Annotated in this window: 50 protein-coding genes and 5 pseudogenes; 22 read left to right on the forward strand and 33 right to left on the reverse strand. The window is 68.1% G+C overall.

Annotation, left to right across the window (positions count from 1 at the left end):
- Positions 1-20: 20 nt before the first annotated feature.
- The 17 genes and pseudogenes from RZ84_RS30515 to RZ84_RS30580 form a co-directional block, all read right to left on the reverse strand.
- Positions 21-365: pseudogene (locus tag RZ84_RS30515) on the reverse strand (transposase); the annotation flags it as partial.
- 405 nt (positions 366-770) lie between these two features.
- The gene (locus RZ84_RS42405) at positions 771-1,367 is read right to left on the reverse strand and encodes a DUF6262 family protein (RefSeq protein WP_277816890.1); all 597 of its coding nucleotides are present in this window, start codon (positions 1,365-1,367) and stop codon (positions 771-773) included.
- 253 nt (positions 1,368-1,620) lie between these two features.
- Positions 1,621-2,289 (reverse strand): hypothetical protein, encoded by a 669-nt coding sequence (locus RZ84_RS30520; protein ID WP_157878956.1) that lies wholly within the window; start codon positions 2,287-2,289, stop codon positions 1,621-1,623.
- A 75-nt stretch (positions 2,290-2,364) separates the two neighbouring features.
- Entirely contained in the window at positions 2,365-2,667 is a 303-nt protein-coding gene (locus tag RZ84_RS37310) for a hypothetical protein (protein WP_241777934.1), read from the reverse strand.
- Positions 2,657-3,232, reverse strand: a complete 576-nt coding sequence (locus RZ84_RS38445) for an integrase (protein WP_052230258.1) — start codon at positions 3,230-3,232, stop codon at positions 2,657-2,659. The genes RZ84_RS37310 and RZ84_RS38445 overlap by 11 nt, the downstream gene beginning before the upstream one ends.
- 82 nt (positions 3,233-3,314) lie before the next feature.
- Positions 3,315-3,536, reverse strand: a complete 222-nt coding sequence (locus RZ84_RS39315; RefSeq protein WP_157878957.1) for a hypothetical protein — start codon at positions 3,534-3,536, stop codon at positions 3,315-3,317.
- Positions 3,537-3,692: 156 nt separating this feature from the next.
- The gene (locus RZ84_RS30535; RefSeq protein WP_043267552.1) at positions 3,693-4,148 is read right to left on the reverse strand and encodes a hypothetical protein; all 456 of its coding nucleotides are present in this window, start codon (positions 4,146-4,148) and stop codon (positions 3,693-3,695) included.
- Positions 4,145-6,034: a site-specific integrase gene (locus RZ84_RS30540; protein ID WP_198540070.1), complete on the reverse strand. Its 1,890-nt coding sequence runs from the start codon at positions 6,032-6,034 to the stop codon at positions 4,145-4,147. Before RZ84_RS30540 ends, RZ84_RS30535 begins: the two co-directional genes overlap by 4 nt.
- Positions 6,025-6,342 carry a hypothetical protein gene (locus RZ84_RS39975; protein WP_198540071.1) on the reverse strand — a complete coding sequence of 106 codons (318 nt, stop codon included), beginning with the start codon at positions 6,340-6,342 and terminating at the stop codon, positions 6,025-6,027. The genes RZ84_RS30540 and RZ84_RS39975 overlap by 10 nt, the downstream gene beginning before the upstream one ends.
- The gene (locus RZ84_RS30545) at positions 6,339-7,073 is read right to left on the reverse strand and encodes a hypothetical protein (RefSeq protein WP_198540072.1); all 735 of its coding nucleotides are present in this window, start codon (positions 7,071-7,073) and stop codon (positions 6,339-6,341) included. The genes RZ84_RS39975 and RZ84_RS30545 overlap by 4 nt, the downstream gene beginning before the upstream one ends.
- Before the next feature lie 6 nt (positions 7,074-7,079).
- Positions 7,080-7,442, reverse strand: a complete 363-nt coding sequence (locus RZ84_RS37320; protein WP_157878958.1) for an RICIN domain-containing protein — start codon at positions 7,440-7,442, stop codon at positions 7,080-7,082.
- On the reverse strand, positions 7,439-8,290 hold the full coding sequence (locus tag RZ84_RS35655; RefSeq protein ID WP_078894370.1) for a GH12 family glycosyl hydrolase domain-containing protein: 852 nt from the start codon (positions 8,288-8,290) through the stop codon (positions 7,439-7,441). The genes RZ84_RS37320 and RZ84_RS35655 overlap by 4 nt, the downstream gene beginning before the upstream one ends.
- A 50-nt stretch (positions 8,291-8,340) precedes the next feature.
- Positions 8,341-10,725: a beta-xylosidase/alpha-l-arabinosidase gene (locus RZ84_RS30560; RefSeq protein ID WP_043271298.1), complete on the reverse strand. Its 2,385-nt coding sequence runs from the start codon at positions 10,723-10,725 to the stop codon at positions 8,341-8,343.
- A gap of 145 nt (positions 10,726-10,870) precedes the next feature.
- Positions 10,871-12,298 carry a GH1 family beta-glucosidase gene (locus RZ84_RS30565; RefSeq protein ID WP_043267556.1) on the reverse strand — a complete coding sequence of 476 codons (1,428 nt, stop codon included), beginning with the start codon at positions 12,296-12,298 and terminating at the stop codon, positions 10,871-10,873.
- A gap of 98 nt (positions 12,299-12,396) precedes the next feature.
- Positions 12,397-13,320 carry a carbohydrate ABC transporter permease gene (locus tag RZ84_RS30570; RefSeq protein WP_043271300.1) on the reverse strand — a complete coding sequence of 308 codons (924 nt, stop codon included), beginning with the start codon at positions 13,318-13,320 and terminating at the stop codon, positions 12,397-12,399.
- Between the two features lie 36 nt (positions 13,321-13,356).
- Positions 13,357-14,313, reverse strand: a complete 957-nt coding sequence (locus RZ84_RS30575) for a carbohydrate ABC transporter permease (RefSeq protein WP_043267559.1) — start codon at positions 14,311-14,313, stop codon at positions 13,357-13,359.
- Between the two features lie 9 nt (positions 14,314-14,322).
- Positions 14,323-15,630: an ABC transporter substrate-binding protein gene (locus RZ84_RS30580; RefSeq protein WP_043267561.1), complete on the reverse strand. Its 1,308-nt coding sequence runs from the start codon at positions 15,628-15,630 to the stop codon at positions 14,323-14,325.
- Positions 15,631-15,849: 219 nt separating this feature from the next.
- Here RZ84_RS30580 and RZ84_RS30585 point away from each other — a divergent pair, with 219 nt between their 5' ends.
- Together RZ84_RS30585 and RZ84_RS30590 are read left to right on the forward strand one after the other, a co-directional pair.
- On the forward strand, positions 15,850-16,926 hold the full coding sequence (locus RZ84_RS30585) for a LacI family DNA-binding transcriptional regulator (protein ID WP_052230260.1): 1,077 nt from the start codon (positions 15,850-15,852) through the stop codon (positions 16,924-16,926).
- Between the two features lie 453 nt (positions 16,927-17,379).
- Positions 17,380-18,757, forward strand: a pseudogene (locus RZ84_RS30590) (endo-1,4-beta-xylanase).
- A gap of 836 nt (positions 18,758-19,593) precedes the next feature.
- Here the strand turns inward: RZ84_RS30590 and RZ84_RS30595 are convergent.
- Positions 19,594-21,828 (reverse strand): WD40/YVTN/BNR-like repeat-containing protein, encoded by a 2,235-nt coding sequence (locus RZ84_RS30595; RefSeq protein WP_157878959.1) that lies wholly within the window; start codon positions 21,826-21,828, stop codon positions 19,594-19,596.
- Between the two features lie 425 nt (positions 21,829-22,253).
- Here RZ84_RS30595 and RZ84_RS30600 point away from each other — a divergent pair, with 425 nt between their 5' ends.
- From RZ84_RS30600 to RZ84_RS30640, 10 genes and pseudogenes are all read left to right on the forward strand, one after another.
- A complete protein-coding gene (locus tag RZ84_RS30600; protein WP_043262603.1) occupies positions 22,254-23,096 on the forward strand; it encodes an IS5 family transposase in 843 nt (280 codons plus the stop codon).
- Positions 23,093-23,497 (forward strand): hypothetical protein, encoded by a 405-nt coding sequence (locus RZ84_RS30605; RefSeq protein WP_043262602.1) that lies wholly within the window; start codon positions 23,093-23,095, stop codon positions 23,495-23,497. Before RZ84_RS30600 ends, RZ84_RS30605 begins: the two co-directional genes overlap by 4 nt.
- A 503-nt stretch (positions 23,498-24,000) precedes the next feature.
- The gene (locus RZ84_RS30610; RefSeq protein ID WP_198540073.1) at positions 24,001-25,278 is read left to right on the forward strand and encodes an ABC transporter substrate-binding protein; all 1,278 of its coding nucleotides are present in this window, start codon (positions 24,001-24,003) and stop codon (positions 25,276-25,278) included.
- Between the two features lie 17 nt (positions 25,279-25,295).
- The gene (locus RZ84_RS30615; protein ID WP_063772719.1) at positions 25,296-26,279 is read left to right on the forward strand and encodes a carbohydrate ABC transporter permease; all 984 of its coding nucleotides are present in this window, start codon (positions 25,296-25,298) and stop codon (positions 26,277-26,279) included.
- Between the two features lie 2 nt (positions 26,280-26,281).
- Positions 26,282-27,160, forward strand: coding sequence for a carbohydrate ABC transporter permease (locus RZ84_RS30620; protein WP_043267565.1), 879 nt, complete (start codon positions 26,282-26,284; stop codon positions 27,158-27,160).
- Positions 27,157-28,566 carry a GH1 family beta-glucosidase gene (locus tag RZ84_RS30625; protein ID WP_043267567.1) on the forward strand — a complete coding sequence of 470 codons (1,410 nt, stop codon included), beginning with the start codon at positions 27,157-27,159 and terminating at the stop codon, positions 28,564-28,566. The genes RZ84_RS30620 and RZ84_RS30625 overlap by 4 nt, the downstream gene beginning before the upstream one ends.
- A gap of 2 nt (positions 28,567-28,568) precedes the next feature.
- On the forward strand, positions 28,569-29,597 hold the full coding sequence (locus RZ84_RS30630; RefSeq protein WP_043267568.1) for a LacI family DNA-binding transcriptional regulator: 1,029 nt from the start codon (positions 28,569-28,571) through the stop codon (positions 29,595-29,597).
- A 31-nt stretch (positions 29,598-29,628) separates the two neighbouring features.
- Positions 29,629-30,221 (forward strand): annotated as a pseudogene (locus tag RZ84_RS37325) (galactose-1-phosphate uridylyltransferase); the annotation flags it as partial.
- A gap of 207 nt (positions 30,222-30,428) precedes the next feature.
- Positions 30,429-30,755, forward strand: coding sequence for a hypothetical protein (locus RZ84_RS41935; RefSeq protein WP_241777935.1), 327 nt, complete (start codon positions 30,429-30,431; stop codon positions 30,753-30,755).
- Positions 30,752-31,822 carry a glycoside hydrolase family 43 protein gene (locus RZ84_RS30640; protein WP_043267572.1) on the forward strand — a complete coding sequence of 357 codons (1,071 nt, stop codon included), beginning with the start codon at positions 30,752-30,754 and terminating at the stop codon, positions 31,820-31,822. The genes RZ84_RS41935 and RZ84_RS30640 overlap by 4 nt, the downstream gene beginning before the upstream one ends.
- 616 nt (positions 31,823-32,438) lie before the next feature.
- On the opposite strand, the gene RZ84_RS30645 is transcribed toward RZ84_RS30640, so the two are convergent.
- The 4 genes from RZ84_RS30645 to RZ84_RS30660 form a co-directional block, all read right to left on the reverse strand.
- A complete protein-coding gene (locus RZ84_RS30645) occupies positions 32,439-33,446 on the reverse strand; it encodes a sugar phosphate isomerase/epimerase family protein (RefSeq protein ID WP_043267574.1) in 1,008 nt (335 codons plus the stop codon).
- Positions 33,447-33,641: 195 nt separating this feature from the next.
- On the reverse strand, positions 33,642-35,180 hold the full coding sequence (gene putP, locus RZ84_RS30650) for a sodium/proline symporter PutP (protein ID WP_043267576.1): 1,539 nt from the start codon (positions 35,178-35,180) through the stop codon (positions 33,642-33,644).
- 123 nt (positions 35,181-35,303) lie between these two features.
- Entirely contained in the window at positions 35,304-35,669 is a 366-nt protein-coding gene (locus RZ84_RS39980) for a hypothetical protein (protein WP_198540074.1), read from the reverse strand.
- 133 nt (positions 35,670-35,802) lie between these two features.
- A complete protein-coding gene (locus tag RZ84_RS30660) occupies positions 35,803-37,071 on the reverse strand; it encodes an alpha/beta hydrolase family protein (protein WP_241777936.1) in 1,269 nt (422 codons plus the stop codon).
- A 977-nt stretch (positions 37,072-38,048) separates the two neighbouring features.
- Between RZ84_RS30660 and RZ84_RS35310 the strand changes: the two genes are divergently transcribed.
- Both RZ84_RS35310 and RZ84_RS30670 read left to right on the forward strand, forming a co-directional pair.
- Entirely contained in the window at positions 38,049-38,996 is a 948-nt protein-coding gene (locus tag RZ84_RS35310) for a hypothetical protein (protein WP_052230262.1), read from the forward strand.
- Positions 38,997-39,243: 247 nt separating this feature from the next.
- Positions 39,244-40,167, forward strand: coding sequence for a C1 family peptidase (locus tag RZ84_RS30670; protein WP_043267583.1), 924 nt, complete (start codon positions 39,244-39,246; stop codon positions 40,165-40,167).
- A 1,003-nt stretch (positions 40,168-41,170) separates the two neighbouring features.
- On the opposite strand, the gene RZ84_RS30675 is transcribed toward RZ84_RS30670, so the two are convergent.
- Positions 41,171-41,524, reverse strand: coding sequence for a winged helix-turn-helix transcriptional regulator (locus RZ84_RS30675; RefSeq protein WP_043267585.1), 354 nt, complete (start codon positions 41,522-41,524; stop codon positions 41,171-41,173).
- A 190-nt stretch (positions 41,525-41,714) separates the two neighbouring features.
- On the opposite strand from RZ84_RS30675, the gene RZ84_RS30680 reads away from it, so the two are divergent.
- The 4 genes from RZ84_RS30680 to RZ84_RS30695 all read left to right on the forward strand — a co-directional run bounded on the left by RZ84_RS30680 (position 41,715) and on the right by RZ84_RS30695 (position 44,430).
- Positions 41,715-42,536 (forward strand): enoyl-CoA hydratase/isomerase family protein, encoded by an 822-nt coding sequence (locus tag RZ84_RS30680; RefSeq protein WP_043267587.1) that lies wholly within the window; start codon positions 41,715-41,717, stop codon positions 42,534-42,536.
- Complete coding sequence (locus RZ84_RS30685; protein WP_043267589.1) at positions 42,533-43,336, forward strand: enoyl-CoA hydratase/isomerase family protein; 804 nt, start codon at positions 42,533-42,535, stop codon at positions 43,334-43,336. Before RZ84_RS30680 ends, RZ84_RS30685 begins: the two co-directional genes overlap by 4 nt.
- 112 nt (positions 43,337-43,448) lie before the next feature.
- A complete protein-coding gene (locus tag RZ84_RS30690; RefSeq protein WP_043267591.1) occupies positions 43,449-43,904 on the forward strand; it encodes a PaaI family thioesterase in 456 nt (151 codons plus the stop codon).
- 85 nt (positions 43,905-43,989) lie between these two features.
- Entirely contained in the window at positions 43,990-44,430 is a 441-nt protein-coding gene (locus tag RZ84_RS30695) for a GNAT family protein (protein WP_198540075.1), read from the forward strand.
- Between the two features lie 96 nt (positions 44,431-44,526).
- Here RZ84_RS30695 and RZ84_RS42535 read toward each other — a convergent pair.
- From RZ84_RS42535 to RZ84_RS30705, 3 genes and pseudogenes are all read right to left on the reverse strand, one after another.
- Positions 44,527-44,958, reverse strand: a pseudogene (locus RZ84_RS42535) (SpoIIE family protein phosphatase); the annotation flags it as partial.
- Positions 44,959-45,138: 180 nt separating this feature from the next.
- Positions 45,139-45,969, reverse strand: a pseudogene (locus RZ84_RS35315) (RNA repair domain-containing protein); the annotation flags it as partial.
- Between the two features lie 546 nt (positions 45,970-46,515).
- Entirely contained in the window at positions 46,516-47,196 is a 681-nt protein-coding gene (locus tag RZ84_RS30705) for a DinB family protein (protein ID WP_241777937.1), read from the reverse strand.
- Positions 47,197-47,436: 240 nt separating this feature from the next.
- Between RZ84_RS30705 and RZ84_RS41945 the strand changes: the two genes are divergently transcribed.
- Positions 47,437-47,799 (forward strand): hypothetical protein, encoded by a 363-nt coding sequence (locus RZ84_RS41945; protein ID WP_043267593.1) that lies wholly within the window; start codon positions 47,437-47,439, stop codon positions 47,797-47,799.
- A gap of 349 nt (positions 47,800-48,148) precedes the next feature.
- Here the strand turns inward: RZ84_RS41945 and RZ84_RS30715 are convergent, their stop codons facing one another.
- The gene (locus RZ84_RS30715) at positions 48,149-48,559 is read right to left on the reverse strand and encodes a PPOX class F420-dependent oxidoreductase (protein ID WP_043267595.1); all 411 of its coding nucleotides are present in this window, start codon (positions 48,557-48,559) and stop codon (positions 48,149-48,151) included.
- Between the two features lie 180 nt (positions 48,560-48,739).
- Here RZ84_RS30715 and RZ84_RS30720 point away from each other — a divergent pair, with 180 nt between their 5' ends.
- Positions 48,740-49,453, forward strand: a complete 714-nt coding sequence (locus tag RZ84_RS30720; protein WP_052230263.1) for a hypothetical protein — start codon at positions 48,740-48,742, stop codon at positions 49,451-49,453.
- Between the two features lie 559 nt (positions 49,454-50,012).
- On the opposite strand, the gene RZ84_RS30725 is transcribed toward RZ84_RS30720, so the two are convergent.
- The 5 genes from RZ84_RS30725 to RZ84_RS30740 all read right to left on the reverse strand — a co-directional run bounded on the left by RZ84_RS30725 (position 50,013) and on the right by RZ84_RS30740 (position 53,957).
- A complete protein-coding gene (locus tag RZ84_RS30725; protein ID WP_043271317.1) occupies positions 50,013-50,342 on the reverse strand; it encodes a hypothetical protein in 330 nt (109 codons plus the stop codon).
- Positions 50,343-50,347: 5 nt separating this feature from the next.
- Complete coding sequence (locus RZ84_RS30730) at positions 50,348-50,626, reverse strand: hypothetical protein (protein WP_198540076.1); 279 nt, start codon at positions 50,624-50,626, stop codon at positions 50,348-50,350.
- Positions 50,627-51,483: 857 nt separating this feature from the next.
- A complete protein-coding gene (locus tag RZ84_RS30735) occupies positions 51,484-51,738 on the reverse strand; it encodes an RNA recognition motif domain-containing protein (protein WP_043267598.1) in 255 nt (84 codons plus the stop codon).
- A gap of 194 nt (positions 51,739-51,932) precedes the next feature.
- Complete coding sequence (locus RZ84_RS37355; RefSeq protein WP_078894374.1) at positions 51,933-52,154, reverse strand: hypothetical protein; 222 nt, start codon at positions 52,152-52,154, stop codon at positions 51,933-51,935.
- A 246-nt stretch (positions 52,155-52,400) separates the two neighbouring features.
- Positions 52,401-53,957 carry a hypothetical protein gene (locus RZ84_RS30740; protein ID WP_043267600.1) on the reverse strand — a complete coding sequence of 519 codons (1,557 nt, stop codon included), beginning with the start codon at positions 53,955-53,957 and terminating at the stop codon, positions 52,401-52,403.
- A gap of 484 nt (positions 53,958-54,441) precedes the next feature.
- Between RZ84_RS30740 and RZ84_RS30745 the strand changes: the two genes are divergently transcribed.
- Together RZ84_RS30745 and RZ84_RS30750 are read left to right on the forward strand one after the other, a co-directional pair.
- On the forward strand, positions 54,442-54,972 hold the full coding sequence (locus RZ84_RS30745; protein WP_241777938.1) for a hypothetical protein: 531 nt from the start codon (positions 54,442-54,444) through the stop codon (positions 54,970-54,972).
- A gap of 77 nt (positions 54,973-55,049) precedes the next feature.
- Positions 55,050-55,541, forward strand: coding sequence for a hypothetical protein (locus RZ84_RS30750; protein ID WP_241777939.1), 492 nt, complete (start codon positions 55,050-55,052; stop codon positions 55,539-55,541).
- A 70-nt stretch (positions 55,542-55,611) separates the two neighbouring features.
- Here RZ84_RS30750 and RZ84_RS30755 read toward each other — a convergent pair whose 3' ends face one another.
- Complete coding sequence (locus RZ84_RS30755; RefSeq protein WP_043267601.1) at positions 55,612-56,106, reverse strand: phage terminase large subunit family protein; 495 nt, start codon at positions 56,104-56,106, stop codon at positions 55,612-55,614.
- Positions 56,107-56,622: the final 516 nt, after the last annotated feature.

Below are 56,622 nucleotides of genomic sequence, written 5' to 3' on the forward strand. Positions count from 1 at the left end.
ATTCGGACCTGTCAGTTCCCCCCTTTGAGGGCTCGCATGTTCACCGAGTCGATCGCGCAGCGCGACCAGTCCAGATCACCGCGCGAGCCCAGCTCATCAAGGATCAGCCGGTGTAGCTTCGCCCAGACGCGGGCGGCGGACCACTCGGTGAAGCGTCGGTGCGCGGTCGGTCCCGACGGCCCGAAGACCGGCGGCAACTGCCGCCAGGTGCAGCCCGTTGTGGCCACAAAGATGATCGCCGCGAGTACCTCGCGGTCACCGTATCGGCGCCGGCCCCCGCCCTGCGGCCGTGACGGAGTAGGCGGCATCACCCGCTGGAACAGGTCGTACAACTCGTCCGGCACCAAACGCTCCACAATCAGCACGAGTCAAGGCTACCGACAAGACCAAATGAGACGACGTCTAAGACAGGCGGTGAAGGGAGTTGACACGGCGTCGGTTCTCCACTTACGTACGTTGAGTGTAGCCGCTTGGCTGCATGTTTTTGGGGGGCGGGCTTCATCGCGCAAGCGATGGAAGCCGGGGAATCAACCCCAGGAGACATGCGGCGCGAAGCGGCTTGTTGCTTGTCCGGGGGCTGAGTTCCTCGCGGGCCCGCCCTTCCCGACTGGGAAGGACTGGCGGTGTCGTCGCAGGTTGAGCCATCAGAAGAGAACTCTGCTGTTTCGGGTGCTGAAGCCGCCCGGGAATCCCCGGCGGAGCTCGATCACCGCAAGGTCGACTTGATCGCGCTCGTGTGCATCCTGGCCGCCTGCACAGCGATCTGCCTGTCAGTTGGTGCGGCGGCGCTTCAGGCCGTGATCGGCGCGGCCGGAATCTTGTTCGCCGCATGGCGGACACCACCGCGGGCCGGGCGGGAGCCAAGATCGACCTCGGCCCAACGCCGACCACACCGTCGCCCCGATGCGCGACGTTGATGGGGCTCGTTGTGATCGTTCGGGGCCAGTGACGCGTCTGTTAACGGCGCCCGGGGGCGGGCTGGCTCTGCCATCGGGCGGCGCGGAGCTCGCCGAGCGCGCGGGCCAGTTGCTTCCGGAGCTGACGGTTCTCTCGGTGAGCCGGCGGTTGCGTTCGTTGGCGGCTTCCAACCGTCGAAGGAGCGAGGCATCGGAGGCCCGCTGCCGGGCCGGCACCGAGTCGGCGGACGCTCGTCGTCGCGCGGCCCGAAGCCGTTCGATCTCGGCTCGCAGGTCGGGCTGGGTGTGGAGCCAGGACCGCGAGACGCCGGCCGCGCGGGCCACGGTGTCGAAGGTGACGGTCGCGCCAGCGGCGTCGATCTCGCGCAGGGCCTGGATCGCCTTGGCCCGGGGGTACTCGTGGCGGTTGCGGGCCGCGTCGACGATATGTCGGGAGTTGTCAGCCCGCATCGGCCACCTCCGATCCGCCGCCGGCCTCGTCGTCCTCCAGGGCGGTGATGATCTGGTCGAGGTTGCCGAGGACCTGCTGGTTCATCTCGGCGACGCGGAGCTGGCCGCGGGCCTTCGGGGGCCGAGACGATCTGCAGGAGCTGTTGATGCTGCTGCCGGTGCTGGGGCAGGAACTCCGGGGTAGTGACGAACATCGGGCAGGTCAGGCAGACTTCTCTGAACTTGTCTCCGCAGAGGTTGGTACAACCCACAGCTATACGGGGCCCTGATCAGTGGACGGCAGCGGGTAGTTGTCGTGGATCAGCTCGCGGAGGTCATCGCGAGCCACTCGCAAGTTGTGGAGCGTCCCCTCCATGTGGATCACCATCGTTCGGAGTGTCTCCACGGAGGTCTGAGGGTCCGTCAAGGTCGCAGTGAATCGGCTCCGGTGTTCGGTCACCCAGGTCGCGCGGTTGGTCACCGCTTCTTCGAACGAGGCCAGCAGGTCAGGGCAGTAGATCCGCAGCATGCTGCGGAGGGTGCGCCGCGCCGCAGCCCGGCGTTTCGAAGCTCGCCACCGCTTGAGCCAAGGGCCTGAAGGGCTGAGCACGCCTTCGATGTCCACGGTGGTGCGTTCGATGTACCCGGGGAAGATATTCAAGTGCCCAGTCGCCATCTGCGAAGGCACCCCCGACCCGGGCGGCATCCGCGGAGCCGGTGGGGGCGCGAGAGGCATCGGCAGTCGCGCACGGAGTGCTTCTCGCGCGACTCTGTTACTTTCCTCGGCGCTCTCGCACCAATCGTCGAGGATGATGAACAGCTCCATGAGGGCTTCGCGAACGTTGGGCCACTTGCTCTCGGGCTGGGCGAGAGTGCTCTTGATGCCCTTGGCGATGCTCGCGCTGGCTTTCGCCACCGTCGCGGCTTCAGCACCTGTGATCACGTATTCCCCCCGGGGTTCGCTTCCACGTGCGGTCCCCACTATCTCGTGAGTGGTCGTGGCGTGTCTGGGGCAACGTCATACTCGCAAGGCTGGGATCACGAGGTTGACGGGTGGGCGCTTGCCGCGGCGGCGGTCGACCTGGGCGAGCTTGTCCTCCGCCCCGGCGAGACTGACGCGGAGTCCTTCGACCTCGCCGAGCCAGCCTTCCTTCTCGGCTTCGGCGATGCGGTCGAGCAGGTTGTCGCGGATCTCGGCGAGCCGACCCCGCTGGGCGGGATCGGGGCGCAGGAGGGAACAGCGCAGCCTGCTTCTCTGAACTATTTCTCGATCTTGGTTGTGGGCCGTGCGGCGGCCCAGCTTCGTGGGTTCATCGATCACCCCGCGTGACGGGGATGCCGAGGTCGACGGCCACGTGCTTTCTGGGGTGGCGATCGAGTTGGCGGAGTTTCTGCTCGGCGCCCGCGAGGCTGTCTTGGAGACCTTCGACCTCACCGAGCCAGCCTTCCCACTCGGCTTCAGCGATTCGGGCGATCAAGTTGTCGCGGATCTCGGTAAGCCGTGCGCGTTGGGCCGGGTCAGGTCGAAGGAGTGCGCATCTGACGCATGCGTGCTCATGAATGCACGGGGTCCCGAAGGCGCGTGCGCAGGTGCCGATGGACACCTTCCGCTTCTCGAAGTGCGCGAGGAAGGCGTCCCACTCCTCTTCGGTCGGGGTCCGGTACTCCTCGCTGGGCCGAGTTGCCCGCCGGCGGGCGATGAAGGCCCGGTGGGCCTCGATAGTTTCGGCGGGATAGACCGCTTTGTAACCAACCGTGGTGTCGATGCTCTTGTGCCCGCAGATCACCTGGGCAATGTGCGGGGGCAGGCCGTTCATGATGGCGTCGGTGACGAAGATGTGGCTTGTGCCCGCAGAGGCCGTGTGCAGATGAGTCCGTGTGGTCATTGAGCAGCCATTCCGAGGACGCCTTATTCGTCACATTGACCGACGTGCGTGTTGCATTCCAGCGGCGACTTTGTGATGCATATCACTGCCGCTGGTGGGGTGTTGAAGCGTTCCCGATCACGCGCCGTTTCCTCCATGGTGTTCCGCAGAGCCTGTTCAGGGCGGCCAGGCGACTCGGTCGACTCTTGCCGGGTGCGGCGGCTTGGGAGGCCGGTTCGGTCTTCATAGCCTCGCGGGCGAGGCGGTAGCGGTCGGCCTCCCGTATCAGCTCGCGGTGACGCAGCTGGTGGATCTCGGTGTCCATCCTCGCTCCTCTTCCTGCCGGGTGATTCCGCCGGCCCGCTGATGTTGTGGCTTGCCCCAAGGGCAAGGTCAACGAGCGGCTTTGGCTGCGAAGGGAGCGAGTCTCCGATGGCCGCAGGGCCACGCGCCCGAGGATGTGCGCGTCTCAACTGCACGATCAATTGACCGTCGCCGACGAACGTCCGGAGGGGAGCCGGGTGACGCGGCTCGCGTCAGCGGCTGTCTGCCGAAGGTGGACGATCTCCTCGTGTTGGGCGGCGAGCCGGGCCAGGGCCTGGGTGCGGAAGTCGGTGAGCTCGTCGACGGCCTGTTCCGACGCGGTCAGCCGTTCCTTGAGCTTGGCGATCTCTGTCTTGAGCCGGATGATTTGCGCTTCGCGGGGGTCGGGGATCTCGCCGACCTGCTGCAGGGCCTGCAGACGTCGCTCGAAAACTTCGCGGAGATGAGCGTAGGGGCGAGTGCCGTAGAACGCGGTGCGGTCGACGGCGGCCTCGTTGGCGAGAGTCTTGATGTCGCACTTCCCGCCGGGCGGGATCTCGCCTCGGAGGAGCCGGTCCATGGCGGCCCGGATGCGGTTCTCCTTCTCGGCCCGTTGGGCTGCGGAGATTCTCATGCAGATTCCTCGTCCATGGTGCCGGCGGCGTCGATCTCGGCGACGACACGGAGGGCTCGGTCGTAGTCGGCCTGAAGCCGGGAGCGTTCGGTCTTGCGTGTGGTGCCGAGTTGGCCGAGGAAAGTCCCGGTGCGTTCGGCGTGCTCGGCCCAGACGGGGCGGTGACAAGGGTGATGGGTGGCCTGCGGGCAGTGGGCGGAGTCACACATCCCGACCAGTGGACGGTTTGCCGTCGGGGTGCCGGCCAGCTTGAGACAGAGCGCCCGGGACGGGTCGGTGAACCAGCAGTAGTTCGCGGGCCCGAGGTGGAGGACCTTGGCGCGTTTGGTCAGCAGGTTGAGCACGTCGCGGTCACTGCGCTGGGTCTTCGGCGCCTTCGCGGCGGTCGCGTCGAGTTCGGCGTCGATGTGCGCGAAGAACTCGGTGAGGCTGCGGGCGCCGGGGCCTGCCGGGAGGACGCCTTGCTGGTAGTTTCGGAACTCGGCGAGGACGAGGTCGAGGTTGCGGTCGCTCTCGTGCTTGTTGACCTCGGCGAGAAGCTCGGCCTGAGCCCCGCCAGGGCGGGAAGCATAGCCTTCTGTCGTGGCCACGGCGACGTGCTTGAGATGGATCTTGGAAGCCAGGACTCCGCCGGGCCGGTAGGCCATTTCCAGAGCCAGGGTCCGCCTCAGCATCCTCAGATTCACAGGCCCGTCAGGGATGGGTGCGAGCCCGAGCCGTTGCCCGGAGCTGGAGTTGATCCAGTTCCTGAACCATCGGTATCGGACGTCGAAGGCGAACCGGCCGAACAGCAGGGCGCCATCCTTTGGGCTGTCGTGCAGTTGCTCGGTGAGCTCGACGGCGCGATAGACCGGCTCGACGACGACCCATTCGTCGTCGGTTCCGCCGAGCGGCTGGCCTGTGACGACCTTGCTGGCGATCCGGAACCGGCTGAGGCCGGGAACAGGTTCCTCGGGCGGGCGGCGGCAGCCGACCCGGAGCTCCATCAGTTCACTCGCGCGCATTCCGGACACCGTGGCCAGCGTGATGATCGCGGCGGTGCGGACGATGCCGACCAGGGCAACGGCCTCCAGCCGGTGCAGGGCAAGTGTCCAAGGCAGCGAGGATGTCCCGTCCGCTGCCTTGACCTCAGCAGCATCACGGCCGAAGGCCCTCTCCACTCCCACCACTGCAAGGGTGGTCTCCAGCGGTCCGCGCAGGATCGGGAGCCATCGTGACCAGAACTGGCTGGCCCCGGCCTGCCGGGCCAGAACGCCCGTGGCCACCGGCAGCAGCAGATCATCAGGATCCCAGCCGCCGGCGAGCCGGTCAGCGATGTGGTGGTCGGCCAGCATCGGCAGCGGTGTGCACGTTCGCTCGTACTCGGCCAGCAAGCTCGTGAACTCGGCCACCGGCGCGGAACCAGCCGGGCGGAGCCCTTTCGCCTTGCAGGACGAGCTGCGGTCGGCTTCCCGTACTTCCCGGGCGAGTTCGACAGCGTGAGGACCGAGAGTGGAGACCCAATAGAGCGCGGCGGCGAGCATCGGCTGCAGCACGGTGCCTTCAACCGGTGGGGTCTTGTTCTGGCTCCGGCCGCAGGGCATCTCGGCGACGGCCGCGGCCGTGGCACCACCCCACGGCCGCAGGTCCGCAGAGACGCGGTCGGCAGTGAACAGCTCGCGGTAATTGACGAGGTCGACGACGACCTGTGCGGCCGAGCGCCTGGTTCCGTGGCTCTGTTCACCAACGACGGTCCCGTGCTCGTCGAGCACGAAGCGGCGGTGGGCCAGGTATGCCTCGCAGAGCCGGGTGTCGAGCTGTTCCAGACCGGGGACTTGCTTGTCTTCCAACCATTCGAAGAATCGGTTGAGTTCACCCAGCCGGCCCGCGCAGGTGGTCAGGTGCAAAAGGCGGTTCGATAGGCGCGGGGCAGCGGGATGACCGACGCGTGTCTGGGGGCGAGCATCGCCAGCACGAGTTCCTTGGCGACCAGCGGCCAACGAGCATCGGTGATGGCCGCGAAGTCAAAGCGCCGTGTGCATCGGGCCATCTGAGCCGGCAGACCGACGACGTGGGTGAAGTCCCAGATGTCGTCCTCGAAGTGCGGACGGTTCGCCTCGTCGGGCAGGGCAAGACCGGCCTCGTGGCAGACGTCGGCGCCTGGGAGGACTGCGGAACGGCCGTCGAAGGAGGAGACGGCAGCGGGGGCGGTCACGCGGTGAGCTCCTCGGGAAGCAGGGGCAGTTCGTCATCCCGGTCGGCGACACCAGCGGCGGCCGGGGCGAGAACGGCGGGATCGAAACGGTCCAGGACTTGCTGGATGCGGGCGGCGTAGGGCCCGAAAACGGCCGTGAACTGGGCGGCGGGCATCTGCTGCCACTGCCGGGAGAAGAACGCCTTCAGCCGCAGCAGGTTGACCGCGTGCCGTGGGGCGAAGACCGCCAACGGGCAGAGTAGACAGACCCACGGGCGGGCCGGACAGGGCTTTCCCTTCGGGCCGTGCAGCCCGGAGAGCTGGTCACCGCAAGCCGCGGTGAACACATCGCGCTGCCCGCCGACCAGCTCGGCGATCGCCGCGTCGTCCAGGTCCATGGCAGCGACCAGCTGCGGATAGCCCTCGGCCAGTACCGCAGCGTCCTCTTCGGTGATTACGGTGGGCGGGTGGGAACGTCGCAGCATGTCGTGCTGGGCGTCCTCGATGATGGTCTCGACGGCTCCTTGCTGAGTGGGGGTGACGGCGGTCAGGTAGTGGTCACCCTCGGTCGACGGGTGTGGTTCGGGTCGATCGTCGCCCGGCCGCTGCCGGTCCAGGCGCTCTTGTCCCGCATCGCCTCGTGGGTGGTGCGGATCCGGGAGCGGTGGATCTTCAAGGGGCGCCCGTCTGCGGATCGGGGAGGGGAGCCCGGGGCCGCAGCGGTGGTCGGGATGGCCACCGGGCTCCCCCATGTAGTGCTACTTGCGCGACCAGACTTGGTTGGAGGTGGCCCAGCAGTCCCGGATCTGCAGCAGGGCGGCGCTGTCGGAGCCGCCGGCGTCCAGACACGTGCCGGACTGCGTGTTCGTGGCCGTGCCGTTCGTGTGGCACCGCCACTGCTGCGCTGCGGTGCGGTTGCACGAACGCAGGTGCGTGCGGGTGTCGTTCGCAGTGCTGCCGGACACGTCCAGGCACTTGCCCGTCCTCGGGTTGACGACGGTGGAGCCTGCCGTCATCTGCTGCCGGTTCCGGTCGGCGGAGCAGTCCCACAACTGGACGGGGGTGCCGTCCGAGCTGCCCCGGCCGCTGGGGTCAGGGCTGCTTCTGCTCTGCTGCCTCACGACCGCGCCGCCCGCCAGGCGCTCCCGTTGGGGGTGTAGGAGAAGTTCTTCACGCCCAGGCCGGGGCCGCCGACCCATGGTTCGAAGCCGAACTGGACGCTGGTCATGTACCAGGAGGGCTGCAGGTAGCCACGTGTGATCGAGTCGTTGGTGAAGTCCTTGATGTTGACCGTCAGCGTGTTGGTGGGCTGCTGGCGGACGTAGGAGACTGTGTTCCACTGGGTGTTGGTGCCCTGGCGGGCGTACCACACGTCCCAGTTGGCGCCCTCCAGCTGGACGGTGCCGACCTTCGTGCCGAATGGCTGCGGGGGGCCGGAGTGGTTGGCCCAGATCATCAGCTCCTCACCGTTGTTCTGCCCGGTGGGGTGGGGGTTGGTGTCGAACCAGATGTCGTAGGAGGCGTCCCACTGGCCGCTGTTGGGGGTGGTGAGGTTCACGCTGGACTGCGGGTTGGTGAAGGACGACACCTGTTGCGGTAGGCCGTTGCCGCTGGAGCATTTGCCCCAGTGGCAGCCTGCGTAGATCGACGGATAGGCCGCCGGCGCACCGTGGCCCGCCAGGTTGTGGTAGCCCGAGGCGTAGGTGAAGCCGCCGTCGAAGGCGTCGATGCACTGCCGGATGTTGTCGCCCCACTCGTTGTTCTGGACGATGTACTTTCCGCCCGACACGGCCGTGCTGCCTGTCTGGTCGCAGAGGGTGGTGGTGCCGGTCGACGCCGATGGCGCCGTCACCAGTGACGCCGATGCCGACGGCACTGTCACCAGTGAAAGTGTGCCGATGAGCGCGGTGGCCAGTAGAGCCGCTATTGCTCCGGCCCTGCGTCGTGGCCGCTTGGGTATGTCGCTCATGGTGGTTTCCTCTCTCTGTCACCCGGGCGCGCTCCGCTGCGCCCGGTTGGTCAGTGTTGGTTGTGCTCCTCGGGGCCGGGTTCGATCCGTACGGGGCAGCGCAGCATCCGCACCCCGTCGAGCCGCCGCTCGGCTCCCACGACCCGCACCCGCCAGGTGTGCCGGACCGCTGCGCTGGAAGCCGCCAGGCGCAGTTCAAGGCCGCCGGGTTCCACGATCCGGTGCCCCGCCGTACCGCAGAAGCCGGCCAGCTCGGCGTGGAACCGGAACACCACGCGGGCGCTCTCGCCCGGTGCCAGCGGGATGCGCGCGTATCCCACCAGTCGCATGTGCGGGCGTGTCACCTGGGCCACCGGGTCATGCAGGTACAGCTGCACGACCTCGGTCCCGGAGCGCGTGCCGGTGTTGCGCACCACGACCGGTACCTCCACCGCTCCGTACGCCGTCATCTCCTCCGCGCCGGGGGCGATCGACTCCGGCTCCCAGGAGAACGATGTGTACGACAGCCCGTGCCCGAAGGGGTACAGCGGGGTGGGGTCCAGGCTGCTGACGTCGCCGGCCAGGCCGAGCTGCGGCTGCAGATACGTCCACGGCTGGCCGCCTGGACCGTGCGGGATGCTGACGGGCAGTCGGCCGGATGGACACACCCGGCCCGACAGCACCCCGGCCACCGCCTGGGCTCCTTCCTCGCCGGGGAAGAAGGCGAGGATCGTCCCGGCCAGGCGGTCGCTGTAGTCGCCGAGTGCGTAGGGCCGGCCCGCGAGCAGCACCAGGACCACTGGCGTACCGGTCTCGACGAGGGCATCGAGCAGCCTGCCCTGGCGGCCGGGCAGGCGCAGATCGGCCGCGTCGCAGCCCTCTCCCGAGGTGCCGCGCCCGAAGAGTCCGGCACGGTCGCCGAGCACTGCCAGGCACACCTCGGCTTCCGCCGCCGCGCGCACGGCTGCCGCGAAGTCGTCGGGCTCGTTATCGCCCTCGTCGTCCACCACAGTGCAGCCCGCCGCGTGCGTCACCGTGGCGCTGGTGAACTCCGCGCGCAGCGTCTCAAGCAGCGTCGGGATCTCGATGCCCAGCGGCGTGCCGGGATGCTGCGGTGCGACGTGCATCGGGAAGGAATAGCAGCCGAGCATGGCCGCCGGGTCGTCGGCGAGCGGGCCGACGACGGCGATTCGCCGCGGCCCTTGCGCCAGCGGAAGCAGCCCATGCGGATTGGCCAGGAGCACCGCGGACTCCTCGGCAAGGAGGGCCGCCAGCTTCCGGTTGCCCGGCGGGTCGAGATCCACCGGGCCAGGGGAGGGCTGCGGGTCCCAGTCAGCGTCCAGCAGGCCGAGTTCGCACTTCTGCAGCAGCACCCGCCGCGCCGCCCGGTCCACCAACTCCTCGGCTACCAGCCCCTGTTCGACAGCTGCGATCAGTTCGGTGCCGTAGGCGTGCACGGTCGGCAGTTCGACGTCCACCCCGGCGGTCAGCGCGAGTGCGGCGGCCTCCGGGGCGTCCGCGGCGACCCGGTGCAGGGTCTGCAGGAAGGCGATGCCGAAGTAGTCGGCGACGACCGTCCCGGCAAACCCCCATTCTTCGCGGAGCAGTTGGGTGAGCAGTTGCGCATCGGCCGCCGCCGGTACGCCGTCGATCTCGGCGTAGGAGTGCATGATGGAGCGGGCACCGCCCTCCCGGAGCGCCAGCTCGAACGGCGGCAGCAGCACATCGGCCAGCTCCCGCCGTCCGATGCGGGCGGGCGCCAGGTTGCGGGCCCCGGTCGAGGCGGAATAGCCGGCGAAGTGCTTGAGCGTGGCGACCACTCCGGCCGACTCAAGGCCCCGTACGTAGGCGGAGCCGACGGTGCCGACCAGGCACGGGTCCTCGCCGATGGTCTCCTCCACGCGTCCCCAGCGCGGATCGCGCACCACGTCGAGTACGGGCGCGAGCCCCTGGTGGATGCCGACTCTGCGCAGGTCGCGCCCGATGGCGGCGGCCATCTCGGCCACCAGGTCGGGGTCGAACGACGCTCCCCAGGCCAGGGGCACCGGGTAGCAGGTGGCTCTCCAGGCGGCGAACCCGGCCAGGCACTCCTCGTGGGCCATCGCCGGGATGCCGAACCGGCCTGCGGCGGTGATCTGCCGCTGCGCGCGGGCCAGTGCCTGGGCGCCGAGTGTCGGGTCGATGGGGGCGGTGCCGAACGGTCGTGTCAACTGGCCGATCCCGAGCGGGATCAGGGCCTGCCAGTCGACATCGGCCGGAAGGTTCTCGTGCAGGTGCGGGGCGACCCCGTCGCCTTGCGGGTCCGCGCCGACCCAGATGCCGTACAGCTGCGCTGCCTTCTCCGGCAGTGTCATCCGCTCAAGCAGTGCGGCGACCCGGCGCTCGGCGGGCAGCGCGACGTCTTTCCACGGGGGCAGGGCGGGAAGGGGGGCATCGACTGGTAGGTGTGCCGACATGGTGGCGGCCATCCTCGTGTTCGGGGACCTCGGCGGGCGGCCTGCCTGTAGGTCCGAAGGGCGATTCGAGGGTCTTGTTCGTCAAGCGGATGCGTGTCGCGGGAACCGGGCGCGACAGGATGTCGTGGTACTGCGCGGCCGGGTGTCAGGCGGGCGCGAGTGGGGGCAGGGTCCCGGTGCGGGCGACCCGGGCGTACCACCGACCGCTGTCCTTGACGGTGCGGCGCTGGGTGTCGTAGTCGACCCGCACCAGGCCGAAGCGCTTCTCGTAGCCGTACGCCCACTCGAAGTTGTCCAGCAGCGACCAGACCAGGTAGCCGCGCACATCCGCGCCCCCGGCGACGGCCTGCTCCACGGCCTGGAGGTGGGAGTGCAGGTAGGCGGTACGGCGCGGGTCATGGACGCCACCATCCGGGTCGAGGGCGTCGTCGAAGGCGGCGCCGTTCTCCGTCACGAGCAGCGGCAGCCTCGGGTGGCGGTGGGTCGTGCGCAGCAGCAGGTCGCGCAGTCCGCCGGCATCGACCGTCCAGCCCATGGCGGTGCGCTCACCGGGCGGCTGGTGGAAGCGGACCAGGCCGTCGGTGCCCGGCCAGGGAGAGGCGGCGCCGGTGCCGTGGCCGTCCTCGCCGGACACGTCGCTGTCGCCGGGCCGGGGACGGGAAACCAGGGTGGGCGTGTAGTAGTTGATGCCGAGCAGGTCGATCGCGGGTTCGCGGGGGACGTCCTGGGGTTTGACGAAGGACCAGTCGGTCAGCTGCGCGGTGTCGGCGAACAGGTCCTTGGGGTAGCTGCCGTCCAGCAGCGGTCCGGTGAAGATGCGGTTGGCGAGGTTGTCGATGCGCCGCGCGGCGTCGTGGTCGGCATCCGAGCCGGTGAGTGGGCGGACCTCGTGGAGGTTCAGGGAGATCGCCACCCGGACCCCGGGGTGTGTGCGCAGCGCTTCGGCGGCTCGCAGATGGCCGAGGTTGAGGTGGTGGGCGGCGCGCAGCGCGGCGTCCGGTTCGGTGCGGCCGGGGGCGTGCACTCCGGAGGCGTAGCCCTGGAAGGCGCTGCACCAGGGTTCGTTGAGGGTGGTGAAGGTCGTGACGCGGTCTGCCAGCGCGTCGCCGACCAGAGCGGCGTACTCGCCGAAGCGCTCGGCTGTGGCCCGTTCCGGCCAGCCCCCGCCCGCGGCGGAGCCGCTGATGGATGCAGTCTCCAGCTCCTGTGGCAGATCCCAGTGGTAGAGGGTGGGCAGCGGGGTGATGCCTCGCTCAAGGAGCTCGTCGACGAGCCTGCGGTAGAAGTCCATGCCCGTGCGGTGCAGCGGGCCTCGGCCGCCCGGTTGCACCCGGGGCCAGGAGATGGAGAACCGATAGGCGTTCAGGCCGAGTTCGGCCATGAGGGCGACGTCTTCACGGTAGCGGTGCAGGTGGTCGCAGGCGGTCTTGCCACTGCTGCCGTCGGCGATGGCCCCGGGGCGGGCGCAGAAGGTGTCCCAGATGGACGGGGTGCGGCCGTTCTCGGCGACGGCGCCCTCCACTTGGTAGGCGGCGGTGGCGCTCCCGAAGAGGAATCCGTGGGGAAGAGGCATGGGGGTATTCCTTGTCTGTTCGGCTCGGTGCCGGTGATGGCGCCGGAACCGGCGGCACACGTGGGTCATCGACGCGCACGGAGTGTCGGCGGGCGTGGTCAGCCCTTCAGCGCGCCCTGGATCAGGCCGCCGACGATGCGCCGGCCGAACACCAGGAAGAGGAGCAGCAGGGGCAGGGTGCCAAGGAGCGCGCCCGCCATGATCACCGACTGGTCGGGGACGAAGCCCTGGGCCAGCTTGACCATCGCCACCTGCACCGTCGGGTTCTCGGAGGTGAGCACGACGAACGGCCAGAAGAAGTCGTTCCAGGACTGCACGAACGTGATGAGGAACAGCACCAGCATCGCGGGCCGGGCCATGGGCAGGACCACGTGCCAGAAGATCCGGTGGGAGCCCGCTCCGTCCACGCGGGCGGCCTCGATGAGTTCGTAGGGCAGTGCTTCGGCGAGGTACTGGCGCATGAAGAACACGCCGACCGCGCTCACCAGCGTCGGGGCGATCACTGCCGGCAGGTGGTCGTACCAGCCCAGCGAGGTCATGATCTGGAACAGCGGGATCACACTGAGCTGGGGCGGGACCGCGGTGGTGGCGATGACGACCAGCAACAGTGCGGTGCGGAACCGGAACCGGAGCTTGGCGAAGGCGAATCCGGCGAGGGTGGAGAACAGCACGGTGGACAGCGCCACCGATCCGGAAACCACGAAGGAGTTGAGCACCGCCGTGCCCAGGTCCGCGTGCTGCCAAGCGGTGCCCAGGTGGCTGATCAGGTTGCCACCCGGAAGCAGCGGCGGGTTCGCCCGGTTGATGGCCTGGCTGGAGGTCGAGGCGGCGACCATCGTCCAGTACAGGGGGAACAGCGACAGCACAGTCATCAGGCCGAGCAGCAAGTAGGCGAGCGGGCCGGCGTGCGCCTGCCGCCCGGCACCGGGCCTGAACAGCGGCCGCGAGCGGCGGCCGGGGCGGGGGCGGGGGTCATCGGGGCGGCGTAGCGTCAGGGACCGGCCGGTACTGGTGGTCTCCATCGGGACGGTCACGGCGTCATCCCTTCCTTCACGGCGTCATCCCTTCCTTACGCGGCGCGCGACAACTGCCTGGATCAACGCGATCACGACGATCAGCAGGAACATCAGCCAGGCCAGCGCCGAGGCCCGCCCGGCGTTCCCGTCGGCCCAACCTGTCTGATAGAGCAGCAAACCGAGCGTCTGGTACTGGCCGTTGGCGCCGCCCTGCACCGCTTGCGGGCCGCCCCCGAAGATCAGTGGTTCGCCGAACAGCTGGATGCTGCCGATGGTGGAGATCACGACGGTGAAGACGATGGTGGGGCGGATGCCGGGGATCGTGACGTTCGAGAACTGTTGCCAGCGGGAGGCGCCGTCCAGCGCCGCCGCCTCGTAACGCTCCTGCGGGATGGCCTGCATGGCGGCCAGGTACAGCAGCGCGTTGTAGCCGGTCCAGCGCCAGATGACGATGGCCGAGACGGCCAGCTGGGAGGAGAGGGTGCCGCTCTCCCAGTCCACCCGGCCCAGGTCCAGGCCGTGCAGCGCCCAGTTCACCAGGCCGAAGTCCCGGCTGAAGACGAACTGGAAGAACAGCGCGGCGGCACCGATCGAGGTGGCGTACGGCACCAGCGACGCCACCCGCCACACCAGCGCGCCGCGCAGCCGGTAGTTCAAGAGGTGCGCCAGGCCGAGCGCCATCAGCAGCTGCGGAACCGCCGAGATGACCCCGAGGGAGAAGGTGTTGCGCAACGCCTTCCAGAACTGCGGGCTGGTCAACAGTTCGCCGTAGTGCGCGAACCCGGCCCATGACATCGCATTGAGGTCGAAGAGCTGCACGTCGTTCAGCGACAGCCAGGAGGTGTAGACCAGAGGGTAGAGACCGAACGCTCCGAACAGGACGAAGAACGGCGCCACATACGCATACGGGGTGGCCTTGAGGTCCCAGCGGTAGCGCCGGCCACGCCGTGTCGCGCGCCGCGCGTCGGATAAGGCGGTGGCCGTGTGGGCGGATGCCATGCGGATCCCTCAGCCCTTCCCGATGGCGTACTTGATCTCGCCCATGGCCTGTCGCCAGGACGTGTCCGGGTCCATGCCCTGCTGCTCGACCCGCGTCAGGCCGGTGGAGATGGCGTCGGTGATGATGCGCTGATCGGCACCGATGTTCACCGTGGGCATGCTCTTGGCCGCCACCCCGAATATCTGCCCGACGGGAGCGTTGTTGAAGTACGGGTTGCGGGTGCCGGCCACCGCGGGGGCGGCGGCCACGGTCCGGTCGGACGGGAAGTTGCCCGCGGCGGCGTTGGCGAAGACCTTGGCCTGCTGAGCCGGAGCGGTCAGCCAGGCGGCGAGCTTCTCGGCCTCGTCCTTGACCTTGCTGTTCTTGGGAACGGTCAGGAACGATCCGCCCCAGTTGGCAGGGGCGGGGGCCTTGGCGATGTCCCACTTACCCTCGCCCGAGGGCCCGGAGTTCTGGGAGATCTGGCCGAGCATCCAGGACGGGCAGACCACGGTGGCGAACCTGGCAGCCGAGAACGACGTGCGCCAATTGGCCTGGAACTGCTGCAGCTTGGCGGTCTGACCCGAGGTGTTGGCACGCGCTGCCAGGTCATAGGCCCGTCTGACACCGGGGTTGCTGTCGTAGACCAGCTTGCCGGAAGCGTCGTAGTAGGACGTGGCCTGCCCGAAGATCATGGCGTTGTAGAGGCCGTTGCCGGTGTCCATGAAGCGCAGGCTCTTGTCCTTGGTCTGCTTCTGAAACCTCTCGCCGACATCCACGTACTTCGCCCAGTCACCCGCCCACAGCTTGCCGACGGCCGTGCGGTCGGTGGGCAGCCCGGCCTGCTGGAACAGATCCTTGCGGTAACACACGGCCATCGGGCCGATGTCGGTCCCCAGGCCGAGCACCTCGCCGTCCTCGGCCTTGGCCTGGGCCCACTTCCACGGATAGAAGGAGCCGGGCCGGACGCCCGGGGCATGCGAGAGGTCGGCGAACATGCCGGCCTTGCTCCCGGCGATGGTGCGGATGCGGCCCACCTCGACACCGACGATGTCGCCCAGGCCCTGACCGCTGCCCAGCTTGGGCTGCAGGGCCTGCCAATAGGTGGTCTCATCGGCGGCGTTGTCCTCCTTGATGGTGATGTCGGGGTGGAGCTTCTCGTACTCCTGGAACAGCCCCGACTTGTTGAAACCCATGTTGGAGAAGGTGGAGATCCGGATGGTGACCTTTCCGGACGCCGAGCCGCCGGAGCCGCCGCAGCCCGTGGCGGCGAGGGCCAGCACCAGCACCGAGGCTGCGGCAACCGTGGTGCCTCGCAGTGCTCTGCCAGATTTCATCGCGACCCCTTCCGTACGACGAAACTTTCCGAATATTTCTCTGACACGTGTCGGGCAACGTAGAGCACCCCCGCTGCGGCGTCAACGGACATTTCGGGCAGGTCACGGAAAGGGATCGGAGCTTGTTGCCGGGTGGGCATGCCGAAAACTTTCCGAAATAATCGGAGTTATTCGCGCGTATGCTGGCCACAACGAGCCGACACAGAGACGAGGTCGCCCATGCCCGGCCGACGGAGCAGTAGCGGAACGACGGTCACGTCCGGGGCCGCCGATCCCGCCGCCCGGATCACCATCGCCGAGATCGCCCGTGAGGCCGGGGTGTCGGCACCGACGGTTTCCAAGGTCCTCAACGGCCGCGACGAGGTGGCGCCGGAGACCCGGGCCCGCGTCGAGGAGTTGCTGCAACGGCACAATTATCTACGCCGTCGCGCCCGCCCGAAGAAGACGGTCGGCCTGGTCGACCTGGTCATCCGCGAGGTGGACAGCCTGTGGGCGGGCGAGTTGATGCAGGGGGTACAGAGCGCGGCGGCCGAGCACGGCAGCGAGGTGGTGGTGACCGCAACCCACGGAACCACCACCCACACCCGGCGGTGGCTGGACCGTGTGTCACAGCGCGGCTCCGACGGAGTCATCCTGGCGGTCACCGACCTCACCCCGGCACAGCGCAAGCACGTCAACTCCCTGGACATCCCGCTTGCCCTGATCGACCCGGTCGGCAGCCCCGATACTGGAGTGCCGACGGTCGGCGCGACGAACTGGCAAGGCGGCATGGCCGCGACCCAGCACCTGATCAACCTGGGGCACCGCAGGATCGGCATCCTGCAGGGCCTGGAAGAGACCCTGTCCGCGCGGGCGCGCCTGGACGGGTACCGCGCGGCGCTTGAGGGAGCCGGCCTCGCGGTCGATCCGGCACTGCAGCAACCCGGTAACTTCTACTACACGACCGGGTTCTCCGGCATGCGTGACCTGCTCGCGCTCGCCGACCCTCCTACCGCGGTCTTCGCGAGCAGCGACCTGATGGCCCTGGGCGCATATGAGGCGATCCGGCAGGCCGGACTACGGGTCGCAACCGACGTGAGCATCGTCGGGTTCGACGACGTCCCGAACGCCGCCTGGGCATCCCCGCCGCTGACCACGGTGCGCCAGCCGTTGCGCGAGATGGCGGCCCTCGCCGCCCGCATCGTGCTGCAGGGCGCGGACGCGGTGCTGCCCGGCCCCACGTTGCGGATGGAGCTGGCCACGCACCTGGTCGTCCGGGAGAGCACCGGGGCCGCGCCCGGCGTGTCCACCACCTGAGCCGGACCCCCCCCGGGCCTTGTCGTAGGGCCGGTGCGGCTGGCGGTTGAGGGCGTCGGATGCCCGGCCGCTGCGCCTTGGGGACGGCTCATGCCGGAGGGTGACGGGCGGCGGACGGTTGTCGAGCTGGAGCACGTGCAGACGACGGTGAATGACTTCTGGGGCCGGCCCGGGGCCCGAAGTGTCGGTACCGGCAGGGGTCCCGTGCCGAGAGCGTCGCAAGGTAGACGCAGAGCCTTCGAAACTTTCGAGTCGCCAGGGGGCCGGGGCCCCGCCGAGGGGGCTTCCGCGCTGACTGAAGTTGTGGGTGCGCAGTCTGTTGACGCCAGAGGAGAGGGCTTCTAAGGTCCGTCAATAATTCGGAAATTGCTCCGAAACTTTCGGACGGCGGAATGCCCGCCTTGCCCGGTTATGCCGCCGGATCCTGCCCACCACCCGAAGAATGGGGACAAGATGGCGACCCGCACGACTATCGACCCGCCTCCTGAGCGCAGGCCCCGACGCTCGCGCACCCACACCGCACTGGCCCTCGGCACGGCGGGCTTACTCGCCGCCGCCGGCGTCACCGCCCTCGCAGGCACCGCCCAGGCCGCCAATACGCTCGGCGCCGCGGCCGCCGAGCAGGGCCGCTACTTCGGCGCCGCCGTCGCCGCAAACCACCTGGGCGAAGCCCCGTACGCCTCGACACTCGACACCCAGTTCAACTCCGTGACGCCGGAGAACGAGATGAAGTGGGACGCGACCGAACCCACCCGCGGCACCTTCACCTTCGGCTCCGCCGACCAGATCGTGAACCACGCCCAGAGCAAGGGCATGAAGATCCGCGGGCACACCCTGGTGTGGTACAACCAGCTGCCCGGCTGGGTCGGCGGCCTCGGCACGGCCGACGACGTCAGGTCGGCGATGAACAACCACATCACCCAGGTCATGCAGCACTACAAGGGCAAGATCCACTCCTGGGACGTCGTCAACGAGGCTTTCCAGGATGGCGACAGCGGCGCCCGACGCAGCTCGCCCTTCCAGGACAAGCTCGGCGACGGCTACATCGAGGAGGCGTTCCGCACCGCCCGTGCCGCCGACCCGGCCGCCAAACTCTGCTACAACGACTACAACATCGAGGGCATCAACGCGAAGAGCAATGCCGTCTACAACCTGGTCAAGGACTTCAAGGCGCGCGGCGTACCGATCGACTGTGTCGGCTTCCAGTCCCATTTCAACAGCGCCTCCCCGGTCCCGTCCGACTACCAGGCGAACCTGCGGCGCTTCGCCGACCTCGGCGTCGACGTGCAGATCACCGAGCTGGACATTGAGGGCTCGGGCGCGGCACAGGCCGACGGTTACCGCAACGCCGTGCGGGCCTGCCTGGCGGTCTCGCGCTGCACTGGCATCACCGTCTGGGGCGTCACCGACAAGTACTCGTGGCGTTCTGGTGGAACGCCACTGCTCTTCGACGACAACTACACCAAGAAGCCCGCGTACAACGCGGTGTTGACCGTGCTCGGCGGCACCCCCGGCGTACAGCAAGGCCGAGGAAGGGAGTGACCGCTTCAACGGCAAGGTCACCATCACCGCGGGCAGTTCCGCGATCAGCGATGGGAACCCGACCGTCACCATCACGCCTCCGCGGAGGATCTCCGGCCCGTGGCACGGCACACCCACCTGGGGCAGCAGCGGCAACGTCATGATGATGAGGCCGAACGGCAACGGCAGCCTGGCCGCCGGAGCATCGACGAGCTTCGGCTTCATCGCCATGAAGAACGGCACCCAGCGCCCTGGGACGTCACCGTACGACGGAGCCCCCTTCACCCCCGCGCAGGCGTTCTGCCCCTGACACGGTGTCATGGAGCTTCACCTCGGCCCGCCATCGTTCTCCTGGTGGCAGGCCGAGGTGATGGTTACTGGGCAACACAGCATGCCGGAGAGAAGGAGGAATTGCCCCGGCAGCCGGAGTGCGAGGATCACCGAAGACGGCTGTACTGTGGCGCCATAACTGGCACCAGGTTCAACCTCCGGACGTTGCGGAGGTTGGGACCGCGGCGTCGGCGTATGGCCTCGGGAACCGGCTCGTTCCCTGGTGAGGCGCCGCCGATGCTGACTTTGCACTGACTTGCTGACCTCGAAAACCCTCTGACCTGCAACGATGCCTTGTTGTAGCTCTTCGGGTTCCCATGACACCGGGGTGGCGGCGGTGTTGTGGGAGTAGCGGGTTGGCCAGCACCTTTGCAGCTCAGGGGTGGTGCGGGGCGGATTGGCGCATGTGCATGTGTCGCCAGCTGAAACCTCCTCTGGCAGGGTGCATGCTGACTCAACGCTGATCGGCGGCTACTCCGGTCCGCTGGATGATCGAGTGGGTGACCACGGCCAAGCAGCGTCGTCGTCCTGGCACCAGCCAGGACGACGACGCCTGCGGCGACCCCTGTGTCAGCTTTCACGCATGGGGATTATGGCAACGTCCACTGATGGTTCGTCCCCCGTTGCAGTCCCGCAACTCCACCAGCGTGCCGTTCGACGCGCCCTGCCTCGGTGAGGTTCGTGCGCTTGCCGCTCGGTCCGTCGTGCTGCTGGACTCCGTTGGCCCAGTGTCAGTTCTGCGCGCTGGTGTCGTTGCAGTCCCACATCGGGACCGGCCTTTGTCGTTGGCGGTCGACCGCCCGTGTTGTCGTCGGCTCACTTGTGGCTCGCCGGCGCCGAGTGGATCGGTCCGGGCGGCGCAGCGGTGGCCGGCCGGCCGTAGTAGATGCCGCACCCGTCCGTGGCGATGTAGACCCGGCCGGAGACCTGGCGGTCGCCGGTCATGTCCTTGAGTCGGCAGCCGATCGCCTCGGTTGTATTGATCTTCGTCCAGCTGCCGCTGAGGTCGTCGGAGCGGAAGATGCCGTCGACCCCGTTCACGACACCGTGGACGTAGAGCGAGGGTGGCGCGGCCGGGTTCGGCGAACCGGTGCCGGGGCCCTTGCCGAACCCGAACACCCGGGCGTTGGACACGCCGGCCGCCTTGGTGAAGGTCTTGCCGGAGTCGGTCGACCGGTAGAGCCCGTTGGTGCCGAAGCTGATCCACACCTCGCCGTTGATGCCGGGGGCAGCGGCGACCTTGAACGCTCCGAAGGAGTCGTCGCACCCGACGTTGGGCAGGCCGGTTGCGCCGGTGTCGGCGAACGTGGCGCCGCCGTCGGTGCTGCGGTAGAACCTGCCCGCTTTGTAGATGTAGAACTTGTTGCCGTCCACCCGGTCGGAGGCGAGCGGATGGCAGCTGTTCCAGTTCGTGTCGGTGGGGATCAGGCCGCTGGGGGCGCCCGCCGATGCCTTCCAGCTGGATCCGCGGTCTGTTGAGTAGCGGACTTGTCCGTTGCCGGCTCCTTGTGCGGCCCAGACGATCCGGTCGGAGGCGGCTGACACGGCCACGCGTCCGGCGGCTTCGGGCTGGCTGGGGAACGGGGTGTAGGTGTTGCCGCCGTCGGTGGAGTAGCCGCTCTGGGAGGTGGGGCCGCTGTTGCCGTCGCGGCCGACGCGAACGAGGAAGTTGGGGTGGGCCTCGGAGAAGTCCAGGCCGGTCGTTGTGCCCTGCAAGCCCCTGGCCCGGTAGCTCGCGGCAGGGAAGCCGGTCAATGAGGTGTGGTCGAAACCGCCGTTGTCGGCCACCCCGCTGTGCAGGAGGGCCTGCCCGGAGGGAGGTGATGCGATGTTGGAGACGGCCACGGTCTCCTCATGGCCCTTCTCGTAGTTGGTCCAGGTCGACTGACTCGCCGTGATGTCGTCGGTGCGCCAGGTGCCGTACCAGTCGGTGTACCAGACCCGGCCGGCGTGGAACGGATCGAAGGTGACGCTGGCCGGGCTCGCCGACCAGTAGGAGTCCGGCCACCACGGGACGGTGTTTTTCCTCGTGTACGAGACCTTGGTCCAGCTGCCCGCGGCGTTGGTGGACTGGTAGATGGGGTTGTTGTTGGTGCGGTTGGCCGCGATCGTGATGACGTGGGAGGGGTTGGCCGGATCCACGCTGATCGCGTTGTATTGCGCGGCGGTCGGAGGCGTCGCGTCGCTCCAGGTCCCGTTGGAGTACTTGGCGACGCCGCTCTTGTGGGTCACGTACAGATCTCCGTTGGATGCCAGTGCCGCACGGTTGGGCTCGGTGGGGCTGCCTTTCAGCAGTGCCCAGGTCGCCCCTGCATCGGTGCTGCGGTAGATGCCGCTGCCGTACACGGAGGCGTAGAGGGTCCGGGTAGGGGTGCCGGCGGGTTCGTTGGTGCGTGCGAACAGCACGAAGGTCACGCCGCGGCCGGGTGTGCCGGTGACGGGGAACCGGGTGTCTTTGGACCAGGTGGTGCCTGCGTTGGTGCTGTGCCACAGCCCGTCTTTGCGGGAGCCGTAGTAGACGATGCCGGCCGTGCCGGGGTCGACCGCGAGCCGCTCACCGGAACTGCGCGCCGGGTCGTCGCTCTCGCCGCCCGGATTGCCGTCGATCGGGATCCCGATCCGGTTGACGGTCCAGGTGGCGCCGCGGTCGGTGGACTTCATGATGGCGCTTTCAGTGGCTGAGCCGCTGCCACCCGCCAGGTAGACGGTGCCGGGTTCGGTGGGGGCGACCGCCAGCGACTCGATCCGGTACAGGTCGCGATCGTCGGCCTTGATCCCGTCGGTGATCGGCGTCCAGCTCCCGTCATCCGGGTTCCACCGATAGGCGCCGCCCACGTCGGTGCGGGTGTAGATCAGATCCTTCTGCGCCGGGTGGGCGACCATGCCGGTGACGTAGCCGCCACCCCCGATCGCCACGTGCTGCCAGGTGGTCGACGAACTGGCGATGCTTGCGGTCGTCGCCCGCGCATGACCGTTCCCGACGACGGCGACCAGGCAGGATGCGGCGGCCAAGCCGATGGCCATGAACCATCGGGCTAGGGGCCTGAGCATCTGCTTCCTCCTTCTGAGCATCTGTTACCTCCGTGGAGAGTTCCTCCGGTAAGGGGGGACCCGCCCTGATCCGTGGCGCAGGAGCCAGGCCGGATCAGGGCGGCCGGGCGTTCCGGTGTGGGGGGCGCCGAAGGCTGAGGTGTCGCTCTGGGTGGTGATGCCGGAGCCGCCGGTCAGGCCGTGACGGTTCCCCGGCGAGCGCCCATGTCAAGTGAACTGCGCGATTGCAAGCGCTTGCGAGCTGTGAACATGACATCAACGGTCAGCGGTGTCAACCCTCAGGGCAGAAAGGGGAGTTCGAGTCTCTGTCGCATCGCCTGTGAGAGGGCGGTTCGTGAGTCTTTGGGTGGCTCTGTCGTCGCCTGATGGTGTGGGCACGGGCGGAATCTGCCGGTCCGCAGCCGGTGATCTGCTGGTGTGGCGGAGTGAGTGAACGCAAGCCGTACCCAAGTGACTTATCGGACGAGCAGTGGTCGCTGATCGAGCCGGTGATCGCCGGGTGGAAGGACCGGCACCGTTCGGTCAGCGGCCACCAGGGCGCCTATGCGATGCGGGAGATCGTGAACGCCATCCTCTACCAGGGCCGGACCGGGTGTCAGTGGGCCTACCTGCCGCACGATCTGCCGCCGAAGAGCGCGACGTACTACTACTTCGCGGCTTGGCGGGACGACGGTACCGACCAGGTCATCCACGAGCTCCTGCGCTGCCAGGTCCGTGAGCGGGCCCGGCGATTAGAGGACCCGACCCTGGTGGTGCTGGACACCCAGAGTGTCCATGCGGCCGCCGGGGTCCCCGCCACGACGACCGGCCGGGATCCGGCGAAGAAGGTGCCGGGCCGCAAGCGGGGCCTGGCCGTCGACGTGCTCGGGCTGGTCATCGCCGTCATCGTGCTGGCCGCGAGCACCCACGACAACGCCGCGGGCATCGCACTGCTGGAGCAGGTCGCCGAGCACGCCGGCGGCACCGTCCGCAAGGCCCTGGTCTACCAAGGCTTCAAAAACCAGGTCGTCGCGCATGGAGCCGGCCTGGGCATCGACGTCGAGATCGTCGAACGCAACCCGCAGGATGCGGGGTTCGTTCCGCTGCCCAAGCGGTGGAGGGTCGAGCAGACCTACGGGATCCTGATACTGCACCGGCGTCTGGTCCGCGACTACGAGCACCGCCCCTCCTCCTCCGCCTCCCGCGTCTACTGGGCGATGAGCCATGTCATGGCCCGCCGCCTGACCGGTGCGAACACCCCCACCTGGCGCGAGGCGGTGACAGTGTGAACGTCGAGCCCCTGCTCGACGCGCTTGGCCTCCAGGAGGATGCCGCCCGGGCCCTGGCCGACGGTCTCCGCACCCAGATCACGGAATTGCAGGGGCGATTGCACGAGGCTGAGACCCACCTCGAGCACCTGGCGATCACCCGGAAGACCGTCACCGCCCTCGCCGACCGGCTTCCCGCCCAGGCCACCTCACCCGAACTGCCCGATCACCCGGACTATCCCCACATCCTCGCCGTCTTCAACCAGGCCAGTGGCCCGCTGCGGGCCCGCGATGTCTGCGAAGCCCTCGACCACGAACTGCTGCCAAAGAACATCGAAGGCACTCGCGCCAAGCTGAAACGCCTGGTCAAGCTCGGCATCCTGACCGAGATCGATACCGGCAACTTCGCCAGGAAGCTGTAACCGACGAAGGCCCGCGACCAGCAGCCATGCCCCAACCTCACCTCGAAACGGACCTCAACTCACGAACCGCCCTCTGAGAGTTCAGGCGAGTCCCCTGCGGTGCGCACCGGCCGGGTCGCCGCGGATCTGCGGCGGTTGGGCAACGCTGATCCGGAGTTGAGGAAGATCGCTGTCGAGGGCACCCCGAACCCGGCTACCCCTGATTTCGAAGTGCTGTCCCCGCTGGTGATGACCTGGGTAGCGTCGGCTCGCCGCCGACCAGAGGCAGTGCAACGCGGACCGCCCGATCCCTGTCCGTGCGCAACGCGGGCATTCGTTGCGCGGGATGGCTCCGCGTGCCGGGCGGCCCATCATCCCGGGAAACGGGTCGAGTTCGGGTCTTGACGACTATCTCGCGTGGGTTGCATGCTCCTCGGCACGTTCCTTTGCAATCGCTTTCCATCCCAGGAGGCACCATGCTGAGGGCAAGACAGCGGAGCTGGCTGACCGCGCTCACGGCGTTGGTGGCCGCCAACGCCGTTGCAGTCACCGGGTGTTCGAGTTCGCAGTCGAATGAGGGCAGCTCGTCCGGCCAAGTCATTCTGAAGGTGCGGTTGTTCGGGACGTTCGGCTACAAGGAGGCCGGTCTGTTCGACGCGTACATGAAGCTCCACCCGAACATCAGGATCGACTACTCGACGACCGAGCAGGAGAGCGGCTACTACACCGCCCTGCAGACCTCGCTCGCGTCCGGCAGCGGCCTCGGCGACGTTCAGGGGCTCGAAGTCGGCCACATCGCCGACGCGACGCACAACCTCGGCGACAAGTTCGTCGACCTGAACACGCTCGGTGCCTCGTCGCTGAAGAACAACTTCTACGACTGGAAGTGGCAGGCGTCGATGACGCCGGACGGCAAGCAGATCGGCCTGGGCAACGACATCGGCCCGCTGGCGATCTGCTATCGCGCCGACCTGTTCGAGCAGGCGGGGCTGCCGACCGATTCGGCCTCGGTGTCGGCACTGTGGGCCCATGGCTGGGACGGCTACGTCCAGGCCGGCCAGAAGTACCTGCAGCACGCGCCGGCCGGCTCGCACTGGGTGGACACCGCGAGCGGCATCTACAACACCATCATCGGCCAGTCGCGGCAGCAGTACTACGACGGCTCCGGCAAGGTGGTCTGGGACTCGAACCCGGCGGTGAAGTCGGCGTGGGACGAGTCGATGAAGATCGCGACGACCGACATGACGGCGGGCCTGAGCCAGTACTCGCAGAACTGGAACACCTCCTTCGCCACCGGATCGTTCGCGACGATCGCCTGCCCGTCCTGGATGATCGGCTACATCAAGTCGCAGGCCGGCAGCGCGAAGGGACGTTGGAGCGTCGCCACGATCCCCGGCGGTGGTGGCGACTGGGGCGGCTCGTACCTGGCCATTCCGAAGGCGTCGAAGCACCAGAAGGAGGCGTACGACCTCATCGCCTGGCTGACGTCGGCGCGGCAGGAGGCGACGCTGTTCGCCAATGTCGGCATGTTCCCGTCGAACAGAAAGGCAGCGGCCGACCCGTCGGTGACCGGTGCGACCGACACGTACTTCAGCGGCCCCGACGGCAAATCGGCCGCGGCGATCGGGAAGATCTTCGGTGATTCGGCCGCGAAGCTGACGGTGGCCACGACCGGCTCCAAGGACGGCACGATCAGGGACGCCATCGACAGGGGCATTGCCCGGGTCGAGACCCAGCATCGGTCCCCTGACGAGAGCTGGTCGCAGGTGAAGACCGACATCGCCGCCGCCATCGGCAACTGACCGGCAGGGGACGGTTCATGATGCTCACCCAACCACCGGCCGTCGAGTCCTCGACGGCGCAGCAGGGGACGCGTCGCCGGCTGCCGGTCGCGGCGGGGCTCGCGACCCGCTGGGACCAGCGGTTCACGCCGTACGCGTTCGTCGCCCCGTTCTTCGTCCTGTTCGCGGTATTCGGGCTCTACCCGCTGCTGTGGACGGCCTGGATCTCGCTGCACCACACGATCCTTGAGCGGGTCGACGAGACCGGCTCGTACGTCGGGTTCCAGTACTTCGCCGGCCTCTGGCACGACGAGTTCTTCTGGAACGCGCTGCGCAACACCCTCTCGATCGGTCTGCTGTCGGCGGTGCCGCAGCTGTTGCTGGCGCTCGGGATCGCGCACCTGCTCAACTACCGGCTCCGTGGCTCCACGTTCTGGCGGGTCGCGGTCCTGCTTCCCTTCGCCACCTCGATCGCCGCCGCCACGCTCGTCTTCGCGCAGCTCTACAACCGCGACTACGGGATGGTCAACTACGTCCTGCACCACTGGTTCGGGATGAAGAACATCGACTTCCAGGACCGGCGCTGGCCGGGCCAGATCGCGATCGCCACGATCATCATGTGGCGCTGGACCGGCTACAACGCCCTGATCTACCTGGCGTCGATGCAGTCGATCCCGTCCGAGCTCTACGAGGCGGCTGCCATCGACGGCGCCGGGCGCTGGCGCCAGTTCCGCCACGTCACCATCCCGGCGCTGCGCCCGACGATCATCTTCACAGTGATCGTCTCGACGATCGGCTCGCTCCAGATCTTCGGCGAGCCCTACCTGTTCGCGCCCGGCAACAAGGTCAGCGGTGGCCCGAACCGCGATTACCAGACGCTGTCCATGTACTTCTACGAGCGCGGCTTCACCGACCAGAACCTGGGCCGGGCCGCCGCGATCGCGTGGGCGATGCTGCTGGTGATCCTGGTGTTCGTCGTCATCAATGCCCTGATCGCCCGGCGAATGAAGGACTCGGAGTAGCCATGACCGTCGTCATCGCGTCCGCGCGCCCGCGTGCCCCGAAGGCGGGGCAGGCCGGTGGCCAGCTCGCCGCGGGGAAGTTCACCTATCTCGTTCTGGCCGCCGTCACGCTGGTCTCGGCCGCGCCGCTGCTGTGGACGGTCGTCGCCGCGTCGACCTCGAACACGAAGATCAACCAGGCGACCCCCAACCTGCTGCCCGGACCCAACCTGTTCCACAACTTCGGCCGGGCCTTCACCGACGTGAACATGGGCAAAGCGCTGCTCGACTCGGTGATCGTGTCGACGGCGGTCGCCGCCGGCACCGTCATGTTCGGCACGCTCGCCGGTTTCGCCTTCGCCAAGCTCAGGTTCCGCGGCCGCAACGCCCTGCTGGGCCTCACCATCGGCACGATGATGATCCCGTACCAGATCGGCATCGTTCCGCTCTACCTGCTGATGGCGAAGCTGCACTGGGCCGGCGACCTCAAGTCCGTCATCGTCCCGACCCTGGTCAGCGCGTTCGGCGTGTTCTTCCTCCGCCAGTACCTCATCACGGCCCTGCCCGACGAGCTGATCGAAGCGGCCCGCATCGACGGCGCGTCGAACCTGCGCATCTTCTCGTCGATCGTGCTGGCGACGGCCCGCCCGGCGATGGCCGTCCTCGGGATGCTCACCTTCATGTCCACCTGGAACGACCTGTTCTGGCCGCTGATCGCGCTGGGCGGGTCCGACCACCCGACGGTCCAGACCGAGATCGCGGCCCTGTCCAGTGGCTACGTCCCGGACCAGTCGGAGATCATGGCCGGCACCCTGCTCGGGATCCTGCCGGTGCTGTTCGTCTTCATGGTCCTCGGCCGTCAGATCGTCGGCGGCATCATGCAAGGAGCAGTCAAGGGATGACCACGCAAGCAACCTCCACCGCTCAGCAGACCAGCCGGCTCCGCTTCCCGCGCGGCTTCACCTGGGGTGTGGCGACCGCCGCCTACCAGATCGAGGGAGCGGTCACCGAGGACGGCCGCGCGCCCTCCATCTGGGACACCTTCAGCCACACCCCGGGCAAGACCCGCAACGGCGACACCGCAGACGTCACCACCGACCACTACCACCTGTTCGCCGAAGACGTGGCACTGATGGCCGACCTCGGCGTGCAGGGGTACCGGCTCTCGCTCGCCTGGCCCCGGATCTGCCCCGAAGGCCGGGTGAACACCAAGGGCCTGGACTTCTACCAGCGCCTGGTCGACGAACTCCTCGCCCACGGCATCGAACCGTGGATCACGCTGTACCACTGGGACCTGCCCCAGACGCTGGAGGACCAGGGCGGATGGACCGACCGACAGACGGCCCACAGGTTCGCCGACTACGCCACAACGGTGTACGCGGCGCTCCACGACCGGGTCGGCCACTGGCTGACCATCAACGAGCCGTGGTGTGCTGCCTACTTGGGATACGCCGCAGGCGTGCACGCGCCCGGCGTGCAGGACCGCACGGCCGCGGTCCGCGCAGCCCACCACCTGCTCGTCGGGCACGGCCTGGCCGTGCAGGCGCTCCGCGCCCACGACGACGGCAACCAGCTCGGCATCGCGCTCAACCTCACACCGATCACTCCCGCGAGCTCAGCGCCCGCGGACACCGACGCCGCACGCCGGCTGGACGGACTGATCAACCGCTTCTTCCTCGACGGCGTCCTGCTCGGCCGCTATCCCGACGACGTCCTGGCCGATCTGGACCACGTCAGCGACCTCAGCCACATCCAGGCCGAAGACACGAAGCTGATCGCCGCCCCGCTCGATCTGCTCGGCATCAACTACTACACCCGCCTGATCGCCTCCGGCTCCGGCGACGGCGAGCCCGCCCGCCCCTCTCCCTGGGTGGGCGCCGAGGACGTAACGTTCGTCACGCGAAGCACGGAGGTCACGGCCATGGGCTGGGAGGTGAACCAGGACTTCCTTGCCGAGACTCTGCTGCGGGTCCACCGCGACTACCCGGCACCACCTCTGGTGATCACCGAGAACGGCGCCGCCTACGACGACATCGCCGACCCGGGGGGCGACGTTCACGACCCGCAGCGCATCGACTACCTGGACCGGCACCTGCGAGCGGCGCGCCTGGCCATGAGCCAAGGCGTCGACCTACGGGGATACTTCCTATGGTCCCTCCTCGACAACTTCGAGTGGGCCGAGGGCTACTCGAAGCGCTTCGGCATCGTGCACGTCGACTACCCGTCGCGCCGACGGCTTCTCAAAGACAGCGCCCGGTGGTATGCCGAGGTCATCGCGCGCAACGGACTGGCGGAGACGAATCTGTGAGCGTGGACCACGAACGCCCCACCGGCACGGACCGGCCGACGCTGAACGACGTCGCCGCCGTGGCGGGGGTCTCTGCCGCCACCGTCTCCCGGGTCATCAACGGTTACCCCCACGTGCGACCGCAGGTCCGCGCCGCCGTGCAGAACGCCATCCGGCAAACCGGCTACACGCCCAACAACGCGGCCCGTTCGCTGGTGACGCGGCGTACCGACACCATCGCGCTGGTCGTCAGCGAATCCGAATCCCACATCTCCGCCGAGCCGTTCTTCGCGGCCCTGACCAGAGGCGCCAGCCGCGCCATTTCGGCCACCGACCGGCACCTCATGCTGCTGATGGCACACAGCGCCGAGGAGCGTGAACGGCTCGAACGGTACCTCCTCGGCGGCCACGTCGACGGGGCCGTCCTCGTCTCCCTGCACGGGCTCGACCCACTACCCGGCACGCTCCTGACCGCCGGTGTTCCCGTCGCCGTCGCCGGGCGTCCGCTCGGCGACCCCGACGTCCCCTACGCCGATGTGGACAACCGCGGCGGCGCCGAGCAGGCGGTCGCCCACCTACTGGCCACCGGACGCCGGCAGATCGCGACCATCACCGCACGGCAGGACATGAGCTCCGGCATCGACCGCCTCAGGGGTTTCAGGGACGCCCTGCAGGCGGCGGGCATCCGCCCGCTCCTCCCGCTGATCGCCGACGGCGGCATGGGCCAGGAGGAAGCACAGCAGGCCATGGCCGGCCTGCTGGAGACAATGCCCGACCTCGACGCCGTGTTCGTCGCCTCCGACGTCATGGCGCTCGGCGCGCTGCACGCCCTGCGCGAGGCGGGGGCGCCCGTTCCCGACGACGTCGCGGTGGTCGGCTTCGACGACTCGGTACTCGCCGCCCACACCGATCCGCCCCTCACCACGGTGCGACAACCGGTCGAGGAACTCGGCGGCGCCCTGGTCCAGTTGCTGGACGCACAGATCCAGGGCAAAGCCGTTGAATCCCCCGTGATCCTGCCCACCGAACTCGTGATTCGCGCTTCCACGTGAAGGGTGGTCGGGTGTTCCCTCCAGCGGAGCATCCGCCCTGCCCGGCGTGGAGCAGGTTCACTGCTTCGAGAACCGCGGCGCCGAGATCGGCATCACCCTCGCCTCTCCACACGGCCAGATCTGCGCCTTCCCCTTCACCGCCCCCGACGGTCGCGCGCGCCACCGCGCACCGCGCCGCCACCGGCCGGCAAACTCTTCGACGACCTCCTCGCCGCCGAATGCGCCCACGGCGCAAGGGCGGTGACCGCCAGGGAGTACCAGATGGCCTTCGTTCCCTTCGCCGGCCGCCGGCCGTACGAGGTGCACCTTTACCCGCACCGCCCGCTGCCCGACCCGACCTGCCTCGACGAGCCGCAACGCGCCGAATTCCCTTCCCCTACCTCGAGTTGCTGGGCCAGTTCGACCGACTCTTCGGCGGCAGCCGCACCCCGTACATCTCCGCCTGGCACCAGGCGCCGACCGGGCAGCGGGCCGAACTCGCCCTGCAACTACAGCTGTTCACCATTTCGGCGTACCTCCGACAGACTCAAGTACCTGGCCGGCGCGGAGTCCGGCATGGATGCCTTGGTCAACGACGTCACCCCCGAGAAAGCGGCCCGCCGGCTGCGGGAGGTCACTTCATGAACACCACCGCCGCCTTCGCCTTCGCCGAGCTCTACGGCCACGCCCCCAAGGGCGCCTGTGCCTCCGCCAGCCCGGTGAACCTGATCGGCGAACACACCGACTACAACCACGGGTTCGTCCTGCCGATCGCCCTGCCGCACGCCACCCACGTCGAGGCCCACCGCCGCGGCGACGGGCTGATGCAGCCGGGCCGAGGGCAGGATCGTCGTGCTCACGATCGACCAGCTGAATCCGGGTGCGGTGCCCGGCTGGGCCAAGTACCCCGCCGCGGTGGAATGGACGCTGCGCCGGGCCGGCCACCCGGTTGGCGACGCCGACCTCGCAATCGACAGCACGGTACCGACGCGCGGGCCATTTCTCCTCGACGGCCTGGAGTGCGCCCTCACCTTCCGCCTGCTGCGCCCGATACGACGTCACCCGCCAAGAGCCACTGCCGATATTCCTCATGTCTGTGACACCGTCGGGCCACTCCAATCCAACGTTCACGAGGCTGCGAAAGTCGCAGCCTGGCCATGGAAGGGGACTATGGGATGAAGTCTTCTCGCTTGCTTTCCGGCGCTGTCGCCTTGCTGCTTTCCGGCGTCCTTGCCGGCGTGATGTCTTTGTCGTCCGCCGAGCCCGCCCAGGCGACTCGAACCGGTATCCGCAATGCGGACCCGAGTGTGCTCCGGGCCGGTGGCACCTACATCTCGGTGGAATCGACCGGTGGAGGCATCGCCGTTCGGCAGGCTCCGTCCACAGGCGCTCTGGCCTCGGTGCCGGCACGGCTGGTCTGGTCGGACACACGCGGCCTCGGTGAGGTCTGGGCTCCGAAGATCCTGATGGACGGCGGCCGTTACTACGTCTACTTCTCGGCCGGCCGCGGACCGGCCCACAGGATGTTCGTGATCAGCTCCGCCAACCCGGACAGTGGATACACCACCGAGAAGAAGCTGGATCTGCCGGATGACAAGTGGGCCATCGACGGAACCACGTTCAGCTTCAACGGTCAGCGCTGGTTCGTCTGGTCAGGCTGGGCCGGTGACGTCAACGTCGAGCAGAATCTCTACATCACCCGGATGAGCAGCCCGACCACGCCGACCGGCGCACGGCACATCATCTCCCAGCCGCGGGAGAGCTGGGAGCGGGTGGTCGGCTACCCGTTCGTCAACGAGGCACCGGAGGCGATCAAGGACCCGAACGGACAGTTGCACATCGTGTACTCCGCCAACGGCAGCTGGAGCGACCAGTACTGCCTGGCCGACCTGAGGCTGCGGGCGGGCGGTGACCCGACGAACGTGTGGGACTGGTACAAGTCGAACGGCTGCCTGTTCGGCTCCCACCGCGCAACGATGATGCGAGGCTGGGAGCCAACGCTGTTCGCCGATGGTCCCGGCCACCACAGCTTCGTCCTCTTGAACGGCGACATCAACACCAGCCCCCCTGCCGGGGCGCGATTTCCCTTGATGTTCCACGCGGTTTCGAAGGGAACGCCGTACTCGTGGCAGAACCGGTACTGGTACACCGGCTCGTTCTGCTGGTGGGGCGATATCACTTACGGGCACGCGAATGTCCCCGGCCCGAACACGAACACCGGCTGGAGCCTCAAGTTTTTCGAGTGATGGCGGTCGTGCGAAGGTGGCCGCGATTTGTCACCGGTGAGCGGCCAGGGCTCTTGCAAGCTCTTGCAAGGTCGGCGTGATCTTGTGAAGGGGCTGGTCATCGGGGATGTGACCGCCGACATCAGCGAGCGGCGCACCGAGTACCTGGCCGACGGTTCGCCGTTCGCGGGCGGGTACCGGACGATACGGCCGCCGTGAACGCCAACGAGGCGAACGAGGTCGCCCCGGAGAAGGTCGCCGCCACCGTCCTCAGGGCCATCGACACCGCCCGGCCCAGCCCGCACTACGGGTCGACAGCAACGCCCCCGCGGTCCTCCTCCTGCGACCGCTGCTGTCCGCCGCGACGGTCGAGCGGATGGTGGCCCGGCGACACGGGCTGCGCTGAGCCGTCCCCGCGGGGACCGGTGCGGCGGGTACGGCAGTTACGAACGAGCCGGGACGAGGGGGAACCAGCCGCGTCCCGGTGCCCAGCTGGTGGGAGCCGGCCCCGGACGGTCTCGCCGAACAGTGGCACCTGGCCGATTGGTGTGCAGTTGCTCGGAGTGGGTGTGGATCGTGGAGCGCGCGCTGTGGGGAGAGTCGGTCGGGAGGGGTGCCGGCGGCGGGTCGGCCGGGGTCAGGTGAGGATGAGCGGGCGCAGGGTGCGGTGGGCGAGGCGCAGGCCGTCTTTGACTTTCTTCTCATTGCCGCTCCAGACGGGGTCCTCGTGCTCGACGGAGAGCACGCCGGTGAAGCCGCCCTCGTAGAGGGTGTCGACGATGCGTCGCCAGTTGATGTCGCCGAGACCGGGGATGCGGTGCCGCCACCAGCCGTTGTGCCACGGGCCGTCGTTCTCGACTCTGTCGGCGATGTGCCGCCAGTCGAGGTCGCTGAATCTGGGGATGCGGTTGGGCCACCAGCTGTTGTCCCATGGGTCGTCGCGCTCGATGCTCTTGCCGAAGACGCCGTGGCGGTTGCGGCGCACGGGGTCGAGTTGGGTGTCCTTGGCCTGCGCGTGCGGGATGTGGTCGACGTAGCGGCGGAGCGCTTCGACGGGGTCGATGCCCTGCCAGATCAGGTGCGAGGGGTTGTAGTTGAGGTGGAGGCCGAGTGAGAACATCCATTCCCACAGCTCGGGGGAGTAGGCGAGATTGCCCGGGTAGCCGTCCGGGTGCCACTCCGTCATCAGGCAGTTCTCGATGGTGATCTTCACGCCGCGTTCGCTTGCGTAGTCGACGAGTTGCGGTAGTTCCTTCTCGGCCAGTGCGATGTTCTCCTTGACGGTGCGGTCGGGGTCGCGGCCGATGAAGGTGCCGACGTACGGAACGCCCAGCAGGGAGGCGGCATCGATGGTGTGGCGTAGGTGCGTGGCGATTTCGGCGCGGCGGTGCTCGTCGGGGTGCAGGTTGTTCTCGTAGTACGCGAAGGCCGACAGTTCGAGGCCGTGTCGGTCGATGAGCGCACGGACCCGGTCGGCGTCGGCTTGGCCGAAGTGGGCCACGTCGAGGTGGGCGGCTGCTGAGTCGCGATTGCCGACGGGCCAGGTGGCCACTTCCAGGGCCTGGTAGTCGTGTTCTGCGGCCCAGGCAGCGATCTCGTCGAGCGGTAGGGCGGGCAGGCATGCGGTGAGGAAACCGAGTTTCATCTGGTCAGTTCGCCTTGTCCAGGGTCGGTTGTGGAGGGTGGCGAGTACCACCTTGGTGAGCGCCGCGGCGCGGGCGGCGTCGTAGACATGTATGGGGCCGTCGCGGCTGTGGGCGAAGGTGGCGTGGTGGCACCAGACGCCGAACGGCTCGGTCTGTTGTCGGGGCGACCGTGGCGCGCGGTGGAGCCGGCCGACTCAGCCGATGGGCACCCTGGAAGGCTCCTTCTTCTCCATGGAACCCGACCAGACGCGCCGCGGAGGCCGGCCGACGAAGGCGCCGAACAGCAGCGCGGCGGCCGTGGCGGCGAGCACCCCCGGCACCATCGCGTAGAGACCGGTTTGGAGCGGGCCGAGCAGCGGGTCGATGTACTTCCAGAGCGCCACGGTGAGGGCACCCGCCATGATGCCGGCCAGGGCCCCGGCCTTCGTCATCCGCGGCCAGTAGAGCGACAGCAGGAGCACCGGGCCGAAGGAGGAGCCGAAGCCGGCCCAGGCGTAGGCGACGATGTCCTGCACGGTGTCGCCGCCGCTGAGCGCGATCACATAGGCGACCAGGGCGACGACGATCACGGTCCCGCGGGCCACCCATACCAACGCCGTGTCCGGGGCCCGCCGCTTGAGGAACGCGCGGAAGAAGTCCTCGGAGAGCGACGTCGCCGAGACCAGCAGTTGGCTGTCCGCGGTGGACTTGATCGCGGCGAGTACGGCCACGAGCAGCAGGCCGGTGACCCATGGGTTGGACAGCTGTGCGGACAGGGCGATGAAGACCAACTCCGGTTTTTTGAGCGGCTGGTGGAGCTCGGCGATCCCGATCAGTCCCGCGAGACTGGCACCGGCCAGCGCGACGAACACCCAGCTCACACCGATACGCCGGGCTGCGGGGATGTCGGCTGTGCTGCTGATGCCCATGAAGCGGGCCAGGATGTGGGGCTGCCCGAAGTAGCCGAGCCCCCAGGCGAGCAGGGAGATCACCGCGATGGCGCCGAGCGGTTTGCCGGCGCCCCACTGGCCGTGATCGAAACTTGCCTTTGTCCCCATGTCGAGCAAGGACGGGCTCTTGGCGGCGAGCGCGTGGAACAGCGGCCCGAAGCCTCCGAGCTGCCAGAGCCCGATCAGGGGGAGGGCGAATGCGGCGAGAACCATGAGGGTGCCTTGGACCGAGTGCGAGGTGCTCACGGCGCGGAAGCCGCCCAGGACGGAATAGGTGACCATCACCACGGCGAAGACCGTGAGCCCGAACCCGAAGCCGGTGCCGAAGAGTTGGCCGACGAGCAGGCCGCCCGCGATGAATCCGCTCGCGACGTAGACGGTGAAGAACACGACGGTGACCGCGGCCGAGACGGTGCGTAGCACCCTGCTGTCGTCCTCGAACCGTTCTTCCAGGTAGGCGGAGAGCGTCACGGAGTTGTTCGCCAGCTGCGTGTAGGTGCGCAGACGGGGCGCGACCAGACGCCAGTTGAGGTATGTGCCGATGGCCAGTCCGATCGCGATCCACGTGGCGCCGATCCCTGCCGCGTACACGGCACCGGGCAGGCCGAGAAACAGCCAGCCCGACATGTCACTGGCTTCGGCGGACAGGGCGGCTATGAAGGCGTTGAGCCGGCGGCCGCCGAGGGTGAAGTCGGTGAAGGTCTGGGTCTCCTCGTACACGGCGATGCCGAAGACGATCATCGCGAGGAAGAAGGTCCCGAAGACGAGCATGACCGGAACCATCTGCGTGAGCTGCAGTCTCATCTTTTCTCCGTCGGCGGTTTCCAGCGATTTCGGGAATTGCGGAGGGCGAACGGACGGGAATCCACGGGGTGTTGGCCCCGGGAGCCGGAGTTGAGTCCGTGGTTCGGGAACCGGCGGGCCTGCTTACGGCGGTCGGTCGGCGTGCGGCGTACAGGAGGCCGGCGAGGCCAGGCCCGTCGAGGCCGTGGGGTAGGTGAACGCGGCAGTGGGGGACGGCGGTTCACAGCACGCCCACGACGGCGCAGGAGGCGATGTTGCCGAAGGACTGGGCGGTGGCGAGCAGGGCGCTGTTCTGGCACTTGGCTCCCAGGCCGCCCAGAGGAGGTTCATGGACACACCGCCGGCGTTGTTGCCGGCGATCTCGTCCTTGTTGGACCAGAAGTCGGGCTGAATGCCCTTGATGCGGTAGTCGGACCGTGTCGGGTACGGCAGCGGAGCCGTCTCGGCGCGGGCAGTGGCCTGGAGGGCCTCGGGAACGACGAGGGCCAAGATGAGCAGTACGAGGGCGGCGAGATGCCGGGCTGCTCTGGCAATGAATCTCCTCAAGGTGTGGCCGCGGCGGCATACCGTCGACCTGTTCAGTGGCCGACGGTGGAGTTGTCGACGGTGGCCTCCGGTCGGTTCAGCGGACGAAGTCGACCTCTGGGTAGTGGTGCGAGGGGCCGTCGAGCAGGTGGCTGTGCCGGTGGCGCAGATACTTGTCGAAGAAGGCTGCGACGTAGGTGCGCTGGACCTCGATGGAGCGATTGGGGTCGATCGTGCCGAGTGCCTGTTGCATCACTTCCGGGGTTATCCCGAATGCGCCCGGCGCCTGGGGGAACAGGACCTGGTTGTCGACGAAGGAGTTGTGCCCGGAGCCGCGCAGCTTCAGGTCGAGCCGCTCGCCATGCAGGTTTTCCCAGAGCCGCGCCCAGCTCCGGTCGCTGTTGCGGTTGTGGTGTTCGGAACTGAACAGCATGTAGGGGCGGTCGAGCCGCTGGTGGACCGACGAGCCGAAGAGCTGGCCGTCCAGGTTCACGCCGGCGTCGATCCTGGAGTCCGCGTGCATGGCAGCGGCCACCGACCCTCCGCCGAGGGAAGCGCCGAACATCCCGACGCGTTTCGTGCTCACGGCCGGGGTCAGCCCGTGGGGGAGCGGCTTGTGTTCCACATCCGGGTTGTGGCCGCGGGCGATCTCGGCCAGCTGGTCGATGACGAAGTGGGCGTCCGCCGCCCGGACGTCGATCAAGTCGCGCGATTTGGAGGCTGGCGGCAGCATGCTCGCCTCGTGTCGTCCGCCAGGGAACACCACATCGTCGGTGTCGTGGGTGTGGTCGATGGTGACGACCAGGTAGCCGCGGCTGGCCAGGTCCTGAACCAGTGCGGTGCCCGTCGCCCGGTTCCCGCGCCCGCCGGGCGAGTACAGCAGCACCGGCAGCTTGCCGGCCTTGCGGTCAACCGGGGCGCCGGTGTGCCCGGCGGTGGTGGGCAGGGTCACCCCGCCCGGCAGCACCTGCTGGCTGTTGGGGAGGAGTGCGGCGGGGTAGCGGGAGGTGTGCGTGGCCGGGTACCACAGCGAGACCATCAGCTCGCGCTGCTGTCCGGGCACCCAGGGATCCATGCGTTTCGCGTCGCGCAGGTGGAGGTCGACCGTGCCGACGCGATGGCGCCCGGTCGGGGCGGGGAGCGTCAGCTGGCCCGGGGCCGGGGCCGGGGCTGCGTCCGGAGGCGTGGCCTGGCCCGGGGCTTGTGCCGCGTGGTCCAGGGCCGCCGCGGCGGTGAGGGGCGTCCCGGTGTTCTTCCCGGCGGCGGCAGCCGACCCGACTCCGGCGCCCAGGAGGACGGCCAGCGCTCCAGTAGTGCTGGCGACCCGGGTGCGCAACCGGTTGTGACGCCTTCGTGCGTGTTTCACGAGCAGACCTTCTCCGTGGGGGTGAACGCCGCCTGAACAGCGAGCGGTTGGCGCTCATCGTAATAGGCGATTCCCCATGCTCTACCTAAGTCCCTTATTTATACGGAGAGTTCTTATTACCGCACAGTTGGCCGACCGGGTCTTTCAACGCCGAACTTGCAGCCGGCCATCAGCAGCGGGCGGAATCCGTACGGAAGAAGACAACCGGCGGGTGACCGTCAGTATCGGGTCGCGATACTCGATGCGACGTCGCGAATTACGCAAAGCTACCCAGGATCCTGCAATCCGTCGGGCTACCGAAAGCTCTTGCGGCATTTGTGGACCGGCGATTTTTCCCCAGTACTCCCCAGTAGTGTAAGCGAGTTGACGCAGCGTCATTTGAAGAGCCGGTGAAGATGCGATACCAATTCCCCAGCGCATTCCGAGCGCGACGGCCAGGGAGGCATGGCTGCCGTTCGTTGCACGCACGGCAGTGGGTATGCGCAGCGGAATTAACCGGTAACAGGGAGCACAGGCGAAGGTGTCCTGGGCGGGTTAGGTCCGAACCATCTTCGCGAAACGTGCACCGGCCGGTTCCGTACGGACTTCGCCGGGTGACGACTCGACGTGCTCCAACACCAACCGCCCAACGGCCTGGGCAAGAAATCCCCCCACACCTCGAAAGAGTCCATACATGCGTCTTCCCCGCTTCATAACTCTCTGGAGAGCATTAACGGTGATGGCGGTAGCCGCAGTTGCCGCCGCATTACTGCTCAGCGGTGGCAACGCCAAGGCCGGTTCGGTGTCCGGTAGCGTGACCGGCGGCCGGAGCAACCACCGCAGCATCAACGAAAGGTCGTCGGCCAGCCTTTCCGCCCGCATCGTCGGTCAGGCCACGGTCGGCAGCAAAGTCTCGATGACCTGCCGCGTCCAGGGCGAGGCCGTGCAGAACGACTCCCGCTGGATCTGGTCGGACTCCGGATCCTTCTACATAGCACGTGCACACCGCGGTCTCCCGATTCCTCGGTACAACGGCCAACGCCGGCGCCGACGGCGGCTCGGGTGCGGCGGCACCGATGACGCCTGGCGCACACAACGACCAGCAGACGTTCAGCTTGAACGACCCGGTCGCCCTGTACGAGCTCACACCCGAATTCGTCACCGGGAAGACGAAGCCCACCACAGGCAACGTGACACGCCTGTCGTACCTGGCCTCCCGGGTGAACGACGCCAACGGGCACAAGGCCACGGTCCTGCTCTCCTCCACGGCCAAGGGCGGTGGCAACAGCGGAAGTTGGCACCTGATGGGCGTACGCGACGGCGACAGCGATCTGACCTACGGCAAACAGACCACCGACCGCTCAAAGGTCTTCACCGAGCCGCAGATCCACGCCTGGTACCGCCTGAAGAACGGCATCGTCGAACCGCTCAACCGGGAAGCAACCTCAGGGCTGCAGGGCAAGCGGGCGATGACGCTCGCCGCCTACCAGAAGCTGGTACACAGCCGCTACGTGGACAAGATGCCTGGGTCCGCGTATGACCGCAAAGGACTGGCTGGCGGCTACGGCCTGGCCTCCACACCGCCCCATCCATCGTTGCCCCCACGCAACTCGGCGCCTCGGGAGCTGTCGCGGTCGCGTTGGCCGGCGGCACCATCGCGATACGGCGCCGGAACCGCAGGCGGTCCCAGGCAGGTTGAGGGGACCATGCCGAACTGGGTCTTCGGTTGCGAGCCTCAGCCAGACCTCGCCTGGATCCCGGCCGCGCTGCTCCGGCGCACCCGCTGTCGCACCCTTATCCCTGGCTACAGGCACGCCTGGCGCGGTACCGGGAGTCTGTCGCCCCACGCGATAGCCACGCGCCCCTCGACCCACCACTCCGCGCCGATGCTGCCTGCCGCCGACCAGACCCACTTGTTGAACTACCTTGCCTCGCAGGGATGTTGAAAAACAGCTCCGTAGGCCACTGGCCGGCAGGCTCGCCGGGTCCACCTCGGCCACCACAGCACGGCACGCGTAGCAACGGTTCCGTACGAGCGCCGGCCTGCGCTGCTCCGTACACCCGCGCCCAGCACCACCCGATCCCAGGCGCACCCCGCCGCCCCCTCCAAGCTCCGCCGACCGACCCCGGTCGGCGGCCCCGTGACCCGTACCGGGTCGCAGAACATCCATCCATTCTCGAGGAGCCCCCCACATGAACTCTTCGCACAAGAAGAAGGCGCACAAGAAATCCCGCGTGGTCATCACTGTGGCCATCGGCGGCGCCATTGCCGCCGTGTCCGGTGGCATCGCCTTGGCCTCGGGCGCGCCCGAGGCCCACCCCGATGTGCATCAGCACTTCGCGCTCGGTGCCCAGTTGCCGTCCGGCGGCAAGATGAGCACGCTCTCCTCGCACGCCTCGGTCGTCTCCCGCCTCGCCGCCCTCTCACCGCACAAGGACGGCGCCCCCAAGAACGTGCCGAGCAGCGTGGACCTGAGCAAGTACGCGATAGCCCCGGGCAACCAGGGCAGGGTCAGCTCATGCGTGTCCTGGGCCATCGACCATTCCGGCTACAGCATCCAGGAAAAGCAGCAGGGCATATCCGGCGGTCCGCAGGCGCCCATGTACACGTACGCCCAAATAGTCAAGGGCAACGACCACGGCAGCAACCCTGATGCGACGTTCAGCATCGCGGAGTCGCAGGGCGTCGACTCGAAGTCGGACTACAACCAGGGCGACTTCGACTTCACCACCCAGCCGACCGACGCCGAGCGCCAGAACGCCGCGCACTGGAAGCTGTCGGGCCACACCAAGCTGCACACCGGCAACCAGATCCAGGCCGACGTGAAGCAGGCCCTCGCCGACGGCGAACCAGTCGCCATCTCCCTCCCGGTCCATCAGAGCTTCCAGGACATCAAACGGCAGCAGGCGACCGACTACTCCTACCGGCCCGGCGACGCCGAGGACCCGGTTCTCGGCGGCCACGAGATCACCATCGTCGGCTACAACAACCAGGGCGTCCGCGTCGAGAACTCCTGGGGCGGCAACTGGGGCGACGGCGGCTACGCCAACCTGTCGTGGGACTTCCTGTCCAGCCAGGTCCAGGAAGCCAACGCCATCGGCAAACTGGTCAAATAGTCCCCAATAGTCCCCAATAGTCCCCCGTAGTCCCCAGTAGTCCCGGCATCCCGGCCGGCGTGCCCGTGTGTACGAGATCGATCCCTCTCGACACGTCACATACGGGCGCGCCGGTGGGTGACGGGACGGCGCCTGCCCTTCCGTATGGTGTGCGCGGCCCGTACCACTTCCGCAGGGCGCCGTTGAAGCGGGAAGGGGAGAAGGTTCCCAGGCAGACCGGTTACAACGCGTCTGGGACCTCGCCGGTTGCCGACGAAGCGTGAATCCTGCCCCAGGACCCCACCACAAACGTTCAACACCTTCACGCACTTTTGCCCACCCATATGCCCTTCCGCTTCGGCGCGCACGTATGCCGTGCGCGGCCGGGCCCTGCTTACGCCTTCCCCCAGCGCACAACGCCACGTTCAGTCAGAGCCGTGCGTGGTACGCCCTCGTCGGCACTGGCCTCCACTACGTCGCGGACCTGTTAGCCGAGGCGACCGGTACCCAACCCTCCGGCGTGGAGACCGCTCGCCTTGCCCTGGACGCTCTGGGATTCCCCATCGTCTGCTGGGCCTGGGGCGACCTTCTCACCGCAGGCCATCCCGGACACCGCATCCGCGCGACATAACCCTGATCTGTACCTATGTCCGCGACAGCCCCAATTCGGCGGTGAGCGGCGTGATCCGTGGGGTACCGGTCCAACTCACCAGCGATTCCACCGCTCACACCTCCCCCAACTGCTGCCCGACGACACCGACGCCAAGAGCCCTGCCCGGATGATGCTGGTGGGAGCCCTGTGCACCGTGACCTCCCTTGTCGGTGTGCCCACGGTGAGCGTGTCCATCGGGTTCGCGGACGGCATGCCGCAGGGCGTCCAGCTCATCGGTCAGATGTACGCGAGGGCCGGCGTCTGGAGGCCGCCGAGGTAGTCCAGCGTCATTTCGGTGCGCTCGCGCCCATCGCCCCGCGCGCGTACCCCGAGGGCGGCGGCGAAGTCCCGCACATCCGGCCGGGCTGAAGGTCAGCTGGACCGGGCCGGGCGCTCGGCCTCCTCGGGGAGTTCGATCCACTCGACGGCCCAGCGGTTGAGGGCGAGGAGTACCTGCCCCAGGGCGGCGCCCTTGTCGGTGAGAGCGTACTCGATCCGCACGGGGGTGGTGCCGTGAACCCGTCGCGTGATCAGCCCGTCTGCCTCCAGGTCCTTCAGTCGCTGGGAGAGGAGTTTGTCGGTCATGCCGGGGACCGCGGCGGCGATCTCGTTGAAGCGGGCGGAGCCGGCCAGGAGCGCGCGTAGCACCGCACCCGCCCAGCGGCGTCCGATCATCTCGACGGCCTTGGCGTAGTACGGGCAGTAAGGACGCAGTGCGTCGTCCATGCTGCACCCCCTCCTTTCTCCCTGTTTCTCCTGCGCCCCCTCCTCCGAGAGTAACTATCTACCGGATAGCGGATGGCATGGAGCCGTACGGACGGCCGCCCTGCTTGCACACCCGCCACACACGGCTATCCTGGAATCAGTAGCTATCAAATGGATAGTTAGTGGAGGGGGGAGAGGAGAGGAGCGGGGCATGGGATACGAACTGACAACGCTGCGTACCCGGGTCGCCGACGGCGTCCTGTGGGCCACCTTCGACAACCCGGAGATCAACCTCGTCGATCCGGCGATGGTCTTCGACCTGGACCGCCTGGTGGACGAGGCCGCCGACGACGCGGCGGTGCGGGTCATCGTCCTGGACAGCGCCCACCCGGAGTTCTTCCTCGCGCACTGGGACCTGACCGCCGTGGGCGAGGCCCTTCCGCGCGACCTGCCGTCCCTGCCGCGGGTGCTCCAGCGGCTGGCGGCACTGCCGAAGGTCTCGATCGCCAAGATCGCCGGACGGGCCCGCGGCGCGGGCAGCGAAATCGCCCTGGCCTGCGATATGCGGTTCGCCTCCGCCGAGCGGGCCGTCCTCGGGCAGCCCGAGGTGAGCGTGGGTCTGATCCCTGGAGGCGGCGGCACCCAGCGGCTCCCCGCCCTGGCCGGCCGGGCCCGCGCCCTGGAGATCATTCTCGGTGCCGAGGACTTCGACGCCGCACTTGCCGAGCGTTACGGCTGGATCAACCGAGCCCTGCCCGACGCCGAACTGGACGCCTTCGTCGACCACCTCGCCCGTCGGATCGCCTCTTTCCCACCCGAAGCCGTCGCCGCCGCAAAGGGAATGGTCGACCCGATCACCCTGCCCGGCGACCAGGCGCTGGCCGAGGAGAACCGCATCTTCCGCGCCGCCACCACCCGCCCCGAAACCGCCTCCCGGGTGGGCCGTCTGATGCAGCTCGGATTGCAGCGCCCCGGACCGGTCGAGCTGGAACTCGCCCGCTACGTCACCGAACAGCGCTGGGACAAGCCATGACCTACGCATTCGACACCCTGCGGGTCCGGGTGCAGGACGACGTGGCCCGGGTCACCTTCGACAACCCTCCGATCAACCTGGCCACCCTCGCGATGGGCGCCGAGCTGACCCGGTTCATCGACCAGGTCGCAGACGACGACGCGGTCCGGGTGATCGTGTTCGACAGCGCCGACCCCGACTTCTTCATCGCTCACGCGGATATGTCCGACTCCGAGGCGGACTGGCCCGAGGACCCGCCGTTCTGGGCCGTACTGGAGCGGCTGAGTTCCCTGCCCAAGGTCTCGATCGCCCAGATCGCGGGACGGACCCGTGGTGTGGGCAGCGAGATCGTCCTCGCCTGCGATCTGCGGTTCGCCTCCGCCGAGCGGGCGGTCTTCTGCCAGCCCGAGGTCGCGGTCGGCATGGTGCTCGGGGCCGGCGGCACCCAGCGACTCCCCGCCCTGGCCGGCCGGGCGCGTGCCCTGGAAATCCTCCTGGGCTCCGAGGACTTCGACGCCGCACTCGCCGAGCGTTACGGCTGGATCAACCGCGCCCTGCCCGATGCCGAACTGGACGCCTTCGTCGACCGCCTCGCCCGCCGGATCGCCTCCTTCCCACCCGACGCCGTCGCCGCCGCAAAAGGCATGGTCGACCCGATCACCCTGCCCGACAGCGACGGACTGGCCGAGGAATGGCGACAGACCAAGCTCGCCCTGGCCCGCCCACAGACCCAGGCCCGACTCCGTCGCCTGCTCGAACTCGGCAGCCAGACCCGCAGCCCGGCCGAGCTCGACCACGCCCGCTTCCTCGGCGAACTCTGACGCCCGATCGCCCCGCACATCCACCGTCACTCCCCGAGGTCATCGTCACTCCCCGGGATCACCGTCACTTCCTGAGGACACCGTCAACCCCTGAACGAGGAGACGACCCGCCATGCCACCCGCCGACACCGCCGCCATGTCCGGACTGGAATTCCTGTGCTGGGCACAGAAGAAGCAACAGGAGCAGCCCGATATCCCCTCCATAGGGCGTCTGTTGGGGATGGAGATCGACGAGGTGGAAGAGGGCCGCGTCGTCATGTCCCTGAACACCAGGCCCGATTACGCCAACCCGCTCGGCACGGTGCACGGCGGCATCGCCGCCACCCTGCTCGACTCGGTGATGGGCTGCGCCGTCCACACCACCCTCCCGCCACGCGTCGGCTACACCACCCTCGAACTCAAGGTGAACTACATCCGCGCCGTGCCCCTGGACGCCGGGAAACTGACCGCCCGAGGCACCGTCATCCACACGGGCCGCCGCACGGCCACGGCCGAAGGCAAGGTGCTGGACGCCCAGCGCAAGCTGATCGCCCACGCCACCACCACCTGCATGATCTTCCATCCCTGAGGTCCCGCGTTCACAGCCCAGCCGGGAGGCGACTTCCCGGCTGGGCCTCGGCGCGGGGCTGTGTGCTGCTCGACGGCGCCGCTACTTGGGGACGATCACCACTGACGGGTTCGCCGATCCCGAATTCTGGGTACCGGCCGATGCCCCCGACGAGGCTCTCTATGCGCACCGACTGATCACCCGTCCCAGCAGCAGAGGCGCTCCCCTGGGGAGCACGATGCTCGACTGGGCCTCGCGTGAAGCGGAAAGGATCGGCAAGCGCTGGCTCCGTGTTGATGTGTGGAAGACCAACGCCGACCTGGGCCGCTACTACGAGGCCCAGGGGTTCGAGAAGGTGCGGACCGTCGATCTGCCGCACCGTCGGTCAGGTGCGCTCTACCAACGGCGGGCCGGAGCAGAGGAGTCCAGCAGGCGGGTGCCCGCCAAGCACATGATGCCGTTCCCCGGCCACCGACCATACGGCGCTACGGACTCCATGGCGTCCTGCGCCCGTAGGCAACGGCATACCGCACCCCACCAGCCCTGACCGCCCGACAGCGCCTCGTCCATGGCGAAAGCCTGTCGGCAAGATCCGAAAGAAGCTCTGGTGTCGGGATGCCCTGTGCCAGGCATCCGAGGACAGTTCGCACCAGACGGCCTTTCCTCCGCCCGGGGTGCGGCGTGATCCCCACGACGAGGCAATCGTGTCGACGACCGAGATGCCGCGGCCGGTCTCGTCGGCCGGCCCGGCACCGCCGCCGACGCGGCAGGTGGTCCCCATCCGTCACCTCGACGATCAGTCGGCGGTTGGTGCGGCGCAGCCCGAGGCACGTGGGGCTGCGTCGTGGAAGGGCTCGGCGTCCGCACCGGTGCGGGTAGGAGGTTGAAGGACCATCACAGTGACGTCGTCGCCGTGATCGGCGTCAATGCCGGGTCCGTATGACCCGGTCGCAGGAGACGTCGGGAGTGCCTGAGTATCAGCGAGAGCACGCTCCGGTACGGCCATGCCTTCGTCGATGTTCCCGCCGCTGCGTTCGACCAGGCCGTCCGTACAGAGGGCGGCGGTGGAGCCGGGTTGCCCTGGCGGGTGGTGCCGCTGCAGGACAAGACCTGCGGCACCGCCCAGGCCACGGCAAGATCCGCCGCCTCAGCGGACAGCGTTCTGCCCCACCTGGCTATGACCTCACCCGTCGGTGATCTCGGAGAGCCATGCCGTGTCCTCCGGGCCCGGCGCTTGGGGGCCGAGCGCGGGCAGCCAGCGGACCTCGCCCGAGCGCAGGGCGACCGTGGCCCGTGCCCCCATCGGCCCGTCGCCCCTGCGTCAGAGCAGGACGAGTTCCCAGACCGTCGCCGTCATGGCGTCGAGCCGGGTGGCGCAGTGTGCGGTGACTCGCCGCGGATCCCGGGTCCGGCCCAGGGACAGATGTGGGGTGAAGTTCTTTGCGGGCCCACGACAGCGCGGGAACCGCTGCCGCAGTACGCGGTGCAGATCCGCCCACGGTGTTCGCCGGCCGCCGTCGGGTCGAGCCACACGATGACGTACGCCCTCTGTTGGAAGGTGCGTACCCCGTCCAGCCGGGCGGTGAAGACCGGCGTCTCGGCCGTCGCTGCGGCGAGCGACGGGGCCGCCCGCTCGAAGTCGGACTCCGGCACGAAGCCGAAGAGCACATTGACATGCGGTGGCCAGCGGTGGATCTGCGGATCGTAATCCCGGCAGATGTCCTGGATCGGCGGCCACAGCTCCGCAGGCGGGATCCAGGCCACCGCCGTGCGGGCCGTCGGGGACACATGGAGGACGCCGGCGGGCTCGCTCCTGGCGAAGCTCGGGTCCGCTTGTGGGGCAAGCGCCTGGCCGGCCCCCGACGCTTCGATGCGGTCCACACCGGTGCCCCGGTCCCAGACCACCTCGCCGTCCGCCTCGATGAACATCACCCGGTGCCACGGGATGTCGGCCCCCGGGTACAAAGGAAGGCAGCGGGATGCGTTTGACGGCATCCCTGCGCTGGCTGATCCCCAGCACGAACCGGGCCGGGTCGAACCGTGGGTCCCAGCAGACACGGTGATAGATCTCGTCGCTGGTTCGCATCACGCCCCCTCTCCCGCCTTCACGCCTTCTCTTCCTCCAGGTGCCGCCTGCTCGGTCTTCGACCGTTGTTCCGCTCGCACCGTGACGCATCAGGTGCGGTGCGTGATGGCGCCGGCGTACGTCGAGACGAGTTCTCGGTCAACTCGGCGTCAATGACGCCGTCGAGTGTCGGCGTCGGGGGAACCCTGGTCCGGCCGTCGTCGAGACGCACCGGTTCGAACGCTGAGCGTGGATACCGCGGACCACCTTCCGGCCTCATCGAATTCCATGTCGGGCGCTGTCTGCCCGTATCCACGGCACGTGCCTTCGCGGACGGGCTATGTACCCGCGCACCTGCAGAGTAGTAACTTGCGGAAAGGAGAGAGCTTCCTGTGCGGCACGCGGTAGACATGTGCCGGCCGTGCACGGCTACGCCAGCTGCAATTCGCCCCGCATCACCGGCATGTGTGTATGGTGCAACTCACCCCTCGGACACTGACCACTGGCCAACGTCATGCGGGTCGGGAGCAATCCCGGCCCGCATGACGCGTTTCGCGGGCTGGTACGTCATACGCAGCCCGAGCACCCGGTACAACCGGTTCTCCTTCCCTCCCGGGGTGGTGCGGAGAACGTCTGCTGTGTAGCCGGCTGCTTCGACAAGCTCGGCGATCCGGGCTCGGGAAAGCAGATGGCGGCCTGCTCGATCTTCGCGCAGTAGGCGGCACGGGCTTCCTCGTCGATCGGCTGCTCGTTCTCGGCGCGCACCCCGGTCCGGCCGTCGACGCCCTCACGCAGGATGTCGGCGTGCCCGGCATGCCGGATGGTCTCGCCGAGGACATGGACCATGATGGCGAACAGGTTCGTGTTCGGATAAGGCTCCGACCACCAGGGCACGTGGCCAGGGGCATCGAGGGCAAGCTCGTTGATCGTCGCGTCCGAGTGCTCCCACGCGCGCCGGTAGAACCCGATGATCTGATCGCGCGTCTCGTCCTCGGCCGCCCATTGATCGCTGCCGTCGGAGTCCTGCCACCGGCACAGCGGTTCCGGAGAAGGGCGATCGAAGACCTCACCGAAGTACCTGGCCTCGACCGTGGCCACGTGTTTGACCAGGCCGAGGAGGTTGGTCCCGGTCGCTGTCAGAGGCCGGCGCGCGTCGTATTCGGACAAGCCATCGAGCTTCCAGAGCAGCGCCTCACGGTCCCGCCGCAGTCTCTTGTGCAGGTTGTCTTTCGCGAACTCATCGATCATGCGGCACGAGCCTGACATGGGCTGCTCGTGGTCTCAAGATCCCGTACGTGGTCCGCAACGACTGGCGGAGCCATGGTCAGCTATGGTCCGCCCCGACCTGCTGCAAGGAGCTCAGGAACCTGCCCATGTGAGACAACCTCTTAGCCTTGATCTTTCGTAACGCCCGCCAGTTCAACTGGCGGGCCGTTTTGGCTGGTTCGGCGGTGTGCGGACAGGTTGAGGGCCCGCCTATCGCGTCGGTTGGGCACCGGGTTCCACGGCTCCCCGGGCCTGGACTGGCGTCGGCACTACGACGCCCTGTCGTACTCACTCATCGACACCCCGGCACGCCTGGCGAAGGGCGTGCGCGCCTACCTGGACGCCTTCGGGCTCGTCTTCGACGCCTTCGACTTCGGCCTCGACCCCATGGCCGAATCTGGCTGTACGAATGCAATCCGAACGGGCACCTCCGAACGCTGCGCCCCCACTCCGATCAAGCTCGGAAACGGGGGCGCAGCGCGTCAGGCAGCTCTAGTGGGCCGCCAGCAGCCGAATGATGCCCACGACCAACACCACACCGAAGGCCAGCATCGCGCGCTTGGCCACTCCCGTGGAATGGCCTGATGACCCACGACGCCGGGAAAAGGGGATCCCGACGAAGCCCGGCGAGTCCCCGGTGTGATGGTGGTGGTTGCCGTGGTGGCCCACCCCACCGCTGTGATGGTGCCCACCAAATCCACCCCCGTGGTGGCCGCCCCCGCTGAATCCTCCGCCGCCGTGCATGGACTTCACCCCGTTGTTCGTGATCCGTTCTTCACCACCCCCTGCCCGGGTTCCTCCGGCCTACACCTGAACGGGCCCACATGCAGCGAGGACTACCTCACCCCGGACGTAGGCCGTCGGCCTACACACGTCGAGTTCGGCACGGAGAACGAGGCCGGAGGCCCCACCCAGGACTACGTCCCCGTACCTGTCAGCCGATGTCGCGGGCGGTGGTCCCGCGTGCTTCCAGGTTCCAGGTGATGACCCGTCGGGGGTGGACTCGGATGATGTCGCTGCTGAAGTGATCAGGCGCCACGGGAGGCACATCGACAGTCAGCACCTCGGCCCGGCCCCTGATCTCGACGCCGCGCCCCCATCCGCCCGCGACCGGGTCGTCGGCCGGGGCCAGGTCGTCCACGAGTACGGAGACTTCCGGGCGAGCCTGCACGTTGCGGTATTTCCGGCTGCGGGCCATGGTCGGCCCGCCGATGTCGATGGTGCCGTCGTCGTTGAGCCGGAAGCCCACCGGACGGACCTGCGGGCATCCGTCGGGACCGGAGGTGGCCAGGCGGGCCAGCGGCTGGGCGGCGAGGTACTCGTGTTCCCTCTCAGTGAAGACCATGCAGCCGACCCTAGAAGCTCAAGCGTGATTGAGGTCAAGGCTGCTGAGGTTGCGTCCTTCCCTTGCTCACAGCACTGTTAGCCGGGTGTTAGCGGAGCGGCAGCCTCGCGATAGCGGCTCCGATCAGAGTGGGTGACGTACCGAGGAAACAACGACACCGACTGCCCCGGGGAACCCGAAATGAGCTCCAGCACCACAGTCCGCACCGCGCGTCGCCGCACCCTGCGCGTTGCCGCCGCGGCCCTGACCGCAGCCGCTGCCCTCACCCTGACCGCCTGCTCCGGCTCGGAGGCCACCGGCACCAAGTCCGCGGGCCACACGGACACGAGCACGGCCGCCGCCGAGTCCGGCGGCGCGGGCTCCTCCGCGGGAGCGCAGGGCTCCGATGCTGAGGCGCGCCCCGGTGCCAAGGCCGACACCAAGGCGGGCGCTGCGGGCAAGCGGTCGGGCAACTCGCACGCCGCCACGGCCAAGATGGCATCCCCGACCCGCACCCAGCACCTGGCGGACGGCAGCAAGGCCGAGATCTACGAGCTCGGCGCCCAGCACTACCGCGCCAAGATCGTCCACAGCGGTCAGGTGTTGGGCACGCTGGAGACGAACCAGCACGACGCCGGGCTCGACGCCAACGACATGTTCGTCACGCTCACGCTGGGCGGCCAGGTCCACTCCTGGATGGGCGGCGGACACCAGGGACCGGGCACCTTCAAGCTCGCGGGCGGTTTGACGGCCAAGGTCACGAAGATCGGCGAGCTGCGGTACCGCGCGCAGATCCTCGGCAACGAGGGCTCGGTGGACGCCACCCTGGAGGCGAACCAGCACGACGCCGGGCTCGATGCCAATGGCGTACACATCGTGCTCAGTGCCGGCGGTGTGATCAGCGCCCACGAGTAGATGCCCGCCCGGCTGCGGCGGTGGAGCCACCTCCGGCGGGGCCAGCTCCACCGCCGCAGTGACGGAAGCATTCGAGTGGCCCTGAGGCCAGCTCGCTAACCAAGACGGCGCCACCCATCCGGCCACCTTTGTCAACCCCGTCGGCATCCAGGCACCGCCCGTCTAGAAACTGAGGCGATGCTCACCCTCGCTGCCATCTCCTTGATGACCCGCCGGCTCACCCGGTAGCCGGTGCACCCCACCGCCGCGGCTGCCCGGCCGACAGCAGCGGTTCAACCTGCGTGAACGCTCGGCCGTCGCTGGGTACAGCGACGGCCACTCTGTCGGTGGCCCTTTCCGGTCCCGTGACCGTGCCCGAAGAGTGTCGGAACGTGGGCAGGTGGCCCGCAGCCTGCGGTTCAACTGGTGGCGGTTACGGGCGGGCCGGTGCGGTGTCGGACCCAGGTGGCACCGGCTGCCACCGTGCCGACCATCGACAAGCTGATCCGCGACCTGCGGCAGGCGACCGACGCCCTTGAGCAGTGGCGCGACCGGCTCCCAGCACGCGCCGCCTGATCGCCTACCGGTAGTGGCGAGCGGGTGTCATCCACGTCGTGGCCAGTACGTTGTCGCCTCCGTCTTCCCCGTCGGGCTCGTCGGGGGAGGGGGCCTGGCTGACCTGGTCGATCTGCCGCTCGATGCCGTGCAGGTTCTCCTGCAAGTCCATGGTCACCACGCCATCGACGGTGACCCTCAACGGGTCCGCGAGCAGCTTCGCGCGCCGCTCGCCCAGGACCTCCAGTGCGACCGCACGTACTGACCCGAGCCGGAAGAAGCGCCGTTCCAGGTCGGCTGGGTCGGTGTCGGGGCCGAGTTGTGCGAGCAGCCACGAGCGTTGGAACTCGTCCACCGGCTTCACATCCTCAACGCGGGGCACGGCCCGGAGCCATGCGGGTTCGCTGACTCCGGGTCGTACGGGCCGTACAGGCCCGACTCGGAGACCTTGCCGACCGGCACACCCGACAGCACCCGGCCGTAGGGCTGGTCGCACTCACCGCACTGGTAGTGCACACCCTCGGAGAACAGCTCCAGGTCGAGGGTGATCGTGTCGGTCGAGTCGGTGCCGTGCAGGGACGCCAGCCACTCGCGGTTGGCGATCAGGTGCTCGGACTTCGAAACAGGCTGAATGGACATGTTGCGTAACTCCATGGACGAATGCGGTTGCCTTCCGCGCACCGCCCATCCGAGGCGATGCTGTCCACGAAGTCGAAGGGGCGTGGTCCCCACCCTCTGCGGCCTGTAGCTCAGCGGGCGTCGTCGGACTCCGGCAGCAGACCGCGACGACGGGCCATCTCCAGCCCTGCCGCGCCCGGGTTCCGCGCCGGAAGCGTACGCGACGGGCCCCGCCCCGCCGGAGCCCCACCGGGAGCCGCCGGCACCGGGCCCGGACGTCACCGAACAGCTCCGGCCGCCGGGCCCGCAGCGCCTCGGCCGCCGACTGAATCTGCGCCTCGTCCGCGTCGTCATCATCGGTGGTCAGCAGCCGCTCCGCGTCCACCAGATCCTCGCCCGACGCACCCAACGCCACCAGGGCCGCGCGCCGCAGTGCCGCTCGCTCCCGCTCGGCGGCCAGCTCCCCACGACGAGCAGCCTGCAACTCCCGCTCCGCAGTGGCCTGTTCCCGACGCTCGACCTCCGACAACGCGGCCTGTTCAGCCTCGCGCTGCGAGGTGACGAACTCCGTCAAAGCCTTGGGGGAGTCGAATCCCAAGGTCGCCAACAGGCGCTTGATGGCTGCGCGTTCGCCCTGGGACTTCTCCCGCGTCAGCAGCTTGCCCAGGCGGTCCTGAGTAACGGTGACCTGCTGCTCCTGCTCAGGGGATTCCGCAGCATCCAGCTGCTCATGCGACTCATCCTCCGACGAGTCAGAGATGGGTAGGGGCCGGGCCATACGTCTCCTCCGGTGCGTGCCCCCACGCCAGGGCCAGTGTAGCCACCCACACCCGCGGCTTGGGAGCGTCCGATGGGTCGCAGGAGACGCGTCGGACAGGTTAGGCCGGCATGGGGCGGGTTTCGCTGACGCTGATCGCCCTGCCCTTCAGCTTGGCCCCTTGGAGCTGGGCAACGGCCTTCTTCGCCGCCTGCCGGTCGCTCATATCGACGAAGCCGAAGCCCCTGGACCTGTTCGTCCCGCGATCCGTCAAGACCTGGGCGCTGTCTACCTCGCCGATCCGTCCGAAGAGTCGATAAAGGTCGTCTTCCGTGGTGTCAAAGCTCAAGTTGCCGACGTACAGCCGATTCGCCATGGCCGGTTCTCCCTCGCTATCGGTGGCGGCCGGACAGGTCGTCGGGCCGGAACCAAGAGTCCCAAGGGGACACATAGCGGGCCAGCCGGTAAGAGCCGAACAGGGCACAACCGTACGACATGCCGGGCAGGTCCCAGGGCGCGTACGAGGGGTCAGGAACCCGGAATCCGTCGGACAGACCCCAGGCCAGCCACTCACACGTTGATCAACTCACGCCCACACATCCGGCCCCCACCACGCCATTCGATCAAGTTGGGGTCGGCCAGCTGCACATCATCCGGATCAAGACCGGCGCGCCGCAGGAATTCGAGCAGATCAGCCACGTTTCGCGCCACGCCAAGGGGCTGTCCGTCGGCTGTGACGCGCCGCCCGCCAGTCGGCGACGGCGGATGCACGACGATCGGAGCATCAGCCATACCTCCACGCTCAACCCCCACAGCCCCGCTCGCATCCGAAGAGGGCCAAACGGCGCGCCCTCCGGACCTCGGGTCCGGCCCTACCTCCCTGGCGGTGTCGTGAACCCAAACCGACGTGGCCCTTGATCGGCAGTGATCGCCGCGCCTCCAGCTCCTTGATTGCCGCCGTCCGCTCCTGGCGCCATGGTCGGGAGCGCGGCCTGCTGCTGGTCCTGCACCGTGGCCGACCGGATACGCGCCACCTCCTCAGCGGCGTCCTTGATCGGGGTAGCCCGCGTCCATCAGCATCCCCACCGACGTCTCCAGCGACAGCACCCCCGCCCCGTACGCCTGGGTGACCTCGTCCAACACCGCCGCCCGGTCGTTGGGCGTATGGGGTGCCCACACCAGCCGCGCAGGAAGCGACTGCCCCATCGGCCATCCCAGGGCGCGCCCGGCCTGGTACAGCCGCTGCACCATCTTCAGCAGCAGCTGGTACTTGTGCTCCCTGGCCAGCCGCATCGCCCCCACCAGCGCATCCAGCGGCCCGAGGGCCAGCTTCAGCGCGTACCCCGACGGTACCTGCGAGGCATCCAGCGTCCCCAACCCGGCAGCCGTGATACGCGAGTTGGACGCGATGCGGTCCAGCAAGTGCTCCACCCGCGCACGGAGTTCGGCCAGCTGCGGCGAGGTGTCCAGGGCATCCATTCGCCCGGAGTCCCCGAGCTGCCACACCGCGCCGGCCTCCACCGTCAGCTGCACCGGCCTGCCTGTCGCGCGGTCCACCGGCAGCCGCGCGCCCGCCAGCCCGATGATCGGCGTCCCCGTCGTCGCCGACGCCGCCGCACTGTCCGAATCGGTGGCCGCCAGCTCGTCCAGGCCCTGGAGCACCTTCGCGATGACCGGCTGACCCCAGTGTTCACCGCCGTGCGGGATCGTGTTCGCGATGTGGATGACCGGCACGAAGTCGATCCACAAGTCGAGCCGCTTCAACTCTGTGCCGTCAGGCCGTACCCGGAAGGCGGCCTTGTCCATCGGCAACCGGTCCAGCGTCTGGCCCCGCCCCAGGTCCTCCAGCAGCCACTCCGCGTCCGTCAAGAAGCACGTCATCCGCGACGGCCGTCCCGGCTCCCACGGGTACTCCCGCACCACGCTCGCGTCGTCCTCGGAGATCGGCCCCAGCTCGTACGTCACCCGCCGAACCCGCGCCTTCAAACCGGTCTCGGGATCCTCCGGCAGCTCCCACGCCAGATGCACCCTGCTCGGGTAGTCCTGGTCCTGGTCGTCGTCCCACTGCGGGAAGTAGAAGCCCGGGTCGTACACCCGAAGCGTCGGCCGCTGCTTCTCCGGGTCCCACGCCAGCGCGTAGACGCTGTCGCCCAGCAGCACAGCTGACCGTTCCGCCTGCTGGATCCGCAGTGTCAGCTGCTCTTTGGTTGCCCACTGCCGAAGCCGCTCCTGCATCGCGGCGGCCTCCGCCGCCCCCGGCTTCGGCACCTCGCTCGCGGCGTGCTCGGCGCCCTCCACAGAGACTTTCTGCTCCGACCCCAGGAGGTACCCCAGCGCCGTGTCCACGACCTTTGAGGCGTCTCCCAACTCCCGGCGCTCCGCTGCGGAATCGGCGTCAGCTGCCAACTGTCCGGCCTGGTTGTTGTCGTACGCCGCCAGCACCTTGTAGGCGGCGAGCCTGCGCATCTCCTGCGGCGGCAACCACGACGACGCCAGCTCCGGAAAGGCCCAATTCCCTGGCCGGGAGACATCGGCCATCACCGGCTTGTAGTTCAGCCACGACCAGGCATCGATAACGAACTGGCGCAGGCCCACATCCACTCCAGAAAGTCGGCCCCGCGCCGCCAGCAACCTTAGCCGCTGCCTGTGGAGGGGGCTTTGAGAGACGGCTCGGCGGCACCAGCACGAAGCGGAATCTCATGCCTTCGCCCGGCCAGCCCGGGGCGCACCCTGACCTCGCCGGTGGTAATGGGGGGAAGGCGGCCAGCCGATGGCAGTCATCCGCCACCAACTAATTGAATCCCGGAGCGAACTTGACCAAGAAAAGGAAAGTGAATGAGGAAACTTTGGCGACCGTATCGGACATGCCCTAAAATCCCGCCATGACCGTGATCTGATTCGCTGTCAACTGTTTTGAATCTTGCTTTAGATGTGCGTTAACGTCACATCTCACCGCCCGACCTGACTAATCCGGGCATCTAGGAAAACCAGAGGGAGAAGGAACGGGGGCCGTTCAGTTTCCACGCCAAGCGGCGTACCCGTATGCCCTCTCCCCCCCACTTGCAAGGGGAAAGTGTACGTGAAGCACAACCACATCCGAATAGCAGCCGCGACCGCTCTCACCGCCGTAGCCCTCGGCGTTGCCGCGCCCGCTGCCAGCGCAGCCGAAGCCCACCGCGACCTCGCGGCCAACTCGCAGGCGGCCGAGTCGCTGCAGCCGACCGCCGAGGATGTCCGCGACCTCATCTCCCGCATGCGCGCCGACGGCGCCGACGCCAATCAGATCCGGGAATTCGAGGACTACGCGAAGCAGCTTGAGAATCCCGACGCCCACAAGCGCAGCAAGCGCGCGCTGGGCATGGGCACGATCGTGCGCAAGCTGATTGTCGCCGGCCTCCGTCATGGCGGCGCCTGGGCAGGGAAGATCGTCGGCAAGGTCAGCAAGAAGAGCGGTGCCTTCATCTCCCGTAACGGCGGCAAGATCGCCGACGCGATCGAGGACGTGGAAGGCTGGAGCGAGACCGCGCTGGCCATCGCCATGGTCAAGGCCGGTGTCCCCACCGATGTCGCCTATGACATCGCCAAGGCCATCATGATGATCGCCCTCTGACACCGTTGACGTCGCGGGCGGCATCCGGCCCGTCCAGATGCCGCCCGTCCCTCTTCCCGTGCACGAAGGAGGGCACTATGCCCCCTCAACCGCCCGACGATGAACCCACTTGGGCCTCCCTGTCTCTCCGGGAGAAGGTGCTCGCCGCCTTCGGTATGGCCGGCCTCGGACTCGGCGTACTCACCGTCATAGCCGTGGTATTCCTGGCAGGCATCCTGGCCATCGCCTTCGCAGCGCGCAGCCTGATCGAAACCGACAGCGCGGCAACCCTCGTGTGGGCATGCCTGCTGCTCCTGCCGTGCGGTCTCCTCGCAGGCGTGATTGCCTACCCAGCGCGGCTTCTGATGCGCCTGGCAGCCGCTACCGACAAGACCAAACGCGGAGCGGAGATGCTCATCTCCGCAGCGACAACCTTCCTGGCCGCCATCTTCGTCGAAACCTTCACACCCGGGCTCCGCGTCCAACACCCCTGGCTTCCAGCCCTACTCGCGACCCTCCTGGTCGCCTTGGCCAACCTCGTGATCAACCACATGGAAGACCGTAAGAACCGACGCGACAACAAGGCATGACCGGCGAGGCTTGATCAGACCGACGAGGGAATGGTCCGAGGCCACCTCCCCGAAGGCATGTCCAGCCGACTCACCGACGGCCACTCAGCCGGTGATCTTCCCCGCGGCGCGGAGGAGGCATCGCCGGATCCAGGAACAGATCCCACAGCGCCCACACCGCCGAGTCCAGCAGGTCCGGCGAGTCCTCTGTCTCGCCCTGGCCGACGAAGGTCGTCATCTGCTCCTCCAGCTCCGCGAACACCCGCGCCGCCCCGACGTGATGCACCCGAGCCTGCTCATACAGCTGCGCCACCGGAGCTGCCCGCGCCCGCTTCCCTCGCGTTGCATGCACGATCCGCCAGTTCACCGTCGGATCCACCTGCTCCAGCAGCGCCGGCAGGTAATCACCGCCGTTGTTCGCCTCGATGACCACACAGTCCGCCCGGTGCTCGTGATACAGCTCCGCGGCCCGCTTCGTGATACTCCGCGCGGGGCCCAGATCGCGGTACGCGGCGAACGCCTCGAACGCCTGCGGAGATTCATGCCTCTGGCGCTCCCAGGGATCGACGACATTCCGGCCATGCACCGGTTAGCCTTCCTTCTCCCCACGCGCCACCGACTCCCAGCTGCATTCAGGCAGAAGGGTACGGGCCAAGAGGATGGCGTCAGCCAGCAGAGCCCGAGTGCGCTACTGGAGCGGTCGTCGCCGACTGCTGCCGCGGAGTCCAGGGCAGTCTCGCTACTGAGTAAACGCCAAGGCGGCCTGCGCCCGCCGGGGGCGGGCTCCCGGAGTGCGGACGTGCGGTCCTGTGAAGTGATCTGCGCCACGTGGCGTCACAGTTCATGGTCTCGTTCGTCCTCAGGACGAAAGCCATTCTTCACGCCAGGGCGCCGCGCCTGCAGGTTCGATCGTCCCCGGTTCGGCAGGACAAATGTCATGGGTGCCTGTCACTTGAGGAGGAGTTCTTGTGGGGGGGGCGTCCCCCGTGACGCCATATGACCGTTCTCACCGAAGCGATCCGCCGTGTCATCCCATCCAGTCGGCCAAGCAATTGGCCGAGCCGAAGCGCGGTAGCGGGCGTAGCGGCGGGGGCGGTGTCGG

Origin of the sequence: Streptomyces sp. CT34, assembly GCF_000805335.1 — a bacterium.
Taxonomy (GTDB): Bacteria; Actinomycetota; Actinomycetes; order Streptomycetales; family Streptomycetaceae; genus Streptomyces.

What these genes read in the sequence shown, in the direction of transcription:
- RZ84_RS42405 (WP_277816890.1), bottom strand. Translation starts at nt 1,367, where the DNA reads ATGCGGGCTGACAACTCCCGACATATCGTCGACGCGGCCCGCAACCGC.
- RZ84_RS38445 (WP_052230258.1), bottom strand. Translation starts at nt 3,232, where the DNA reads ATGACCACACGGACTCATCTGCACACGGCCTCTGCGGGCACAAGCCAC.
- RZ84_RS39315 (WP_157878957.1), bottom strand. Translation starts at nt 3,536, where the DNA reads ATGGACACCGAGATCCACCAGCTGCGTCACCGCGAGCTGATACGGGAG.
- RZ84_RS30535 (WP_043267552.1), bottom strand. Translation starts at nt 4,148, where the DNA reads ATGAGAATCTCCGCAGCCCAACGGGCCGAGAAGGAGAACCGCATCCGG.
- RZ84_RS30545 (WP_198540072.1), bottom strand. Translation starts at nt 7,073, where the DNA reads ATGGGGGAGCCCGGTGGCCATCCCGACCACCGCTGCGGCCCCGGGCTC.
- RZ84_RS35655 (WP_078894370.1), bottom strand. Translation starts at nt 8,290, where the DNA reads ATGAGCGACATACCCAAGCGGCCACGACGCAGGGCCGGAGCAATAGCG.
- RZ84_RS30560 (WP_043271298.1), bottom strand. Translation starts at nt 10,725, where the DNA reads ATGTCGGCACACCTACCAGTCGATGCCCCCCTTCCCGCCCTGCCCCCG.
- RZ84_RS30565 (WP_043267556.1), bottom strand. Translation starts at nt 12,298, where the DNA reads ATGCCTCTTCCCCACGGATTCCTCTTCGGGAGCGCCACCGCCGCCTAC.
- RZ84_RS30570 (WP_043271300.1), bottom strand. Translation starts at nt 13,320, where the DNA reads ATGGAGACCACCAGTACCGGCCGGTCCCTGACGCTACGCCGCCCCGAT.
- RZ84_RS30575 (WP_043267559.1), bottom strand. Translation starts at nt 14,313, where the DNA reads ATGGCATCCGCCCACACGGCCACCGCCTTATCCGACGCGCGGCGCGCG.
- RZ84_RS30580 (WP_043267561.1), bottom strand. Translation starts at nt 15,630, where the DNA reads ATGAAATCTGGCAGAGCACTGCGAGGCACCACGGTTGCCGCAGCCTCG.
- RZ84_RS30585 (WP_052230260.1), top strand. Translation starts at nt 15,850, where the DNA reads ATGCCCGGCCGACGGAGCAGTAGCGGAACGACGGTCACGTCCGGGGCC.
- RZ84_RS30595 (WP_157878959.1), bottom strand. Translation starts at nt 21,828, where the DNA reads ATGCTCAGGCCCCTAGCCCGATGGTTCATGGCCATCGGCTTGGCCGCC.
- RZ84_RS30615 (WP_063772719.1), top strand. Translation starts at nt 25,296, where the DNA reads ATGATGCTCACCCAACCACCGGCCGTCGAGTCCTCGACGGCGCAGCAG.
- RZ84_RS30620 (WP_043267565.1), top strand. Translation starts at nt 26,282, where the DNA reads ATGACCGTCGTCATCGCGTCCGCGCGCCCGCGTGCCCCGAAGGCGGGG.
- RZ84_RS30625 (WP_043267567.1), top strand. Translation starts at nt 27,157, where the DNA reads ATGACCACGCAAGCAACCTCCACCGCTCAGCAGACCAGCCGGCTCCGC.
- RZ84_RS30640 (WP_043267572.1), top strand. Translation starts at nt 30,752, where the DNA reads ATGAAGTCTTCTCGCTTGCTTTCCGGCGCTGTCGCCTTGCTGCTTTCC.
- RZ84_RS30645 (WP_043267574.1), bottom strand. Translation starts at nt 33,446, where the DNA reads ATGAAACTCGGTTTCCTCACCGCATGCCTGCCCGCCCTACCGCTCGAC.
- putP (WP_043267576.1), bottom strand. Translation starts at nt 35,180, where the DNA reads ATGAGACTGCAGCTCACGCAGATGGTTCCGGTCATGCTCGTCTTCGGG.
- RZ84_RS30670 (WP_043267583.1), top strand. Translation starts at nt 39,244, where the DNA reads ATGAACTCTTCGCACAAGAAGAAGGCGCACAAGAAATCCCGCGTGGTC.
- RZ84_RS30675 (WP_043267585.1), bottom strand. Translation starts at nt 41,524, where the DNA reads ATGGACGACGCACTGCGTCCTTACTGCCCGTACTACGCCAAGGCCGTC.
- RZ84_RS30680 (WP_043267587.1), top strand. Translation starts at nt 41,715, where the DNA reads ATGGGATACGAACTGACAACGCTGCGTACCCGGGTCGCCGACGGCGTC.
- RZ84_RS30685 (WP_043267589.1), top strand. Translation starts at nt 42,533, where the DNA reads ATGACCTACGCATTCGACACCCTGCGGGTCCGGGTGCAGGACGACGTG.
- RZ84_RS30690 (WP_043267591.1), top strand. Translation starts at nt 43,449, where the DNA reads ATGCCACCCGCCGACACCGCCGCCATGTCCGGACTGGAATTCCTGTGC.
- RZ84_RS30705 (WP_241777937.1), bottom strand. Translation starts at nt 47,196, where the DNA reads ATGATCGATGAGTTCGCGAAAGACAACCTGCACAAGAGACTGCGGCGG.
- RZ84_RS30715 (WP_043267595.1), bottom strand. Translation starts at nt 48,559, where the DNA reads ATGGTCTTCACTGAGAGGGAACACGAGTACCTCGCCGCCCAGCCGCTG.
- RZ84_RS30720 (WP_052230263.1), top strand. Translation starts at nt 48,740, where the DNA reads ATGAGCTCCAGCACCACAGTCCGCACCGCGCGTCGCCGCACCCTGCGC.
- RZ84_RS30730 (WP_198540076.1), bottom strand. Translation starts at nt 50,626, where the DNA reads ATGTCCATTCAGCCTGTTTCGAAGTCCGAGCACCTGATCGCCAACCGC.
- RZ84_RS30735 (WP_043267598.1), bottom strand. Translation starts at nt 51,738, where the DNA reads ATGGCGAATCGGCTGTACGTCGGCAACTTGAGCTTTGACACCACGGAA.
- RZ84_RS37355 (WP_078894374.1), bottom strand. Translation starts at nt 52,154, where the DNA reads ATGGCTGATGCTCCGATCGTCGTGCATCCGCCGTCGCCGACTGGCGGG.
- RZ84_RS30750 (WP_241777939.1), top strand. Translation starts at nt 55,050, where the DNA reads ATGCCCCCTCAACCGCCCGACGATGAACCCACTTGGGCCTCCCTGTCT.